Annotated in this window: 34 protein-coding genes, 3 tRNA genes and 1 pseudogene; 9 read left to right on the forward strand and 29 right to left on the reverse strand. The window is 44.1% G+C overall.

Annotated features, from left to right (window positions below):
* Window positions 1–67 precede the first annotated feature (67 nt).
* The 12 genes from JMX94_RS10980 to rimO all read right to left on the reverse strand — a co-directional run bounded on the left by JMX94_RS10980 (window position 68) and on the right by rimO (window position 15,606).
* The gene (locus tag JMX94_RS10980; RefSeq protein ID WP_201565386.1) at window positions 68–1,420 is read right to left on the reverse strand and encodes a sodium-dependent transporter; all 1,353 of its coding nucleotides are present in this window, start codon (window positions 1,418–1,420) and stop codon (window positions 68–70) included.
* Window positions 1,421–1,789: 369 nt separating this feature from the next.
* Window positions 1,790–2,569: an acyl-ACP--UDP-N-acetylglucosamine O-acyltransferase gene (gene lpxA / locus JMX94_RS10985; RefSeq protein ID WP_201565387.1), complete on the reverse strand. Its 780-nt coding sequence runs from the start codon at window positions 2,567–2,569 to the stop codon at window positions 1,790–1,792.
* A 220-nt stretch (window positions 2,570–2,789) separates the two neighbouring features.
* Window positions 2,790–3,299, reverse strand: coding sequence for a 3-hydroxyacyl-ACP dehydratase FabZ (gene fabZ, locus JMX94_RS10990; protein ID WP_227670482.1), 510 nt, complete (start codon window positions 3,297–3,299; stop codon window positions 2,790–2,792).
* Between the two features lie 154 nt (window positions 3,300–3,453).
* Complete coding sequence (gene lpxD, locus JMX94_RS10995) at window positions 3,454–4,470, reverse strand: UDP-3-O-(3-hydroxymyristoyl)glucosamine N-acyltransferase (protein ID WP_201565388.1); 1,017 nt, start codon at window positions 4,468–4,470, stop codon at window positions 3,454–3,456.
* 185 nt (window positions 4,471–4,655) lie between these two features.
* Entirely contained in the window at window positions 4,656–7,082 is a 2,427-nt protein-coding gene (gene bamA, locus JMX94_RS11000; protein WP_201565389.1) for an outer membrane protein assembly factor BamA, read from the reverse strand.
* 263 nt (window positions 7,083–7,345) lie between these two features.
* Window positions 7,346–8,722 (reverse strand): RIP metalloprotease RseP, encoded by a 1,377-nt coding sequence (gene rseP / locus JMX94_RS11005; protein WP_201565390.1) that lies wholly within the window; start codon window positions 8,720–8,722, stop codon window positions 7,346–7,348.
* Window positions 8,723–8,870: 148 nt separating this feature from the next.
* Window positions 8,871–10,079 carry a 1-deoxy-D-xylulose-5-phosphate reductoisomerase gene (gene ispC / locus JMX94_RS11010; protein ID WP_201565391.1) on the reverse strand — a complete coding sequence of 403 codons (1,209 nt, stop codon included), beginning with the start codon at window positions 10,077–10,079 and terminating at the stop codon, window positions 8,871–8,873.
* A gap of 167 nt (window positions 10,080–10,246) precedes the next feature.
* Entirely contained in the window at window positions 10,247–11,056 is an 810-nt protein-coding gene (locus tag JMX94_RS11015) for a phosphatidate cytidylyltransferase (protein ID WP_201565392.1), read from the reverse strand.
* A 197-nt stretch (window positions 11,057–11,253) separates the two neighbouring features.
* Window positions 11,254–12,012, reverse strand: a complete 759-nt coding sequence (uppS, locus tag JMX94_RS11020) for a polyprenyl diphosphate synthase (RefSeq protein ID WP_201565393.1) — start codon at window positions 12,010–12,012, stop codon at window positions 11,254–11,256.
* A 317-nt stretch (window positions 12,013–12,329) separates the two neighbouring features.
* A complete protein-coding gene (gene frr, locus JMX94_RS11025; RefSeq protein WP_201565416.1) occupies window positions 12,330–12,884 on the reverse strand; it encodes a ribosome recycling factor in 555 nt (184 codons plus the stop codon).
* A 142-nt stretch (window positions 12,885–13,026) separates the two neighbouring features.
* Window positions 13,027–13,752 (reverse strand): UMP kinase, encoded by a 726-nt coding sequence (pyrH, locus tag JMX94_RS11030; protein ID WP_149489717.1) that lies wholly within the window; start codon window positions 13,750–13,752, stop codon window positions 13,027–13,029.
* 243 nt (window positions 13,753–13,995) lie between these two features.
* Window positions 13,996–15,606, reverse strand: a complete 1,611-nt coding sequence (gene rimO / locus JMX94_RS11035) for a 30S ribosomal protein S12 methylthiotransferase RimO (protein WP_201565394.1) — start codon at window positions 15,604–15,606, stop codon at window positions 13,996–13,998.
* A 134-nt stretch (window positions 15,607–15,740) separates the two neighbouring features.
* On the opposite strand from rimO, the gene JMX94_RS11040 reads away from it, so the two are divergent.
* From JMX94_RS11040 to JMX94_RS11050, 3 genes are all read left to right on the forward strand, one after another.
* Window positions 15,741–17,108, forward strand: a complete 1,368-nt coding sequence (locus JMX94_RS11040) for a nitrogen regulation protein NR(II) (RefSeq protein WP_201565395.1) — start codon at window positions 15,741–15,743, stop codon at window positions 17,106–17,108.
* A gap of 42 nt (window positions 17,109–17,150) precedes the next feature.
* Complete coding sequence (locus JMX94_RS11045) at window positions 17,151–18,905, forward strand: sigma 54-interacting transcriptional regulator (protein WP_201565396.1); 1,755 nt, start codon at window positions 17,151–17,153, stop codon at window positions 18,903–18,905.
* Window positions 18,906–19,125: 220 nt separating this feature from the next.
* Window positions 19,126–19,210 (forward strand) — tRNA-Leu (locus tag JMX94_RS11050).
* A gap of 82 nt (window positions 19,211–19,292) precedes the next feature.
* On the opposite strand, the gene JMX94_RS11055 is transcribed toward JMX94_RS11050, so the two are convergent.
* Complete coding sequence (locus tag JMX94_RS11055) at window positions 19,293–20,324, reverse strand: serine/threonine-protein kinase (protein ID WP_201565397.1); 1,032 nt, start codon at window positions 20,322–20,324, stop codon at window positions 19,293–19,295.
* Window positions 20,325–20,393: 69 nt separating this feature from the next.
* On the opposite strand from JMX94_RS11055, the pseudogene JMX94_RS11060 reads away from it, so the two are divergent.
* Window positions 20,394–21,360 (forward strand): annotated as a pseudogene (locus JMX94_RS11060) (ATP-binding protein).
* A gap of 16 nt (window positions 21,361–21,376) precedes the next feature.
* Here the strand turns inward: JMX94_RS11060 and JMX94_RS11065 are convergent.
* The 7 genes from JMX94_RS11065 to JMX94_RS11095 all read right to left on the reverse strand — a co-directional run bounded on the left by JMX94_RS11065 (window position 21,377) and on the right by JMX94_RS11095 (window position 31,472).
* Window positions 21,377–22,492 carry a ribonuclease Z gene (locus JMX94_RS11065; protein WP_201565398.1) on the reverse strand — a complete coding sequence of 372 codons (1,116 nt, stop codon included), beginning with the start codon at window positions 22,490–22,492 and terminating at the stop codon, window positions 21,377–21,379.
* 31 nt (window positions 22,493–22,523) lie between these two features.
* Window positions 22,524–22,787: a hypothetical protein gene (locus tag JMX94_RS11070; RefSeq protein ID WP_201565399.1), complete on the reverse strand. Its 264-nt coding sequence runs from the start codon at window positions 22,785–22,787 to the stop codon at window positions 22,524–22,526.
* A gap of 93 nt (window positions 22,788–22,880) precedes the next feature.
* Window positions 22,881–23,549 carry a glutathione S-transferase gene (locus tag JMX94_RS11075; RefSeq protein ID WP_201565400.1) on the reverse strand — a complete coding sequence of 223 codons (669 nt, stop codon included), beginning with the start codon at window positions 23,547–23,549 and terminating at the stop codon, window positions 22,881–22,883.
* Between the two features lie 242 nt (window positions 23,550–23,791).
* Entirely contained in the window at window positions 23,792–24,862 is a 1,071-nt protein-coding gene (rarD, locus tag JMX94_RS11080) for an EamA family transporter RarD (RefSeq protein WP_201565401.1), read from the reverse strand.
* A gap of 292 nt (window positions 24,863–25,154) precedes the next feature.
* A complete protein-coding gene (gene rarD, locus JMX94_RS11085) occupies window positions 25,155–26,225 on the reverse strand; it encodes an EamA family transporter RarD (protein WP_201565402.1) in 1,071 nt (356 codons plus the stop codon).
* A gap of 341 nt (window positions 26,226–26,566) precedes the next feature.
* Complete coding sequence (gene gyrA, locus JMX94_RS11090) at window positions 26,567–29,410, reverse strand: DNA gyrase subunit A (RefSeq protein WP_201565403.1); 2,844 nt, start codon at window positions 29,408–29,410, stop codon at window positions 26,567–26,569.
* 424 nt (window positions 29,411–29,834) lie between these two features.
* Complete coding sequence (locus tag JMX94_RS11095; RefSeq protein ID WP_201565404.1) at window positions 29,835–31,472, reverse strand: S9 family peptidase; 1,638 nt, start codon at window positions 31,470–31,472, stop codon at window positions 29,835–29,837.
* Window positions 31,473–31,765: 293 nt separating this feature from the next.
* On the opposite strand from JMX94_RS11095, the gene JMX94_RS11100 reads away from it, so the two are divergent.
* Window positions 31,766–32,638 carry a methyltransferase domain-containing protein gene (locus JMX94_RS11100; RefSeq protein ID WP_201565405.1) on the forward strand — a complete coding sequence of 291 codons (873 nt, stop codon included), beginning with the start codon at window positions 31,766–31,768 and terminating at the stop codon, window positions 32,636–32,638.
* Between the two features lie 46 nt (window positions 32,639–32,684).
* Here the strand turns inward: JMX94_RS11100 and JMX94_RS11105 are convergent, their stop codons facing one another.
* The 7 genes from JMX94_RS11105 to JMX94_RS11135 form a co-directional block, all read right to left on the reverse strand.
* Window positions 32,685–34,154: an ABC transporter ATP-binding protein gene (locus tag JMX94_RS11105; RefSeq protein WP_265088959.1), complete on the reverse strand. Its 1,470-nt coding sequence runs from the start codon at window positions 34,152–34,154 to the stop codon at window positions 32,685–32,687.
* A 142-nt stretch (window positions 34,155–34,296) separates the two neighbouring features.
* Window positions 34,297–35,979: an iron ABC transporter permease gene (locus JMX94_RS11110; RefSeq protein ID WP_201565406.1), complete on the reverse strand. Its 1,683-nt coding sequence runs from the start codon at window positions 35,977–35,979 to the stop codon at window positions 34,297–34,299.
* A gap of 97 nt (window positions 35,980–36,076) precedes the next feature.
* Entirely contained in the window at window positions 36,077–37,210 is a 1,134-nt protein-coding gene (locus JMX94_RS11115) for an extracellular solute-binding protein (RefSeq protein ID WP_201565407.1), read from the reverse strand.
* A gap of 276 nt (window positions 37,211–37,486) precedes the next feature.
* Window positions 37,487–38,236 (reverse strand): 16S rRNA (uracil(1498)-N(3))-methyltransferase, encoded by a 750-nt coding sequence (locus tag JMX94_RS11120; RefSeq protein WP_201565408.1) that lies wholly within the window; start codon window positions 38,234–38,236, stop codon window positions 37,487–37,489.
* Window positions 38,237–38,244: 8 nt separating this feature from the next.
* Complete coding sequence (locus JMX94_RS11125) at window positions 38,245–39,834, reverse strand: 3-deoxy-D-manno-octulosonic acid transferase (protein WP_201565409.1); 1,590 nt, start codon at window positions 39,832–39,834, stop codon at window positions 38,245–38,247.
* 174 nt (window positions 39,835–40,008) lie between these two features.
* A complete protein-coding gene (locus JMX94_RS11130) occupies window positions 40,009–41,487 on the reverse strand; it encodes a tetratricopeptide repeat protein (RefSeq protein ID WP_201565410.1) in 1,479 nt (492 codons plus the stop codon).
* Window positions 41,488–41,582: 95 nt separating this feature from the next.
* Window positions 41,583–43,235: a cardiolipin synthase gene (locus tag JMX94_RS11135; RefSeq protein WP_201565411.1), complete on the reverse strand. Its 1,653-nt coding sequence runs from the start codon at window positions 43,233–43,235 to the stop codon at window positions 41,583–41,585.
* Window positions 43,236–43,684: 449 nt separating this feature from the next.
* On the opposite strand from JMX94_RS11135, the gene JMX94_RS11140 reads away from it, so the two are divergent.
* Together JMX94_RS11140 and JMX94_RS11145 are read left to right on the forward strand one after the other, a co-directional pair.
* Window positions 43,685–43,760 (forward strand) — tRNA-Val (locus tag JMX94_RS11140).
* Window positions 43,761–43,824: 64 nt separating this feature from the next.
* Window positions 43,825–43,901: transfer RNA gene (locus JMX94_RS11145), tRNA-Asp, on the forward strand.
* A gap of 134 nt (window positions 43,902–44,035) precedes the next feature.
* On the opposite strand, the gene JMX94_RS11150 is transcribed toward JMX94_RS11145, so the two are convergent.
* A complete protein-coding gene (locus tag JMX94_RS11150; protein WP_201565412.1) occupies window positions 44,036–44,473 on the reverse strand; it encodes a CopD family protein in 438 nt (145 codons plus the stop codon).
* A gap of 59 nt (window positions 44,474–44,532) precedes the next feature.
* Between JMX94_RS11150 and JMX94_RS11155 the strand changes: the two genes are divergently transcribed.
* The gene (locus JMX94_RS11155; protein ID WP_201565413.1) at window positions 44,533–45,012 is read left to right on the forward strand and encodes a hemerythrin domain-containing protein; all 480 of its coding nucleotides are present in this window, start codon (window positions 44,533–44,535) and stop codon (window positions 45,010–45,012) included.
* A gap of 185 nt (window positions 45,013–45,197) precedes the next feature.
* Here the strand turns inward: JMX94_RS11155 and orn are convergent, their stop codons facing one another.
* The gene (gene orn, locus JMX94_RS11160) at window positions 45,198–45,785 is read right to left on the reverse strand and encodes an oligoribonuclease (RefSeq protein ID WP_183620749.1); all 588 of its coding nucleotides are present in this window, start codon (window positions 45,783–45,785) and stop codon (window positions 45,198–45,200) included.
* Between the two features lie 228 nt (window positions 45,786–46,013).
* Here orn and rsgA point away from each other — a divergent pair, with 228 nt between their 5' ends.
* The gene (gene rsgA / locus JMX94_RS11165) at window positions 46,014–47,117 is read left to right on the forward strand and encodes a ribosome small subunit-dependent GTPase A (RefSeq protein ID WP_201565414.1); all 1,104 of its coding nucleotides are present in this window, start codon (window positions 46,014–46,016) and stop codon (window positions 47,115–47,117) included.
* The last annotated feature ends 105 nt before the right edge of the window (window positions 47,118–47,222 follow it).

Genomic DNA, 47,222 nt, shown 5'->3' on the forward strand with positions numbered 1-47,222 from the left:
TTTTGTTTAGCTGGAATTTTTATTACCTGAAATACTAACTATTAATAAGTAAGAGAAAGTCTATCCATTAGCTCATTAAAGTAGTCACAAAAACGATGATTACCGCGATAGGTGCAATGAATTTAGCAACGATTTGCCATAACTGCCAAGTGAAATTCGACAATCCAAGCTCTTGCTGGATGCTGCGCTGATCCATTTGCCAACCGACAAAGATAATCGCCGCAAGACCGGTCAAAGGCAACATGAATTTACTGGTCAGTTTGTCTAGCACATCAAAAATACCATTACCCATAATGGTAAAATCAGACCATAAGTTGAATGACAACAAGGCTGCGATACCTAGTAACCAAACCGCAATACTGGCCACGATGGTCGATACCGTACGGCTCATTGGCGTACGCTCTTCTAAAAGCTCAACCGTTGGCTCAAGTAACGAGATTGATGACGTCACGGCGGCAAAGGTAATTAATAAGAAGAACAATGTACCAATGACGGCACCAGCACCCATGCTACCAAACGCGATTGGCAGACTGACAAAGATAAGACCAGGGCCTGAAGCAGGATCAAGACCATTGTTAAAGATGATTGGGAAAATGGCCAAACCAGCAGCCAAGGCAATCACGGTATCTAAAATTACCACCGTACGCGCGGTGCTTAATAGATTGACATCACGACCCAGATAAGAGCCATAAGCTACCATAATACCCATACCGATAGACAGCGTAAAGAAAGCATGTCCAAGTGCCGCTAGCATGACGTCGGCATTTAACTTACTAAGGTCTGGAGCAAAAAGATAATTAACCGCTTCGCCAAAACCGCCGTTCATGACGTTATAACCGACGATAACGAATAAAATCACACCCAATAATGGCATGAGAACTTTAGCGGTGTTTTCAATACCCTTCGTCACACCCACACCAACAATCAAGGCGGTAATGACCATGAAAACCGTATGCCAAATAGTTAAGGTGCCCGCTGACGCCAACATCGCATCAAAGGTTGCAGCGACAGAGTCACTATCTTGACCCGCAAAGCTTCCTGAACCAACTTTGGTAATATAATTAAGCGCCCAACCACCGATGACACTATAAAACGATAGAATTAAAAAACCACCTAAGATACCGGTCGCACCAACAATACCCCAACTGCGTGATTTGCCTTCGCTTGCCGCGACATCAGAAAACGTATTGATAGGGTTTTTTTGCCCGCGGCGACCAATCAACCATTCTGCAACCAAAATTGGAAAACCAATAAGGGCAAGACAAAATAAATAGGCGATAACAAAAGCTGAACCACCGCTCTCCCCAACCATATAGGGAAACTTCCAGATATTTCCTAAACCAACTGCCGATCCTACTGCTGCCAGTACGAAGCCAAAACTTGAGCTCCACTGAGCATGTTCTTGTTTATTAATAGCCATTTTGCCTTCCTCATGCCTCAATTAATGCTACTTATAATCTTCCTTGATTATTATAAATCACCCACTATTTTATGCGGTAATTTAATTAACGGGTCAATGTGACACGTCTAGCAACATTATGAAAGAATTGTTTACAATATCGTAAACGCTCAGTTTCTGCTAAGCAACCAAAAAAGTCAAGTAGCGATAAATATAAAAAGCCATAACTAATAGTTATGGCTTTTTATATTTCTAAGAACAACTTACAAGAGTTTAGTGGTTTCAGGCTTATATCTAAGACGTAATTTGCAGCATTTTTTATATATGGCTGCTTGATATTGGTTTTAGCTATTGCTTCTAGCGACTGTTTATATATTTAGTTCAATGATATTAACGCACAACGCCGCGGCGACTTTTTTGCAGCGAATCGATTAGCAATGCAATTTTTGGTTCTTGTGGTAACAGCTCTTCTTTCAAAATCTCTAGCGCTTGAGCCGTCGTTAAGCCTGAACGATAGACAGTACGGTATGCTTGACGCAAGACATCAATCGTCTCTTTAGACCAGTCTTTACGGCGCATACCTTCGACATTTAGACCATGTGCTTTCGCAGGATTGCCAGATACCATAGTAAAAGCAGCCACGTCCTTTAGAATAAGACTTGCGCCACCCACCAAGCTATAATCATCAACGGTACAAAACTGATGAATACCGGAATTACCACCGATAATCGTATGATTTCCGATGGTCACATGGCCTGCAATGCCAACGTTATTGGCCAACACATTATGGTCGCCAATTAGGCAATCATGGGCAATATGGGTATTGACCATCAAAAGATTATGATTGCCAATCTTGGTCAAGCCGCCATCTTGTTCAGTACCACGGTGTAAGCTACAGGCCTCACGAATGGTATTATGATCGCCAATCTCAAGCCACGTACGCTCACCAGCGTATTTCAAATCTTGTGGGTCTTCACCGATGCTGGCAAACTGATAAAACTGATTGTACGCACCGATACGCGTCAGTCGTGCCACGACCACATGACGATGTAAAACCGTATGGGCGCCAATGGAAACTTCATCACCGACAATACAATAAGGACCAATGGTGGCAGTTTCATCAATCTTAGCGGACGGTGAGATGAGTGCTGTTGGATGGATCTGACTCATAATGAGGGCCTTTGTATCATCTGATGCGAGTAAATGGTAAAACAAATACAGACAGTTTAGCGTTAATAATCACCCTAATACCAGCTCTGTTTAAAAAACACTGTGTTTAAAACTATTATTCTGTCTAAAATATAAATATAACGCTAATCTTTACTATTCGCGGCAGCCAGCAGGTCTAAACAATCTCACCGACCCGCTGCGCAACGTCTATAGAAATACTTTATTGTTCCTGACGTGCAATCATAATCTGAGCGCTAGCAGCAAGCTCATCTTCGACGTGGACGGTACAATCAAACTTATAAATACCCTGCTTTTGCATCACGGTTTTGGCACGGATAATCAGCTGGTCACCAGGGATAACACGGCGCTTAAAACGCACTTTATCCACCCCGGCAAACAGATACAGATAACCGTCTTCTGCCGTCAAACCGGCGCTGATAAAACCAAGAACACCGGATACCTGCGCCATCGACTCAACCATCAAGACACCTGGCATAATCGGCTCATCAGGAAAATGCCCATTAAAAAACTCTTCATTAATGGTCACATTTTTGATACCGGTAATACATTCACCAGGGGTACAAGATATTACTCTATCGACCAGCATAAATGGATAACGATGCGGCAGATAATGCTTTAGGGTATGGTAGGTTAAGGGTAATGTTAAACCTTGTTCCGCTAAACTTTTGATGTCTTCATCAGTAGGTCTATCAATATCAGTTATGCTCATAATGGGGCTTCCTTGCTATATGCTAAGCTTTACTTTGTCTTTAAGCGTTGCTGTGTTTTTAAACTTTATAAATAATTGATTGTCGTGTTAATTAAGCATTCATTGTCAGGTACTAATCACGCTGTAATAGTTATGCTGTACCGGTCATGCTGGATTAGTCACGACCAAGCTGGCGAAAACGTACCGCTGCACGCCGCCAATTGGCAGTTGGCATGGCGGCTGTTCCAGAAGAGTACGAGCCCGACTTTGTAATAGATTTGGTCACCATGGTCATGCCAGACAATGTCACATCATCAGTAATATCAATGTGACCGGTAATGCCAACAGCGCCCCCTATAATGCAGCGCTTGCCAATCGTCGTACTACCTGCGATACCAGTTTGCGCCGCGATGGCGGTACCATCACCGATACGCACGTTATGGGCAACTTGTACAAGGTTGTCAATAATAACATGATTGCCAATTACCGTATCATCAATAGCGCCGCGATCGATACAGGTTTGGCTACCAATCCGCACATGATTGCCAATCACCACACGTCCTAGCTGAGCAATACGCTCCCAACCAGTAGTACTAGGGTTGCTCGTAGGGGCAAAGCCGAAACCTTCAGCCCCTACGCTAACTCCAGCGTGCAATCTTACATGATTACCAAGTACACAATCGTGTCCGATGACCACTTGCGATTTGAGCACACAATCGCTGCCAATCGTGGTATTTGCTTCGATAACCACATGTGCATCAAGCACACTACGACTACCAACTTGCACCTGTTCGCCAATGACACAAAAAGGTCCAATAGTCACCTCATTACCAATTACTGCGCTTTCGGCTATTACAGCGCTAGGATGAATACCGCTTTTCGATGGCTGATGAGCAAAAAGTTGACTGGCGCTGGCATAAGCCAAATAAGGCGCAGCAACGACTAATGCAACGGCAGTTTTAGCAACTTTATCATGATGTTCTGCCGTGGTCAGCACTGCCCCTGCCTGACTGTTTGCTAAGCTAGGAAGGTAATGCAGATTGGCTAAGAAACTTAATTGCTGCGGATTGGCGGTCGTTAAATTACCAACACCGTCTAAATTTAGACATAATTGTGCAGCGCTAAGTTCGCCCTTGTTAAGAACAGGCTGACGCTGCTCAATCCGAGTGATGAGTTGCTCAATCGTTATCATAATTATTATTAGTATAGTGGCTGTTAGTATGGGTATGAATAAGATGGTCGCCAAGGTGAGATATCATCTTGGCGACCTGCTAAAATCTAATTGTCTATTAATTTACTTATCTGCATAAACTAAAGCAATTAAACATCGTTACATGACTTATGTTACATGGATTATCGTTACATGGCTTCATGGTATTAAAAAGTATTACCAATTTGGAACTGAACTTTTTCAGTTTCATCACCTTCTTTGTCACCGATCGGCACTGCATAACTGAGAGAAATCGGACCAATTGGCGTATACCAAGTGACACCTAAACCAGCACTAAAACGCATCTTATTATCTTGGGTTAATAATGGTACACCGGTATCTTTTTCAGTAGCCGGATCGATAAAGGTACGATCTTCTTTATCTGTCGTATCAAATACCTGACCGCCTTCAGCAAACAGTACCGGACGTACCTGATCTGCCCAATCACCTTTAAATGGCATTGGTAAAATCAGTTCTGTACCAAAGCTAACCAACGCATTACCACCAATCTCTTCTGGTTTCAATGAGCCTGGTTTATCACTAACAGCATCATAGTAGCTTTGCGATTTAGGCCCAAGCGTTGACGCTTCATAGCCACGTACCGAACCATAACCACCGGCATAGAAGTTTTCATAGAATGGCAAATCATTACCATAACCAAGCTTAGTGTAACCGCGCGCCACCCAATCTTTATAGATAGGTTGATAAATATTGCCGCGATAAACCAATTTCTGATAACTGGCATCACCAAGACCAATGGTCGCATCGACCGTATGGCTCATGCCTTTATTTGGAAATACTGGACGATCTAACGTGCTGTAATCCCAGCCAAATAGTAAGTTATAGCTTTGATATTCATTTTTAAAACCGGTACGACCAGAGAATTCGTTGTCATCATTATTATATTTCTCAAACGTACCACCATCGTCAATAATTTGCTGCACGTTTGAGACGCCAAGGCGGCTACCACCACGTACGGTCGTATTATCAACGTTCAAGCCCGCACTCACGCGTTTGGTTTCATCAACAGGATAACTATAGTTCAGGGTGGCACCATAAGCATCGGTGACATAGTTACTGACATTTCTGTCATCGTACTTTGTTTCACGATAATAAGCACTGATACCTTGCGATACACCGTTTTCTGTAAAGTAAGGATCGGTATAACCCAAGCTATAAGAGTCACGCGTCTCAGAACGTGATAGCGCCGCTTTTACACGGTTACCAGTACCCATAAAGTTGTTTTGGGTCAAGTCTAACTGGAACGTGACACCACCACTTTGCGAGTAACCCGCAGCAATCGTTGAGCTACCAGAAGGCTGCTCTTCAACCGTATAATTCACATCGACTTGGTCTGGCTGATTAGGCACTGGCTTCACATCGACATTGACGCCTTTAAAGAAACCGGTACGCATCAAGCGTGTACGTGATAGTTGAATCTTATCACTAGAGGCAAGAGCACCTTCTAACTGACGCATTTCACGGCGCAGTACTTCATCTTGGGTTTTTATATTACCCGTGAAGTTGATACGGCGAACATAGATAGGACGCGCAGGATCAATATAGTAATCGACATCGACTACTTTAGTCTCATCATTGATACGCGGGACCGGTCTGATTTGGGCTAAATAATAGCCTTCATTACCATAACGACTCTTAAGTGCGGCCGTCGTAGCATCCAGCTTAGCTTGTGAGTATTTTTCATTGGGTGCAAAAGTAACCAGCTCTTTTAGCTCATTATTTTCAAAGGTTGGCTTACCTAAGAAGTTCACGTCACCAAACTGATATTGCTCGCCTTCACTTAAGCTGACTTCGATAAACACACTGCTTTTATCTTCGCTGATATTAAGGACGGCATTGTCTACTGAAAAGCGCACATAGCCATCATTTTGATAAAGCGCTTTTAGATTCTCTAAACTGGCCGCCAGTTTTTCTTTGGCATAGCGATCAGACTTAGACAACAGACGCGTCCATGACGACTCTTTTACCGCAAAAACGTCTTTTATCTGCTCATCACTAAAGTGTTTATTACCAATAATATTGATATCGACGACTTTAGCAGGCTTGCCTTCAACAAAGCGCACATCCAGTTTTACGCGATTGCCATCTAATAACGTTTGATCGACTTCGATATTGCTATTGTAATAACCTTGACTGATATATTGCTGCTGTAGCTCGTTGGCAACGCCTTGCAACGTGGCTTGTTTCAGCACATCACCGACAGACAAGCCTGCATTACCAAGCCCTTGTTCAAGCCCTTCTTTTGGGATGAGTTTATTGCCTTCAAAGTTGACTTCAGCAATGATAGGACGCTCGACGACATCAAAGCGCAGCTTGCCACCTTCGACACGGCTTTGGATATCGGCGAAGTTTTCAGTCGCATATAGCGCCTTAATACTGGCAGCCAAATTACTATCATTAACCGTATCACCCACCGTAATAGGTAAAACTGGATAGAGACTATCAGGAGTTAGGCGTTGTAGACCATTGAAACCAATGTCAGTCACTACAAATTCTGCAGCCTGAACGGGCATACTCATCATCGCTACAACTAACGGCAACCCAGCCGCGCTCATAAATAAAGGCGTACGCATAAACACTATCCGTCAATAAAAAACTTGCTTAAGTTAAGGTAAAAAGCACGTGTTGTCTAGCCCATTTCGCATAAAGTCGTAAACTTCAGCGTGGGAGACTCAGGACACTTTATATAAAACGCATCATAAAATAAACTAAAAAATAAAATTAGTACAGTGGTGGCATTATGAAATAAACACCGTATCGCATCAATCATCAGTGCTTGATAAGGGCGCAACCATTAGCCTATCGCGGCTTACTTGCCAAGCGACAGCATCCTTTGTCAAAATAGCCGACTGATATCATTACCAATTGCTAACACCATGAAACCTGCCAGCAAGAGTAAACCGATATTAAGTCCAACCATTTGCACGCCTTCAGAGAGTGGTTTACCACGTATCAGCTCAATAACGTAATAGACAATATGTCCACCATCTAATACTGGAATGGGTAAAAGATTTAATACGGCAAGGCTTAAACTGATCAAAGCTGCTGTAGATAATACCATCTGCCAGCTAATATCAAAGCTTTGTTTGGCAACTTTTGCAATGGTAATGGGACCTGATAAATTCTCTAAACCTATCATGCCAGACAGCATCTTGCCCATTGAGCTCACCGTCATAACTGCTAACTGCTCCGTCTTCTCAAATGACTTCACCAATGACTCGCCAGGACCGTAAACGACGGTGGTCTTATAGGCATCAGGAATCACAATTTCAGACTGTGCCACCATAGCACCAATTTGCCCGTAATCGTTACCTAAATTGTCTTTTTTACCTTGCGGCATAATGGATAATTGTACCGGCTTGCCATCACGCAGTACGGTGAAACTCAGCAAAGTCTCAGGGCTATCACGAATGATACGCGTGGCACTGATCCAATCACTAATCTCTTCACCGTTAATGGCCGTAATGCGGTCACCAACCTCTAAGCCTTGGCGACTGGCAGCGCCATCGGGCGTTAAATCGCCAACGATTGGTGCGATGTTTGGTTGCCACGGTATCATACCAAAGCTTGATAACGCATCTTTGCCTTGCGCATCGCCTTGCATAAACTCTTTAATCGGTGCTTGATAAGTTTTGGTCCCATTATTACCTTCTGCATCAGACTGCAAGGTGATGCTGACATTATCCGTTTCACCCATACGCCCCGCCAAACGATAGTTAATACCTTCCCACGTTTGCACCTCATGACCATCGATTGCAACGATTTTATCACCAACGGGCAACTGTGCCATCGCTGCTGGCGTGTCGGGTAATACTTGCCCTATCTTTGTCGCTAGTTGCTCTGATGGGGTCATAAACAACACCCAAAATAGCGCAATAGCGATGACAAAGTTCATGATAGGGCCAGCGGCAACAATCGCAATTTTCTTCAGCGGATGTTGACGATTAAAGGCTAGATGCTGCTCATCGGCGGCCACCTCGCCTTCACGCTCATCGAGCATTTTGACATAACCACCAAGCGGCAGTGCCGAGATGCGATAATCAATACCGCTCTTTTTACTGGTCCAACCAAAGAGTTTTGGGCCAAAGCCGATAGAATAGGTCAGCACTTTAACGCCGCAAAGACGCGCCACGATGTAATGACCCCACTCATGTAAGGCGATGAGCGGACCTAAGACAAATATTGCCGCAAGCAGCGTTAATAAAAACGTCATGATCTTTTCTCAGTATTAGCTCTTAGTATTAGCTCGTAGTATTGTCTCTTAACATCGTTTATTACTATCATTTCTTGGCGTACTTTTTAGCATCATCTGTCGATATCATTTTTTAATAGAACTTATCAAGTAGCTAATTTTTATAGGTTTAGGCCAACTTTGCGACTAGCGTATCAGTATGTTGACGCGCTATTTTATCGATAACTAAAATATCCTCAATATCGGCAGTCTCATCTAATACCGATACTTGTATCTCGTCCAGTGCCTGCGCATTAATATCCGCAATATCGGTGAGGCGAATCTGCCCGTTTAAAAATGCCGCAACCGCAATCTCATTGGCAGCGTTTAGCACAATCGTGGCCTGTGTACCCGCTTGCATCGCCTGTCTTGCCAAACGCAAACAGGCAAATTTTTGCAAGTCAGGCTCAATAAACTCTAAGCCGCTTAAGGCAAATAAATCCAATGGCTGCGAGCCGCTATCGATACGGTCAGGGTAACTTAGCGCGTGGGCGATTGGCGTCTTCATATCGGGACTGCCTAGCTGCGCTAAAAAGCTGCCATCGCTATATTCTACCATTGAGTGAATAATACTTTGTGGGTGAATGACCACATTTATCTTATTTTCTGGCAGATCAAATAAATGGCAAGCTTCAATCAGCTCAAGCCCTTTATTCATCATCGTTGCCGAGTCGACGGATATTTTTTGCCCCATCGACCAATTCGGATGTTTCACCGCTTCAGCAACACTAGCTTGCTGCATCTGCTCAAATGACTGTTGCAGAAATGGTCCGCCAGATGCCGTCAACCATAATTTACGCACCCCATGATTTGGCTGATGGACTTGGGTATTGTCTTGCTGAATTGCTAATGGCAAACATTGAAAAATGGCGTTGTGTTCTGAATCTAAAGGCAACAAGGTCGCATGATGCGTTTTAACCGCATTAATCATGACTTTCCCTGCCATGACCAAGGCTTCTTTATTGGCCAATAAAATGCGCTTACCTGCGCGTGCGGCAGCTAAGGTAGAAGGCAGACCGGCTGCGCCTACGATAGCAGCGACGACGGTATCAGTTTGCGTATCGGTTGCAATATCGACCAGCCCTATTTCACCGCCGACCACATCGATATTTAAACCTACTGCGCTAAGACGCTGAGCGAAATCATCGACCGCTGCTGTCGGCACACTGACGCGTTTGGGCAAAAACTGCTGGCAGAGTGCCAATAACTTATCTAAACGGTGGTAGCCTGATAAGGCATAAACTTCATAGTTCTGTGGTTGCGCCGCTAAAATTGCTAACGTGCTATCGCCAATCGAGCCTGTCGCGCCTAGTACGGCGATGCGTTGGGTCATAACCATCGGTGCCTATAATACGGTGAAATTAAATGAGAAATAAATATAAGTCATAAGACCTAATAATAGGCAGCTTAGTCGCTACCAAATACGTGAGCCTTACTTCTTTTTATATTTTTAGCCTGATAGCTTTTTATTTTTGGACTACTTTTTTACTTTTGGACTACTTATTGTTATACGACAATTAAACCAAGCTGCCGTATTGCCCAAAAGCCCAGTGCAAATATCGGTCTGGCAGACAATAACGAATCAATGCGGTCAAGAACCCCGCCATGCCCCGGTAAAATCGTTCCAGAGTCTTTGACATCAGCACGGCGCTTGAGCATCGACTCAAACAAATCACCCAGTACGGACGCTAAAATTGTTAACGCCGACAGTGTCACAAAAGCGATTAATGGTACGCCAGTCAATTGTAGTTTAAAGACACTAATGACGATGACCACAAGCAAGCCTGTGACTAAACCGCCTGCCAGTCCTTCCATACTTTTATTGGGGGAAACATTTGGTGCCATCTTGCGGCGACCGAGCTTACGCCCAACAAAGTAAGCGCCACTATCGGCACACCAGACCAGCAAGAACACATACAGCAGCCACCATGCTGATAGCTGCCATAAGTAGAACATAGCGGTAATGGCGGCGGTCAATATCACCGCACCCATCAATGCTAATTTCTTACCGTACCAGTTGGTATGAGTCGGAAATACCCGCACCCAAGACAATGCCATCAGCCAAATAACCAGAGACGCCACCCACCAAAATAGCCAAGTGACCTTAAACATCAGCGAGACGATGGTCAGTGCTAACACTAAGAGCACAAATAACGCAGGCTGCTGCCATTTCGGCATCAGCTTCGTCCACTCGTGGGCGGCGATAATGACGCCAATCGCTAGCAGCGGCGCAAATAAAATAGGGGTTTGGCTCGCAAACATTGCAATACCAACGATAATAACGAGAACAATTGCCGTCTTAATTCGTTGCCACATACTTATCGAGCCTTATATAACGAAGAATGTTTGGTCAAAATGCATCATAATTATGAACTATAACAGTGAACCATAATAGTCCATCAATTATGATTAACGCTCATTAAAGCAGCTTATCATTGACCAAACAAGTGTAATTCAAATTACTAGAACTTCTTAACCTATCATTTTTACAGTCGCTATTGCCCGCGCCCTTCTTAATGAATTTGTTGCTCTATCACCACTTGTTCGCTCGTTTTGCCAAAGCGGCGTTGACGTTGGGCGAATTCGGCTATCATCGCGGCCAGCTCTGCTACTTTAAAGTCCGGCCATAGTGTTTGGGTAAAGAACAATTCAGCATAGGCAGATTGCCACAACAAGAAGTTCGACAGACGGTATTCGCCGCCCGTGCGTATCAACATATCGACCGCTGGCGCATCGGCTAATTGTACATATTCACCAAGCATCTCTTTATTAACGTCTTCTGCGCGCAGCTTGCCTGCTTCTACTTGCTGTGCCAACTGTTTGGCGGCATGCGCTATATCCCACTGACCGCCATAACTAATAGCGATGACTAAAGTCATGGCTGTAAAATCAGCTGTTTTTGCTTCAGCATCTGCCATCAATACTTGCAAATCTTCACTAAGCTGACTGCGATCACCAATAAAACGCAAGCGAATGCGATATTTGAGCATACGTGGCATTTGCTCATTGATGGTTAGGCTCAACAGTTGCATCAACAATGCCACCTCACTCGGTGGACGTTGCCAATTCTCACTAGAAAAAGCAAATACAGTTAGGACTTCAATGCCAGTACTGACACAGTATTCGACAATAGGATCTAGTGCATCTTTACCAGCGATATGCCCCTGACCTTTGCCTAAATGATTGATTTTACCGTAACGATTATTGCCATCCATGATGACAGCGATATGACGCGGAAGAAGAGCGGGAGATAAAGCATCTGGAGTAGACATAGGCTAACTTGCTTGTGGTTTGGATAAAGTAATGGTAATCGAACTAAATGACAGTCTTGCAAAAAATTATTGCCTATTTGCCTTATATCTACTAAAAAACCTAAGTGTATTAAAAAACGACGAAAAGGCTTGGATATAGAACTTATAGCAAAATAAAAGCTTAATTTCTTATACGACAATCATTCTGATACGGCAATAAACAGCCAATCATTATTCAATATTGGCTGTTTTTTTAGAGAAAGAATATGGACAACGAATTATCTTTGACGAAAGTGCATTGTCTTTAACTAACTAAATAAAAAGACAACGCTTCTTTCCTACACTTCCATCAAGTCGCTTTCTTTTTTGCTTAAGCGGCTATCAATCGTTTCAATATACTTGTCAGTGATTTTTTGAATATCATCACTGGCGCGGCGCTCATCATCTTCTGAGATTTCTTTCTCTTTTGCCAACTCTTTAATATCATTCATCATATCACGGCGGATATTACGGATAGAAACGCGGCTGTTTTCAGCTTCGCTACGAGCAAGCTTTTGCATATCGCGGCGCGTGTCTTCGGTCAACGCTGGCATCGGCACACGAATCACGTCAGCTGTCATCGGGTTTAAGCCCAAGTCTGCTTCGCGAATGGCTTTATCAATCGCTTGTACCATAGTACGCTCAAATGGCTGCACCAATAGCGTGCGCGAATCTTCGACGTTGACGCTTGCCACTTGATTCAATGGCGTATCTGCGCCGTAGTAGCTAACCATCACACCAGATAGCATACCTGGATGGGCTCGACCAGTACGTACTTTACTAAAGGTGCTTTCAAGCGCCTCTAGCGTCTTTGCCATACGTGCTTCGCCGTCTTTCTTAATCTCATTAATCATCATGTATCCTTATTTATCGCTATCGATAAAGCAGTCATTATTGTTAGGTATAAAGCTGTTAGGTATAAATCTTATTCAAAGATTGCTGCTCACCACATCAGTGATTTCATGCTCATATCAATGATAAAGCCTACGCTTAAGCTTAATGATAAACGCGCGTGCCTTCATTTTCGCCCATAATAACGTTTAATAATGCGTTAGGCTTGGTCATATCAAACACTTGCAGCGGTACATTGTGCTCACGGCATAAGGCGATTGCTGTTAAATCCATTACACCAAGTTTTTGCTCGAGCACTTCATCAAAGGTTAAGCCATCATATTTTTTGGCATCAGCATGTAAGCTTGGGTCTTTATCGTAAACGCCATCAACCTTGGTCGCTTTTAGAATTAAGCCCGCCTCGATTTCAATACCACGTAAGCAAGCGGCAGTATCGGTGGTAAAGAAAGGGTTACCAGTACCAGCGACAAAAATACAAACTTCGCCGTTTTTGAGATAACGAATGGCATTACGACTACTATAGCTTTCAGTGACTTCGCCGATTGGCAATGCTGACATCAAACGCGTTTTAATATTACGACGCTCAAGCGCATCACGCATCGCCAAACCATTCATGACAGTGGCAAGCATGCCCATTTGGTCACCAGTGACGCGGCCGACCAAGCCTTCTTTTTGTAGCTGGGCGCCGCGGTATAAGTTACCACCGCCAACGACGATACCGACTTGTACCCCAAGTCCGCGCAAGTGGGCGATAGACAAGCTCATCTTATCGAGCACTTCGGTATCAATCCCCATCTCTTTACCACCGGCTAAGGCTTCACCAGAGAGTTTCAGCAAGATACGAGAGTAACGCGGGTTTTTGTCAGACATGAGGTCACCTTGTTAGCATTAAATTATAATTAAAATGAGCGGTAAAACACCAATAGAGTTTGCCGTTAGATTTACCCGACCTGCCATAACCCGAAGCACTATAAAAAGCACCATGATTGATGACAAACGGGTAAAAAGGCTAAATTGCGCTAATTGTAGCAAAAACTGCCCGCTATTGGGCAATTTTCACTCGTATATTGTAGTGACTAATCAGCTATTATCACTAATCAGCCTTATAGCTAACTAGCCTTTGTAACTGGCAAACAAATCATACTCGCTCGCGTCATCGATCGTGACGGTTAGGAACTGTCCGACTTTGACTTGCGCCGTGATATCATCAACGTAGACGTGACCATCAATCTCTGGTGCATCAGCGTAGCTACGGCAAATCGCAATGCCCTCTTCACTATCAATCTCATCGACCAATACCATTAAAGTTTTACCGACTTTTTCTTGTAGTTTTTGTGCTGAGATATCCTGTTGTAGCGTCATTAAACGCTCATAGCGCTCTTGCTTAACGTCTGCAGGCACATGATTTGGCAAGTCATTGGCGACCGCACCTTCGACTTCTGAATAAGTAAAAGCGCCAACGCGATCAAGGCGCGCCTCGACCAACCAATCAAGCAGGCATTGAAAGTCTTCTTCCGTCTCACCAGGAAAACCAACCACAAAGGTTGAGCGAATAACGATATCAGGGCAAATCTCACGCCATGCTTTAATGCGCGCCAAGGTGTTTTCACTATGTGCCGGACGCTTCATCGCTTTTAGGATGCGATGGCTGGCATGCTGGAATGGAATATCAAGATAAGGCAGCAGCTTCTTCTCGCCCATTAGCTCAACGACTTTATCCACATGCGGATATGGATAAACATAATGCAGGCGCACCCAAATACCCAAGTCATTTAATGCTTGGCATAAGTCATAAAATTTTGACTTAAGCGGCATACCATTCCAAAAACTGGTTCTATATTTTAAGTCCAGTCCATAAGCGGAAGTATCTTGCGAGATAATAAGCAACTCTTTCACGCCAGCGTTTTTTAGCGCCAAAGCTTCATTCATCACGCTATCAATTGGACGCGAGACCAAATCGCCACGTAAGCTTGGAATAATGCAAAAGGTACACCGATGGTTACAGCCTTCCGATATTTTTAGATACGCATAATGGCTTGGGGTTAATTTGATGCCCGCCTCATTAATCAAATCTATTTTTGGATCGTAGTTTGCATCCTGACTGCGATTTGGCTTGGGCACATGCTGCGATACCGCCGTAATCACTTCATCATAAGCATGCGCACCGGTCACGGCTAGCACAGCTGGATGCATTTCACGGATTTTTTCCGCTTCTTTACCTAAGCAACCTGTCACGATAACTTTACCGTTTTTGCTAATCGCTTCACCGATGGCGTCAAGTGACTCTTGCACTGCCGACTCAATAAAGCCGCAAGTATTGACCACGACCAAGTCTGCGCCTTCATAATCACTGGCAACTTGATAACCATCACGGCTGAGCTCTGTGATAATGCGCTCACTATCGACCAAGGCTTTTGGGCAACCTAATGACACAAAGCCAATCTTTGGCGCGGCGTTCACTGGCGCATTGATAGTCGCTGCTGTCGCTTTAGCTGATGCCGCTGCAACCACATCGCTACTTTGCTCAATGCTACGGTTTTGATTGTGATTGGCTTTATGGTGATAAGGTTGAACACTGTCCGTCGAGCTTTGCGCGGGCGTTGCCGTCGGCTTAGCAGGATTAAAAATAGTGGCAGTGTCTTTTGGCATAGAAGCTGAAGATGTAGAAGCTGGCTGTGAAGGGGCTATAGTCGTATTAACGGACTCGGTAGAAATATTGGGCATGGCTGACCTTGCTAGAGAAAAATGGCTGTGCGCATTGTACGTTTTTTTTGCAAAAACCGCCAGTTTTGCCGCTCTATAGTGTTGATTTATGGTTAAATATTATATCGAGCATCTCTTTACTCTAGGCAGCACTCATGACAGCTGATTTGATCTCCGCAAAACCAACGCCAGATTTGGCATTTATATCGCAGCATTTATTTACGGCTATCTTATGGATCAACGATGAATTGTCTATCACTTGGCTAAATGCCCAAGCTGAACAGTTACTGGCCATCAGTAGTGGACGCCTGCTTAATCAATCAATACTGACGCTGCTTGCACCCGATGAGTTAACGTTAAAAGACCGTCTTATTAATAACAATCGAGAAGACAAAACTTACTCTTTGACGGAGCGCTTTTTTCAAGCGCAGCACTATCAACAACCCTTTATCGATCATGACCACCTCATCCACACCCAGCCCAATGGCGGACTCATGCTCTCCGTAGATTATAGCGTGACGCCCGTCATTTATAAGCAGCAGCCTTATTTTATTATTGAGATGTGGGGCAAAGACAGGCAAAGTCGTATCTCAGAAGAGCAGCGTCAACAGCAGCAATATAGTGTGGCTCGTCATATGCTGCGTTCGGTCGCCCATGAAATCAAAAATCCATTGGCGGGTATTCGCGGTGCCGCGCAATTATTGCAGCGGCAATTCATCAAATTTAGCGATATGTCTTCTTTTGAAAGGGAGGCTACCGCTGTTATCAGCAATGAAAACTCCGATTTAAATCATGATAATAACCTGCAAAAAAATACGGCAAAACTGCGCAATTATACCGATATCATTATCTCAGAGACCGACCGTTTGACCCAGTTGATTGGACAGCTCCTTGGCTCTAATCAGCTACCAAGCTGGCAAATGCTAAATATCCATGAGCCGCTAGAGCATGTTTTGGCCTTAATAGTTAACCAATGTCCAGAAATAACGCTACAGCGTGATTATGATTTGTCGTTGCCTGAGTTATGCGCCGATAAAGATCAATTAATCCAAGTGTTTTTAAACCTTATTAACAATGCTTGCGAATCGATGACTGAGTTTAAGCAAACGCTACAACAAAACGTGCCAGCCGCATCCAATAACTTGGCGTCAGATATTGCGCAGAGTCATCTTGACGGTGCTAGCAGCTATCAACCAAAACTGCATATTCAAACGCGGGTTGCGTTTCAACACACCATCGGTAGCCAACAGCATAAACAAGTCTTACAAATTACCATTACCGATAACGGCTCAGGGATAGATGATGCGCTGATTGGTCAGATATTTTTCCCGATGGTGACCAGTCGCGCCGCCGGTACTGGGCTAGGCTTATCCATCGTACAAGATATCATCAGCCGCCATCATGGTATGATCGATGTCAGCTCAAATGCATCACAAAGCGATAATTCCAGTTATAATTACAACAACAGTCAGACCCGCTTTACCCTTTACCTACCTTTTCAGCAGCCCTTCGCTGCAAGTTAATGCTGCCACCTCTCTCCTCTCACTGCTTATTAGGCGAAACACATGACTCAGCATAATGATACTCAACACCTTACGAGCAATGAGCAAATCCCAATGGTCACCGTCAATAACGCGCCTGATGCCACTCCAGCGACATTATGGCTTATCGATGATGATGCAGCGCTGCGTTTGGTATTGGCAGATACTTTTGAGGATGCCGGTCTCAGCGTTATCAGCTTTACCCAAGCGCAAGCTGCATGGACCCGCCTTAATGATGTCTTGCAACAGCACGAAGCAGCCGACCAACTACCAGATGTGATATTGACCGATATTCGTATGCCTATGATGGATGGTCTATCGTTTAGTGATTGGGTGCATCAACACTTTCCTAAGCTACCGATTGTCATTATGACAGCGCATTCCGACCTTACATCTGCGATCAGTAGCTATCAAACTGGCGCATTTGAATATCTGCCCAAGCCCTTTGATTTAGATGATGCAGTCGCCACGATTTATAAAGCCATTAATTACCAACCGAATCTAGTCGTATCAAGTCATTCAATCGAGTCTAATACGAATGTAAGTACCGATACCAAAGAACAGCCTGCGAGCAAACCAAATGTAGCCAAATCAGCTAGAAAATCCCCTAAAGCTGCTGAAAATAAAGCTCAGGAAAAACCCAAACCTCAAACTAATAACAACCCAAGCGGCATTATTGGTCAATCACAAGCCATGCAAACGGTATTTCGCGCTATTGGGCGCTTAGCGCACTCACCTATTACCGTCTTGATTACAGGAGAATCAGGTACGGGTAAAGAGTTGGTTGCTAGCGCTCTACATGAGCACTCTCCGCGAGCGCAGCAACCCTTTATTGCCCTTAATATGGCTGCTATCCCTCATGATTTGATTGAGTCTGAATTATTCGGTCACGAAAAAGGCGCGTTTACTGGCGCAACAACGACGCGCCAAGGTCGTTTTGAGCAAGCTGATGGCGGAACGCTATTCTTAGATGAAATTGGTGACATGCCGTATAGCACCCAGACGCGCCTGCTACGCGTATTGGCCAATGGTGAGTTTTTTCGCGTGGGCGGACAGCAACCAGTCAAAGTAGACGTACGTATCATTGCCGCCACCCATCAAAACTTAGAAGCGCTCGTCAAGCAAGGCAAATTTCGTGAAGATTTATTTTACCGCCTAAATGTCATTCGCCTGCCATTACCGCCATTACGGACGCGACCTGAAGACATTCCAGCATTAGCCACCTATTTTATGCAGCGCGCCGCTAAACAGATGAATAGCGCGGAGAAACAACTCCACCCCACGGCGCTACAGGTGATGCAATCTTTTGAGTGGCGTGGCAATGTCCGCCAACTTGAGAATGTCTGCTTATGGTTGACGGTGATGGCAACGGGCGATACGGTCATGGTCGAGGATTTACCACCAGAGTTACTTGAAAATACGCTCTCGCCTCCACATCACAACCAGTCCTCAATAGAAGCAACTCAAAATCAGCAGCACAATGATGGCGCGTATAGTCCCAAGCAAAACAATCAAAACAATCAAGTCAGCCAGACTAATGAAAACCAGAGTTGGCAGCAGGCACTTGCCATATGGGCTGAGCAGTCTTTGCAAACTGGTGAAACTGATATCTTGCAAACCGCAACGCCAGAGTTTGAACGTGTATTGCTTAAAGCTGCTCTAAACCATAGCGGTGGTAAAAAGATAGCAGCCGCTAACTTACTCGGTTGGGGACGCAATACTTTGACGCGCAAATTACAGCAATTAGAGATTACAGCATCAGATAGGCAAGATAATTGAAATTAAAGTCAGAAATTATTATAAAAAATTCCTATAAATATCAATATTTTATAAAATCCATCGAAAATAATTGCTAAATAATTAAAAATAATCGCAAATAGGGGTTGCCAAACCATTCAAACTCTATATAATAGCCAACCACTGAGACGCACTACCGAATCAGTTAACTATCTTGATGGCATTTGAATTTAACTGCCTTTGATGATAGAGTAACGAAAATGGGGCTGTGGCGGAATTGGTAGACGCACCAGATTTAGGTTCTGGCGCCGCAAGGTGTGAGAGTTCGAGTCTCTCCAGCCCCACCATTTTCGGATAGTACATCTTAGACCAAATACTAAAGCCTGCTTTTTAGCAGGTTTTTTTGTGTCTAGAGTTTAGCATTCATGATTATAATCTTTCCAAATCCACCACAATATCTTCCATACTTTGATACCTTCTCTCTACCCGCTTCGCCAACGCTTTATTAATGATACTTTGATAGCGACTATATTCTAACGGTAAGGTTGGAATTGGCTGTTGGCAATGTTGAAGTGCCCACTCTCTTAACGGCGCACCACTCTGATTATCAATATTAAACGGTCGCTCGCCCGTTAATATTTCATACATCATTATCCCAAACGCGTAAATATCACTTTGTAGCGTTGCGCCCTGTCCTTGCCAGCGTTCAGGGGCAAGATAGGCTGGCGTACCAGCACTATCTCCCGTATTATTTTTATCACTGTTTTGAGCAACATCGTCATTAATTGCTTCTGCCAAAGCAAAGTCAGTTAATAATAAATCAGGTGTGATACTGCTATTATCCGCATGATTTGGCATGAAACCATCTAGCAAAATATTACTAGGCTTAATATCATTATGTAGCCAGCCAGTGTTATGTAGATTAGTGACGAGATGAGCGGACTGCTTAATGAGGTGATGCTTTTGTACGTCTGTTAATTGCGAGTGATTTTGAGAATTAAGCTGAGATGCCAAGCTGCCATTTGGATAATAAGGCGTGACTAATACAATCAGCTGCGAAGACGGTTTTAGTATTTGAATCGTAACGTTATCGTAGGCTAGTATTGGTGGAGCGATAGCAGGCAGGCCGTTTTCACTGATTGATATATTTATAGATTTTAAAACCTCAGCCTCATAAACTAAATCAGCCGATTTCTTATTGCTGTCAGCACTTAGCTGCCATTTAATCATCACCTGACCAAATTGTGCATGCTGGCCGCGCGTTAACCCTTGGTAATAAACCGCACCACTATCACTTTGCTGGCTGAGTCGTTGATGCGCTATCTCGCGATAATGCAAGCTTGAGAATAAAGTCGTCAGCACTGGCAGAATTTGCTGCGCTTGCATTTTTAACGCTTGTTCTGTACTTACGTGCTTTGCACACGCTTTTTCTGTAGATGGATTACTGGCACTATTTTTCATGGTAAAGTGAAGCCTTTATACGTCTAGTATGCCAAACGACATTTTAATTTATATAAGCGACCAATTATTATGCCCCAATCCACCAAGCCCGTTGTAAATTACGCCCTTCCCGACCATTTATTGGATTTGCTTGGGCAGTACCTCCAAGAGCAGGTCACGCCAACCATCGAGATTGATCCTGAACAGCTGGCATATCGGTGGGTTGGCGGTCATCAGGGTCATCTAGAGCCGCTGGCTGTTAACTTATTTTTAAGTTTAGATGACTTGCATGGTATCGATACGCAAAAGGCAAAACTGGTACAGAATACACGGCAGTTTCTAAAGGGCTATCCTGCCAATCACGTCTTGATGACAGGCACACGCGGCGCTGGCAAGTCATCGCTGATTCGGGCATTGCTACAAGCTTATCATAGCGAAGGACTGCGTATTATTGAAATTGCCCGTGATGACCTGCGGGTGCTTGATAAGATTCGCGCCGCCATTAATGCGCTGCCAGCGGATTGTGATTGCCACTATGTGGTGTACTGTGATGATTTGGCGTTTAACGGTCAAGATGAGAGTTATCGGACGTTAAAAAGTGTGTTGGACGGCTCGCTGGATTCAGAACAAGACAAGCTATTGGTCTATGCCACCAGTAACCGCCGTCATCTTTTGCCACAACTTATGAAAGACAATGTCAATATCTATAATGGTCAAACCGATGAGGTCAATCCTTATGAAACCATTGACGAGACGGTCATCGCTCTCTGATCGATTTGGGCTTTGGTTGTCCTTTCACCCCATGGATCAAAACACTTACTTACACATCGTGCGCCATTACTTATCGCTTTCGCCAAACCGCAATCTAGATAATGCGAATGACGTTAAAGAAAGTAATCATAATGAAGAAGAAAATAAGACGCTACCTGATAATATCAGAGCAGCAGCATTACGCTGGGCATCAGAGCGCGGTGGACGTTCAGGACGTGTGGCGTACCAGTTTAGCCGCTACTGGATAGGACAGACACAATTGGCAGCTGAGGATAATCAGTCTTAAAAGTTATTTAGATTTATTATTTATAATCGCGTGCAGAGCCTAGATACTGTACGCGGCTACCCTCTTCTTCGTCTACCAGATCCGCTGTACCATTCACCATATATTGGTCGAAATCTGCTGCCAACCATAGATTGCCTGCATAAGCACTTTGGGCATCCAAACGAATATGCGCCATGTTCGGTGTACTACTCTGTGGGTTATCAAAGCTTTGATAGCGAGCGCTAAAATGGGTCAATATTAGATTCTTAATCCCATTATCTTGGGCAAATTGACCTACTAACTGCGCACTACTATGCATGGGATCAAAGTCTGGGTTTTTTACCTGAATCTTATTTAACACCTCATGGGTGTAAGTGGCTTCATGCACCAGTAAATCTGCACCAGCTACTGCCTCTCTTAAGCGCTCCGGCGTATCGTTATCTCCAGCAACTACTACCTTTGTACACTGACTCTCATTATCGACATAATCCACTGAATAAAGCTTGCGACCGTCTTTGGTCATAACATCGTTGCCCTGTTGCAGTTTGCCCCACAGTGCGCTTGCTGGGATTCCTGCCGCTGTTAATTTATCGGTATTAAGTGTACGTCGGCTGATGGTTTCAGTCATTGCAAATCCATAAGAGGCGACGCGATGTGATAAAGGATGAATATCTATAACTAGCTGATGCTGGTAGTCTAAATTGATCGTTACTTTACCTTTATGCTTATCATTTGGCTCAGACAATACATCTTCTATCGCCATAAAGTTAATAGCAAACGGAAAGTATAGCTCAGTCGTTAAAGTAATGACTTCAAGCAGCGTTGCTATCGCTTTTGGCGCAATAAGCGTTAGCGCTGCAGTACGTCCTGACATAGCCGCACTCGCCAGCAATCCTGGCAAACCATAGCAATGATCGCCATGCACATGGGTAATACAAATGGCTTCGAGCTGATGTAAAGATAGCTTGGTATGTAACAGTTGCTGCTGGGTGCCTTCACCGCAATCAATTAAAACCCAAGGGCGCGATTTTTTCTTTTGTTGTTGATTTGCCCCTGAGCTATAAGGATTGAGGCACTCAATGGCCAGCGCTGTGACGTTACGCTGCTTAGTTGGTACTCCTGCGGAAGTACCCAAAAAGGTAAGCTTTAGCATAAACGCCCTCTTTCATCTAAATCCTTACGTGCTATAACGACTGGCATAGCATGGTTCTTTGACCTTCAATCATTTGCCCGCCATTGGCCGTACATTCATTGACCATATTGGATTCATACGACTTCCAGCCACCATAAAAGCTGGCAACACATAAAATCACTACCAGCAATTTTTGTGACCATGCTTTGATAGATACTTGCTGGCTATGCACACTACCATCGGTACTATTCGGCGCTTGTTTAGCAGCAACCTCACTGTCAGTGGGTTTACTATTGGGTTTATTCAAGTCTGTCATTTTTTATCCTAAAAAAGGTTTTGTCTATAAATAAACAAAACCTTTTATTATCATATTAAATTAGTCATTGATTAACGATTAAATGCACCTCGTTTAGAACTGTAAACGACCGCCCTTTTCTTCGGCACGCTTAAAGGCATCGCGCTCTTCACAACGTTTGAGCCAGTTTAAGATATTGGCATATTTACTGCTATCTAAACCGCCACCAGCATTAGCACCGACGACTGCAAGATGCATTTGGATATCAGCGGCACTGAATTCAGCGCCTGCAAACCAATGATTGTCTTGCAGATGCTGCTCCATCATGGTCAATATAGTATCTAAGCTTTTGCTAATCATACTTTTTTCGACTTGATTGCGAATGCTTTTACTCACAGGCTTGATAAGCATCGGTGACTGTTCAACCACTTTGGTAAATACCAAACGCATGACCAGTGGCGGCATCACTGATGCTTCGGCAAAATGTAGCCAAAAGGTATACGCTTCCCACGCCGCTTCATTGTCATCCGCAGGCTTGAATTGCTTCTCAGTGTCATAATGCTTAAGCAAATACTCAATGATAAATCCTGACTCAATCAGCACACGCTCGTTTACTTCTAACATCGGCGCATGACCGAGCGGATGTATTTGTTTTAAACTGTCAGGCGCGCGGTAGGCTTTATTGCGCGCATAGCAAGTCAGTTTATAATCAACCTCAAGCTCTTCTAATAGCCAGATAATACGAAACGAGCGTGAGTTTGCTAAATGATGAAGGTGTAACATAAACCATCCTAGTTATAGTATGAATAAGCAATAATAATGATAGGTAGCGCCCGCATTCCATTGCTAACATTGCTAAGCCTTTTGAGCAGCATTAGACATGATTGATTAAGCATTGTTTTGAGCGTGGCAGCACTGCTGTCGATAATAGCGCAATTAACCAGCCTTTAACACAGAAACTGTGTAGAGCACGGCTACAAAACCATGCCTAGCAAGTCAAACTTATCGCCCTTAAGCTGTCAGTGTTATTTAGCATGTAATTCTTCAATTTTGCGCGTCATCTTGTCTATTTTTTGCTGATATTTTCTAATCTTACGGAAACGATGTGCGGTCAGTACGCCTTTAATACGGCGATTTTTTAGGCGGCGGCGCGGCGGGAAACTGCCGACCTGAGGCTCATTATACCCTTGCAAACGGTCGTCACGCTTACGAGTTACATAACCAAGCGCACTATCGGCAATCATAATCAGCAGCGCGATAAAAATCATACCGTACATAAATAACGAGCCACCCTCATCGATGCTTTGGTGCAAAATCGTGATAGAAAATATAAATAGGAATATCGGCTCAAGGTAGCATAAAGTGCCAAATAGCGAGACGGGCAGCTTTTGACTAGCGACCATGGTCAGTGCCATCGCCGCCGTACTGATGATACCCAGTAGCGGCAACAGATACCAAAATTTATCCGTCGCTATCGCAAGCTCAAAGCCACCGCTCATATACAAGGCGATGATAACCACCGGTGTTAATAAAACCAAATCCGAAATAAGCCCCGTAATCGGCGGTACAGCAAGCTTACGACGCAGGAGATAATAAGGCGGATATCCCAAACAGACAAATAGAGTTGCCCAAGAAATAGCGCCATATTGCCAGACATCATAGGCAATACCGAGCGCAGCACAGATGGTAGCCACCCACTGTAGCAGCGTCATATCTTCATTATAAAAAAAGCGCCCCACGATAATCATAATCATTGGGTATAAGAAATACCCCAATGTCACCTCTAGACCCAAATCATTGACAGGTGCCCACATAAATATCCAGATTTGCGCGCCCAAAATCGGTGTGGGTATGATAAATAAAAACCACTCTTTTGCCGTCTTTAAGGTTTTGAGGTAATCAAAAATATGCTGCCATTGCTTAAGGACACTGACCAGTAGCACCAAGCTGAGTAGCATCATCAGCACACGCCAAGAAGCAACTTGCGTCCCCGATAATGGCTGCATCAGTAGACCAAATAAAAATAGCAATGCATAGAGAAAATTTGCTGCCACTGCAACGATGGTGCCTTGCGACGTCTGATTGGTGGGGAACATAACAACAGCCTTTAGAGATAAGCGCACGTCCTTGGCAATTTTGAAAAAAAACAAAAGCCTCAGACGCGAACGTCGGAGGCCTTCTGTCTATAAGCTTTTTATCTATAGAATCTTTTGCTGATAAATCAATCGTATAATGTTGAGATAAACGCTGTAAATACTGAGTGCTTATATCAAGCTTTACATTATGTCAAAGTCAGAATAGATAAGCAATACATTGACTTAACCCGCCTATTCATTTTGATGTTTGGTTTATTTAAGCTGCACCCTTAACGCATATTCATCACCCTGCTTACTTGGCATCGAGCTGCTCGATTTTACGCTGTATTCTATCCATCTTTTTTTGATAACGACGCATCTTACGGAAACGATGGGCGGCTAACACCCCATCGATACGGCGATTTATCAAACGACGGCGCGGTGGAAAGCCGCCCACTTGTGGCTCGCGGTAGCCATGCAAATGATTATCACGGCGACGACGAAGATAACCCATCACACTATCAGCAATCATGATAAATAACGCCAAAGTAATCATGCCGTACATAAATAACGAGCCGCCTTCATCGAGGCTTTGGTTTAAAACGGTAATGGATAAAACAAACAGCAGCATCGGTTCTACATAACTTAGGGCACCAAATAATGACACTGGCAGCTTACTACTCGCAACCATGGTCAGCGACATGGCAAGTGCACTAAAAGCACCGAGCAGCGGCAATAAATACCAAAACTTTATGTTTTGTGCCGCCACGCTAAATCCGCCACTGCTATACAGCATGATGAGTACCACCGGCGTCAGCAAGGTCAAATCTGACAGTAAACCGGTAATAGGCGGTACGGCAAGCTTACGCCGCAGGAGATAATAAGGCGGATAACCCAAGCATACAAATAACGTTACCCACGATACCGTCCCATATTGAAAGATATCATAGCCAATCCCCAGTGCTGCCAGTAGTGCCGCCATCCACTGCAATGCACTCATATGCTCATGATAAAAAAAGCGCCCCAGCACTATCATCACCAGCGGCAATAAAAAATAACCCAAGGTGACATCAAGACCGAAACCATTGACCGGCCCCCACATAAACAGCCAAATCTGCCCGCCCAATATCGGCGTAGGCAATATAAATATCAGCCATTCTTTCGGGGTTTTTAAAGTTTTTAGATAATCAAAAACGTGTTGCCATTGCTTAGTAAAACTGACCAATATCAGCAAGCTCAATAGCATCATCAGCACCCGCCATGACGCTACTTGCGTACCTGTTAAGGGCAACATAAATAACCCAAACAAGAACATCAATGAAAACAAAAAACTGGATGATATTGCGGCTAATGTTCCCTGAAAAGTTTGATTGGTCGTAAGCATAACAACGGCCTTAAAATAGCGCTTAATGGGTATTATTTATAATAAGTTTATAAAGGTTAGTAATCATAATCAGTCAAATGTAATATCAATATTTCACGTATTGCTGGTATAAGTTTTTTGCAGCCTCTGCTGCGTAGGCACAGCAAGCAAGAAAAACTTATACCAGCAGTGCCGTAGCGTTTTAATGTATTTTAACTATAAAAGCTAAGATGTATAGGTTAAAAGCTTAAAACAAACTTTGAGAATAAACAGCACTCAAAAAAAAGCCCCCAACGATATCGTCAGAGGCTTTTTCTAGAGCAGCATTGCTAACTAAACTAAAAAGCTAACAACTGAGATAGTTACTCGTCATCGTCTGTGTTTTCATCTGCTGCATCATTCGATGTTTCGTTGTTTACTGAATCATCATTTGCACCATCAATAACGTCATTGATATCGGTCATCGCGCTATTGCCAGTTTCGGCATCAATATCGATTTGCTCTTGACCCTCTACTGCAAACGTTCCATCTTCTCTCATGGCATCGACTAGCTCGTCGTCGCTTTCTTCGTGCTCAACACGCGCCATAGCAACCAGCTTCTCGTCTTTTGATAGACGAATCAGCGTTACACCTTGCGTATTACGACCAGAGCTTGCTACATGCTCAACTGGGGTACGCACTAATGTGCCTTTGTCAGAGATTAAGATAATATCGTCTGTAGAATCAACCTTGGTAGCACGAACGAGTGCACCATTACGCTCACTGGTTTTGATAGCAATCACACCGCCACCACCACGATTTTGCGTATTGAACTCATCGATAAAGGTACGTTTACCAAAGCCATTTTCACAAGCAATCAGAATTTCGCGCACATCATCTTCGATAACCACCAATGATTTAATAAACTCATCAGCCGCCAGACGCATACCACGAACGCCTTTAGCCGTACGACCCATTGCACGCGCATCATTTTCATCAAAACGAATCGCTTTACCACTTGAAGCAAATAGCATCACTTCTTGGCTACCATTGGTGATACGAGCGCTGACCAATTTATCGCCTTCTTCTAAACCAACCGCAATCAAACCGTTCGAGCGAATATTGGCAAACTGTTTCAGCTCGACACGCTTCACGGTACCATTGGCAGTTGCAAAGAAGACAAAAGGTGGCTCCGCTTGCGTGCTATCGTCTAAATTATTATCTTCTGATAAGCTGTCATCGCCATCTGCTGATATCTCAGCTTTGCTAGATAACTCTTCTACTATTTTTGGAATAGGCAGTATCGTGGTGACCGTTTCATCAGGATTTAAACCAATTAAATTCACCAATGGACGACCACGCGCACCGCGACTGGCAATCGGTACTTCAAAACCACGTAGACTAAAGACACGACCACTATCCGTGAAGCATAGTACGGTGGCGTGCGTTGAGGTCACAACTAAGTGATCAATCACATCGTCTTCTTTCATCGCGGTCGCAGATTTGCCTTTACCGCCACGTTTTTGCGCCACATAATCATCAATCGGCTGCGTTTTTGCATAACCCGTACGAGAAACCGTCATGACCACAGTTTGTTCTGGGATAAGGTCTTCACGGTTAAAGTCCATACGTGAATCGATAATATCGGTACGACGCTCATCACCAAAGTTTTCACGAATCTCAATCATCTCGTTTGAGATAATGGTCATTAGCTTATCAAAATCGCCAAGGATAGACTCTAAATTTGCAATTTCACGCAGCAAATCTTGGTATTCTTCGGTCAATTTGTCTTGCTCAAGACCGGTTAGACGATGCAGCTGCATGTCTAAAATCGCATTGACCTGCTCCAGTGATAAACGATAGCGCTCTTCACCTTCAATCAGACCAAACGGCGCTTTTGGATCTTCACCTTCGATAAAGTCTGGACGTACCGACTGGCTACCTGCAGCGGTTAGCATCGCCACCACGCTACCTGAGCCCCACGTATTAGTCAGTAAATTTTCACGCGCCAAACCGCGGTTAGCCGATGCTTTAATCGTCGCAATAATCTCATCAATGTTCGCTAGGGCAACGGTTAAGCCTTCTAACAAGTGACCACGAACGCGGGCTTTATTAAGCTCATAAATGGTACGGCGCGTCACCACTTCTTGGCGATGGCGTACAAATGCTGCAATCAGCTGACGTAAGGTCAATAGCTTTGGCTGACCGTTATCAAGCGCCACCATATTGATACTAAAGCTAGATTCAAGCGGTGTCTGCAGGAACAAATTATTAACAATCACTTCCGCCGTTTCACCGCGGCGCAAATCAATGGCAATACGCATGCCGTCTTTATCAGACTCATCACGAATCTCGGTAATACCTTCGATTTTCTTATCACGTACCAATTCGGCAATACGCTCAATCAGTTTGGCTTTATTGGTTTGATAAGGTACTTCGGTGAAGACAATACGCTCACGGTCACGGTTGACACCGGTGTCGCTCATCGGTTCAATAATATAGCGGCCACGTACGTGCAGGCGACCTTTACCAGTGCGATAAGCGTCTAAGATACCCGCGCGACCATAAATAATACCGCCCGTTGGGAAGTCAGGACCTGAAATATGCGACATCAACTCTTCGGCAGATATTTGCGGATTTTCGGCATAAGCCAAACACGCATTAATCACTTCAGTTAGGTTGTGCGGCGCCATATTGGTCGCCATACCAACTGCAATACCGGTTGCACCGTTGACCAATAAGTTTGGAATACGCGCAGGCAAGACACTTGGCATACGCTCAGAGCCATCGTAGTTGTCTTCCCAGTCGACGGTGTCTTTGTCCAAGTCAGCAAGCATTTGATGGGTCAGCTTGGTCATACGGACTTCGGTATAACGCATCGCTGCCGGTGGATCATCATCAATTGAGCCAAAGTTACCTTGGCCGTCAACCATCGGGTAACGCAAGCTAAAGTCCTGCGCCATACGTACAATCGCATCATAAACAGCACTATCGCCATGCGGGTGATATTTACCGATAACGTCACCGACCACACGCGCCGACTTCTTATAAGCTTTATTATAATCGTTAGACAGCACATGCATCGCGTACATCACGCGGCGGTGTACCGGTTTGAACCCATCACGCACATCAGGCAGCGCGCGCGAGACGATCACGCTCATCGCATAATCCAAATAGGACTGCTTTAATTCATCCACGATGGCAATAGGACTGATCGAGTCGCTCATATACACTCCTTCACTCACATACTTTCTCTAAGGGTTGCGCGCCTAAAAAAGTGCTTACACTGATATAAAAATATAGCTGCACAAACGCGCAACTATGATTGCTATATCAACACGAAAAAGCACTATCAAACGGGCAAAACCATAGGAAAATGGCGATACGGTTTTTGTTAAAAGTAATGTTTAATTAAAGAAGCTATTTTAGCACATTTTTGTCTATTTAGGGGGTTCTCGATGCTATTAAAATCAAGCAAAACAGCTCATTAGCGTTGAGTTTTGCCTTTAGCAATAAGGATAAAAACGACTTTAACAATAGAGTGTTGTCTTTGCCGTTTTTAAAGGCTGTTTCATAAAAAAACTGCATCCGAGAGATACAGTTTTTCGCGAGGAAGACAAAAACTACTTATATGTTTAACTAGCAAGCATTTTAAACAGGTTTGAATTCCTGATTAAAGAATTCACGCGTAGCTTGCGTACAGGCTGGGCTGACCAAACCGCCATGATAGTTGGTATAAAATGCCAATAGCGACGCGACACCCCCTTGTGGGGCTGCATCATCCTTGATTTTCTTAACGCTATTACTAAAGTTGGTTTGCACGCTATCTTTGACAGCAACCGCATCCCATTTATTCATTGACGCCTGCCCAATCAGGGTAAAGGTTTCTTTGTCGGGACGATCTGCTTTATTATCTGCATCCACATCTAACACCGTAATATTAATTTTCTTAGCAGGATTTTTGGCCACTTCTGCTTGTAGCAGTTTTACCACCGCGCCGGTATTAGTATCAAAATATACGGTCGGATCTTGGTTGCCACCACAAATGAATGTCGGCATAGTAGGCACATAACCACGTAAGTCATTATCCTTAAGCGCCTTACGCAAATTATTTTGCGGATTAGCAGCCGGTAAATTATTACCATTAGCTAATGTTAAACCATCAGGATTTTTTTGTGCATCTGCCACATAAGCAGCGCGAAAATCCGTTTTAATCAGATAATCGGTCTCATCGTAGCCACCTAAAATAGAAAATAGCTTACCTTGCTCTAAACCTGCCAGCCTTGGGTCACTAGGATTTTTTTGGAATAAAGCATTATTTGGCAATTTACCTGCTTTGACCAACTCACCAAACGCTACGTCACTAGGCAGCTGCGCGTCGGCATACTTCTCTAAGAAAATATCTGATTTTTTATTGTAAATATTGCCGTATTTTGCCTGTAAACCAATACCAAGCAGAGGGGCAAAACGTGACGCGCCAATATTGACATTGCCCATAAAGATTTCATCGCCAAAAGCCGCCAACGCATAAGGGCCCGAAGATGGCGCAATCGCCGTCACTGGTTTCTTTTGCGCTTCTAGTAATCTCGCGGTTGCCATAGTGACATAGCCGCCTTGCGAGTAACCGGCGATAAACAGCTTACCTGAATCATCAATTTTGCTGTAATTGGCATCATTGGCGCGTTTTTTGCGTTCGATAATGCTGCGCGCGCTCTCTAGAGCGTCGACCATGTCGGTCGACTGCTGCTGGGCAACCAAATAAGGATGGTAGTCAAGTTTTGAGGTATCATAGCCCGCATAGTTGGGCGCGACAACGATATAGCCTTGGGCGGCAAAGTTTGCAGCAATTAAGTTAGCTTCCCCTACCGCAGGGTTTTTGATATTACCTACTTGGGCAAAATCATAGCCTTTATCAGTCGTCGTACCATGCGCGTATAATAATACCGGGCGATCACCTTGGCATTCAGCCGCATCGCCAGTGGGTAGCATTAAAGCGGCCGTGGCATTGGTATCTTCATCGGCGGCGCCTTTGGTATCGTAGCTGACTTTTTCTATGGTAACGCCGCATTTGGCTACAGGCGTTGCGGTACTTCCAAGCCCGAAACTACTATTTATATCGTTTGCCGTAAAGGTTTTTACAAATTTAGCGCTGGCAGAAGACGAAGGCGATTCAACGAAACGCTCATTATCATCGCCACAACCAACAAGTAATAAGCTACTGGCAATCGCTAGCGATAATAGACCGCGCGTCATGATGGGTTTGTTTATAATTGAACGGGGTAAGACCATGATTGCTATCCTTAGCAGTAGTAAAACAAAAAAATTGCCTAAAATCCTTGGCAATAGATAAATAAAACCTAGCTGATATTTTTAATAAATACTTTTTAGAACTCGCTTTTTTAAATCAAACTTCTAAGTCAGATGGCTTAGACGACTGAGTGATAATCAATGTGATAGTCAATGTAACAGGCAATGAAAGCCAATACTTAAGCCTTACTATTTATACGCTAAAACCCTATTAAAATCCAATAAAAAAGTGATGAAAGAGCATTTCAAATACTTTAGATAAAACAGAGCCCGTTATGAACCACGAAAGCAGCCAATCAACTGACCAGCCCAGCAAGCAAGCCATCACACCGTCCATTGACCAACCCGATACGCGTACGGATCGCAGCTTTGATGCGATTGCTGACCACTTTGAAAAAAAGGTTTACGGCGGCTTAAAGGGCGACATTCGTCTGGCAGTATTGCGCCGTGATATTTTTGCCTATTGCACGCAGATGAGCCAGACACTTGGGCGACCGTTACGTATTTTGGATGTGGGCGCTGGGCTGGCGCAAATTGCGATTGAGCTTGCCACTCAAGGGCATACGCTGGTTATCAATGATATCTCAGCCAATATGCTAGAGAAAGCACAAGCAAACGCTGAAATAGTTAAAAAGGATTTGGATATTAGGTGGTACGTTTGCCCGTATCAAGAATTAGAAGAAAAGCTGGCTGCAGAAAATAATGAAAAATTTGATTTGATAATGTGTCATGCGCTGCTTGAATGGTTGGCAGAACCGGCCGCTGTGATGGATTTTTTTGATAAGCACTTAACCGAAAATGGCGCGCTATCGCTGTGCTTTTATAATCCAGCGAGTTTTGATTATCGCAATCTTATTATGGGTAATTTTAACTTATTGGATAACACTGAATATAAAGCGGATAATAAAAAAAGCCTCACGCCCAATCATCCGGTTGCTAAAGAAGAAGTTGAATCTTGGTTAGAGGCTCGTCATTATCAAACGATACTTGCCAGTGGCTTGCGCGTATTTCATGATTATTCGCCGCTCAAACGTGGCGGTCATAACGACCCTGAAGCGGTCATACGCATGGAGCTGCGCTACTCACAACTCGAGCCGTATAAATGGCTGGGACGTTATTTGCATATACTGGCAACGCGCCAAGCTTAAAGTTCTTGCTAAGCTTCAAGAGCAGCGCCGAGCTTAAAATTGATAACTACCTGACGTCTTCCACGCGCTCTGACCTATCATACTCTGACCATGTGGTGGCATTGATGTCTTTTTCATCAAACACCACCACATGCTCTAGGATAGGCAAGATGCCAATTTGTGAACCAATCTCATGGTTATGATGACTGGCAACTAACGACAGTACGGTTTGACCATCGGCAAGCTGTAAGCGATAAAGATAGTTCGCTCCGCGAAATACACGTCCGACTACTAAAGCCGTTTGCGTGCTTTCATCGTCATGCACGATATCATCAGGACGTACTAACACCTTAATCGGCGTACCATTCGGATAGTCGTACTCGCAATACTGCGGCTGCCCTGTTTCATCATAAACTTCCATACGGCGATAAATATCACCAAGCGCGGTTTCAACATGACCTTCTTTGATAATACCGTCTATCATCGCGCCTTCGCCGACAAACTCAGCGACAAACGGGCTGACTGGCTCATGATATAGCTCACTTGGCGTCGCCCATTGCACCAATTTACCTTTATCCATCACCCCGACTTTATCGGCTAACGCAAAGGCTTCGTTTTGATCGTGAGTGACCAAAATAGCGGTGGTATTGGTACGTTTAAGGATATCACGGACGTTCATCGCCAGTGACTCACGCAGTACCACATCCAAGTTAGAAAACGGTTCATCAAGTAGCAAAAGCTTGGGCTTTGGTGCCAATGCGCGTGCCAATGCCACCCGCTGCTGCTGGCCACCCGATAGCTCACTAGGACGTTTATCCGCATGTTCCGACAATTCAACAAGCTCTAACATCTCTTTAACGCGGGCTTTTTTGTCAGCAGCCGACCATTTGTTTAGGCCAAAGGCGATGTTTTTTGCCACGCTTAAATGTCCAAATAACGCATAATCCTGAAACACCATGCCCATGCCGCGCTTGGCTGGCGCGACCGCAAAGGTGGTACGTACGGTTTGTTCCGTTAAACGCTGATTGCTTAAGCGAATCTTGCCGCCCCGGCTTTGCTCTAAGCCTGCAATCGCTCTTAAAGCCGTGGTTTTACCGCAGCCGCTATAACCCAAAAAGCAGCCGATTTCACCTTGCTGCAAATCTAGCGATAAGCCATTAACGATAATCGTATCGTCATAACCAACGATTAAATCTTGAACGCTAAAATAAGCATCGTCAGCGCTAGCAGTCTTTTTAGAGGAATTAAAAACATGGTTATCTTGCAAGTGAATTTGTCCTGCTGTTTCTTGATTTAAGGCAGTCTGATTTGATACGCTTTGATTTGATACGCTTTGATTCAAAGTATCTTGTGTCGATGAGCTGTGAGGCAAGCTTTTATCCGCTTGCAGCTGTGCTACCTGAGCTTTGGTTAATAGGGTGACGGGTGGTTTTTTCACATGCGCCGGTCTTGGCTTACCGCCTATCTTTAACGATTCAGGCTTTAAGGATTTAGACGCTGCTGGATTGGTTGAATCGTTCATCAAGTCAGTATACATAGACGGTACCAGTAAGCTATTAGTGAATAAAACCCATCATTGACGCGGTTTTTAGTATGGCTTTTTTTAATATAGTTATTTCTTAATGTTGTTCTTTAATTACGGCTCTTTCATTATAGCTTTTTAATAAAACGCATTTAACTTAACCTTGTTTATCACTTTGGCGCAGCAATACCCAAACAGGAATCAGACCAACCAGTACAATCAACAAACTGGGCAATGCGGCGCGTCCCCACATGCCTTCGCTGGTCATCTCAAACACCCGTACTGCCAGCGTATCCCAACCTTGTCGCCGTGTCATTAAGGTAATCGGCATCTCTTTCATGACTTCGACAAAGCCCATCAACAAACCCGTTAATACCCCCGGACTCAATACGGGTAACATCACTTGCCGCCAGCGCTGATAAGGGCTATCGCTAAGTAATTTAGCTGCCGCTTCTTGATTGACCGTCAAGCGCTGTAGCTGACGGTCTACCGGCTGAAAGCTCACCGTCATAAAGCGCGTCGATAAGGCAAGCAGCATGACGATGACACTACCAGAAAAAAACTGCGTTGAGGTAATACCAAACGCTATCAGCTGATTATCAAGCCACGCAATCGGAATAAATATCCCAACCGCCAACACCGTACCCGGCACCACATAACCCAAATTGGCTAAGGTGGTCATCAGCTTGGTGGATTTATCTGGATATTGACGCTTGACCCAAGCAATGATAATCGCCAAAAAGGCGATAAATATCGTGGTCATACTCGCAATCATAAGGCTATTGGTGACAAAATCAATATAACGCGCATCAAAATCTTGCTGAAAATTTTCTGCGGTCCAATAAAGCAGCTGTAAAAACGGAATCAAAAACGCCACTAAAAATACCAGCGTACAAAGTAGCGCCATGCCCCACTTCGCAGGTTTACTGGCTTCAAAGCGCTTACTGCTACCCTGAGTGATGGTATTGCCACGCTTTGCTTGCCAATACTGCTCAAACAAGACGACGATAAAGACCACACCGATTAATAACGCTGCCAGCTGCGCAGCAGTGGTTAAACTAAAAAAGCCAAACCATGCTTTATAAATCGCCGTCGTAAAAGTATCGACATTAAAGACTGATACTGCGCCAAAATCTGCAAGCGTCTCCATACTGGCAAGTAACAAGCCGCCAATGACCCACGGTAGCGCTTGTGGTAACGCCAGCCGAAAAAACACCTTGCTACGACTTAACCCAAGCATTTGCCCAGCTTCAATCGCTCGCCTACCTTGCGATAAAAACGCTTGGCGCGCCAGCAAATAAACATAAGGATAAAATGCCAACGACAATACTAAACCTGCACCCCAAACATTACGCACCGATGGGATAGCGGTGGTAAAGCCTGACTCTCTTAAAGCCGTTTGCAGCGGTCCGCTAAAATCAACGATACCGACGGTAACAAATGCTAAGACATAAGCGGGCATCGCTAATGGCAACATCAGCGCCCACGCAAAAAACCGCTGTCCAGGGAAGCGGTACATACTGGTCACCCACGCAAGTGCGGTCCCGATAATGCCAGAAATAAACGTCACCATCAGCAATAAAATGACGGTATTTTTTAACACTTGCGGCAGCACATATTCGCGCATATGGGTCCAAATATCAGCGACCGGCTGCGTCCACGATAATAGTACGATTAAAATCGGTACTAGCATAAACAACGAAATCAGTCCTAAGACTGATTTTGAGAGGATACGTTTGCGGACGACATGGTCGTGACTAATAGATGGGCTATTATTGTCATTACTGGCTTCATTGACAGTATTGTCTTGCTTAGCAGACGCTTCTGGCATTGTTATCATAGATTGTTACCGTGTCATACGCATAATGACGCTATTAGATGCTGAATTAATAAGCACCTAATAGCTAAAAACCAACCACTTAGCTACTGCCAGTCTATTATTTATAACCCGCTTTATCCATCATTTGAATGGCTTTGGTTTGTAGCTCACCGAATTTCTGCACGCTGATATCGTCTTGTTTGAATGGACCCCATGATTTGAGCATCTCTGACTCATCGATACCCACTTTGACTGGGAATTCTTTATCAGCGCTGGCATATAAACCTTGCGCCTCATCAGAAGACAACCATTCCATCAATTTAAGCGCGCCATCTGGATTGTCTGAACCGGTTACTACGCCAGCTCCAGAGATATTAACATGGGTACCAGTCGTACCTTGGTTCGCCCAGAATATTTTTACAGGGAAGTTTGGTTTTTCATCAAGCAGGCGACCATAGTAGTAGCTATTGGCAATACCCACTTCACACTGACCTGCGGCAATCGCCTCTAATAAGTTGGTATCATCACTGAACACGTCAGTTGCTAAATTATCTACCCAACCACGAATAACTTGTTCGGTTTTCTCTTCGCCCAAGTGCTCCATCATGCTGGCAACCAATGATTGGTTATAAACTTTCTTAGAGGTACGTAGACACAATTTGCCTTTCCATTTTGGATCGGCTAAATCGGCATAAGTAGATAATTGGTCGGCGCTGACTTTACTTGGGTCATAAAAAATCGTACGGGCGCGTAATGACAGACCCGTCCACTGACCTTTTGGATCACGATATTTAGCAGGGACGTTAGCTTCTAAGATAGTAGAAGATACAGGTTGCAATAAGCCCTGCTCCGCTGCTTGCCATAAGTTACCCGCATCGACGGTTAATAGCATATCAGCAGGAGTGTTTTTACCTTCCGCTTGCAGGCGCGCCATCAATGGCCCCGTTTTATCAGTGACCAGCTCAATTTTAACGCCTGTCTGCTCAGTATAACGGTCTAATAATGGTTTGATTAACTGCTCATTACGTGATGAGTAGATGGTGACCGTTTGCCCACCAGCTGCCGTCGCATCATCATTTGTAGCCACTTCTTGCTCAGTGCTAGATTGTTCAGTACCAGCTTCAGCATCTACGCCTTCTGCTGGCGTCGATGAATTATTACAGCCAGTAAGCCCTAACATCAGACCAAATACAGCAACGGGTAAAATAAGCTTAGTAGAAGATAGATTTGCACTGATAGCAGTTAATGACATGGCTTTCCCCATAATGGTGCTACGGATAAGTGAGATAAAAGGACATTAAAATCATTAGAAAATGATTGAATAGCGGGATTAATAAGACATTAATGTCTGAGTGACAATATACTAATCGAAATGAGATTAATTATCAATACATTTATTTCGTGCAACCATGCAGCAAAATTATCACTTAATATTTACCTTTAGATAGCGATATTTAAGCAGAGTTTTAATGGCTTTTTATGGGTTTGCTTTGATGATAGAGCAGCCCTACCCTAAAGCAGCTACCTCTTAGAGCAGCCACTGCCCTAAAATGACATTAACCGCCGCTTCGGTGCGCAATATGCGCGGGCCTATATTGACCGCCGTGCAACCTTGCTTGGCAAGTAGTTCAATCTCATAATCAATCCAGCCGCCTTCTGCACCGATAAACACCATACTTGGCAGTACTGAGTTATGAAGAGGTTCAGGATTTTTTAGTTGTTGCTGCATGTATTGCGCAAAAGACAGCGCGCTATAAGGATGAGCAACGATGGCGCGATTGGTGATTAAGCTTGCAACCTCATCTTCAACAAAAGGTTTAAAGCGTTTTTGCAGACTAATTCGCGGCGCAACCGTATCAACGCCTTGTTGCAGCCCTTCTAACACAAACTCGTCAAGGCGAGCCAACATCGGGCTTTGCCAATAGCTTTTTTGCGTACGGTAGCTGTTGATAAGGATAATATCGTTAACGCCAAGCGCGGTCATATCCATGATTAGGCGGCGTAGCACCTTTGGCCTTGGCAATGCCAACACCACTGTAAGATTGAGCTTCGGTGGCGGATTGATGGTCAGCTGTATATCACTTAGCTGAATACTATCGGGTGCGATATTCTCAATGATAGCGCTGCCAAGCTTGCCACCCAATTGGCCAATTTTTAACGTATCACCTACTTTGGCAGTTAATACTTTATTCACATGGGTAATTTGCATTAAATCATTGATATAGGCAGACGCATTATCATGTTGAAAGTTGGTTGCTGGCAATAATATACAGTTCATAGCGTCACTTATATCAGCTCTTGATTCACGTCTTGGCTCAGGTCTTGCTCAAAAGGCGGTTTTGCGTATTGCTGAATCACATCTTCAATCATCGATAACTGCCGATGCAAGACCGCTTGCTGCTGCTCAGTCATTTCTGCACCCGCTTGCCCTGCTTGTTTTGCCAATTCCAAATGACTGAGCCAAAACTGTAGCTGCTGATAAAGCAAACTGTCATCATCGCTAGATGGCTGATTGCTCGCAATTTTCTGCTGCTGAGATAGCTGCTCATCAGTACCAAGAGCGCTATAGAAAGCATTGTTTGGTTGATATAACGCCCCGACGCTAGCGAGCTTATCAACCACGCTTTGGCAAGATTGGGTATAACTGCCCATCAATACCGGCGTCGCCACACTTGCCGGCTCAACGGGATTATGCCCGCCAATATCGACCAATGAGCCACCCACCAATGCCACATCTGCAAGCGCATACCATTTCATCAACTCACCCATACTATCAGCCAAATAAACTTGGGTATTTGGATTGATTGCATCCTCATCACTACGACGCGTCATCGTTAAGCCTGACTTTTCAATCAGTTCTGCCACCTCATCGAAGCGCTCAGGATGCCTTGGAACGATAATTAACAACGTATCCGCTAATAAAGGATTAGAGATGATTTGCTGCTGCCATGATAATACTGTCTTTTCTTCACCGCTATGGGTACTTGCTGCTACCCAAATCGGGCGACCTGTGACGCCTAAATCTAAATCCAAGTCTGCGCCATCATTTGCTATTTCAGCTTCTTTGGCACCATTATCATCATTAAGCTTCGGGGTATTAATTACCCATTTCAGCGAGCCTGCCACGCGGATTTGCGCACTATGAGCGCCCAATTGCCGAAAACGTTTTGCCGATTCATTATCCTGCGCAATAATCAAACTCAGGTTTTTCATCATACTGGCACTGACCGCGCCAATTTTTTGATAACTTTTAAAAGAAGCAGCGGACAGACGACCATTGACCAAAATACTTGGGATATGATGCTCGGATAACTTGGTCAAAATATTTGCCCAAAGCTCCGTTTCTATAAACATTGCCGCAACCGGTTGTACATGCGCTAAAAACGTTTCAATCACCGCAGGACTATCAACAGGAACATAACTATGGCTTAAGCGACCTTGGGCAATATCATCGGCGAAGCGACTGGCACCGCGCGCAAACCCCGTCTGCGTGGTATTGGTCAACCATATCTGATAGCCTTTTGCTAATAGCGCATCAAGCAAGGGCGCGACGGTATTGGTCTCACCTAAAGATACTGCATGGCACCAAATGACTTTTTTGCCATTGCTATCTTTATAATTGCCATTTTCGTTGGCATTCGCATTAGATTTAATATTTGCATCAGGCGCGGGCGGCGCAGGATAGCGCTTACCAAAACGCTGCTCGACTTCTTGCTGATAATTATCACGCTTATGCGAGCGACGCCATACTTGCATACGATATAGCGGTTTTAGCAAACCAATCGTCACCTGATAATAAGCAGGTGGCTTATAAACGGCTCGGCTTGGCTGAGTCGACTTATCAAAAGAGGGTAAGGAATTATCAGAAGATGGCATGAAGAAGCCCAGATTAGTAATGGATCGGACGATAGGAGGTGACGTTATAAAATGACAATAAAAAATGCCAATAAAAAACGCGCCAATTCTACCTGAATTTAATGCTAAACAATAGTTTTAAAGCACTCGCTATTAGAAACAAAAATTTAAAAACCAGAATTTGGACATAAACGGCTAGACAATAATGAAGATTAATATAGCAATAACAATAATTACCGCAAACAATAGCTGATAACGTTTGAGGCTATGCTGCTCTTGTTTTTGTGTGCTGATTAACGTTTGCGCTTGCTGCCATTGGCTCATCAAACTGGCCGCTTCTGCATGACCATTTTTGGCCGCTTGCTCAAGCCAGTATTTCCCATTAGTCATATCTTGCGGCACGCCAAATCCTTGATAATACATCTTACTTAATAAACGCTGGGCACGGCTGTCATCTTTGCTCGCCGCTTGCTTCACCCATTCAACCCCTGCTTCCATACCAGCTACTTTATCCGTATTTACCCCTTCACCAAGTAGCTCATACATGGCTAAACGTAGCATCGCAGCGCTATTACCCGCATGAGCAGCATCTTGCAATTTTAACAGAGCTTGCTGCTTTGCTGCCAAATGCTGCTGTGAAAAGGCAACTTGCGCGCGCGGTTTATCTTGCTTAGCAATATGCTGCTCAAATTGATCTAAGACTTTACAGGCTTGCTCGTATTCTGTCTTGCCAGCGGTTTGTGGTACTTCTATTTCATCAAGCTCTGTGAGCAATTGGCTAAAAAGCTCTGGGGTTGGCGCTTCTTTTATGATTGGTTTGATTGCTGGCTTTAGCTCTGTCTGTTTTAAATTCACTTGTACAGATTCTGCTGCTGTAGTTTGTGCAGTAGAGCTTTCTAATGAAGCGGTCGATAAATTAGGCTTTGCTGATACCGCCTCTGTTTGGACAACTTCAGGTGTTTTTTGAAGCTCATTATAAGAAGTATGGTTAACAGCATCAGTATTTGTCTGAATACTTTGGCGGCTATGTCGAGGTACTATTGTTTCAGTTACTTCTTTAGTAGCATGCTCGGTAGCTATAGGTAATTCATGATGGCTATCAATGGCGTTTGGCAGTCTTGCACTCAATGCTTGGTACAGGCCGCTTGCCACTTGACTACCTTGCACCGATTGAAACGGCCGATCAATATGACCAGACAGCCGCACCCCTATCGGCTCTAAGGCAAAAAATAGCGAGGCATTCACGTTAGACTGATTATTAACCTCAATATCATCGCGATAGACCACGGCCATATGCTGATAAAAATCATCGGTCAGTAGTGGCAAGGCAGGATAACGCTTACGTAGCTCAAACTCACCGAACCAATGCGGCGTATACTGCCATTGCTGTGCCAATACGCGCCCTGCATAAAATGCTAAAAACACCATAAAATTACGATAGCGCTCATCTGCCAACAGCGCCGCCTCATCCCACGTGCCAGACTTTATCATGTCGCGGCGTATCTGCGACAGCAAGATATCTATACGCTGTAAACTTGCCAGCGATTCATCGAGTGTGCAGTGATGCAATTCAGCTTCATAAGCCATGCCGCCAGCGACGGGACGGCCAGCTAAGAAATCTTGCCAATAGCCTGCTGCAATATAATCAATGGGCGTTAAGGGCGATGCAGACATAAGGCAAGCCTATCCTTTAAAAATTAAGCGTTTAAAAAAAACAAATAAGATGACAATAAAAATAAGTAGTTTACCTTAACTTAAAAGCGAAAGCGCTACAATAAAGGACTAAATAAGCGCACCACATTATCAAATAAGCGCTCTGCCCCGTGGCGCTCTTGCCACTCTTCTAAGCCTAAAAAATGACAGCTTTGTAAGTAGACTTCTTGACAGTCAGCAACCTGCGCGACCATTTCTGGGGTATAAATCGCTAAGCTAACTTCCATATTTAAATAAAAACTGCGCATATCGATATTTACCGTGCCAAACAGACAATAATCATCGTCAATAACCACAGTCTTAGCATGCAGCAGCCCGCCTTTAAATAAAGCAATGGTCACCCCTGCTTCGAGCAGTTCTTGATAATACGCTTGGGAAGCGTGCTGCACCAAAAATGAATCCACTTTTTCTGGCACAATAATCGTCACCTCGACCCCGCGTTTGGCGGCAGTAGTCAGCGCCCCTGATAAGGCTTCATCGGGGACAAAGTACGGCGTGGTAATACGAATACGTTTATTGGCGCGATGGATGACCGTGACCAACGTATTATAAATCACATGTGCCGTTACTTGCGGCGCCGAAGGTATCAGCTGCGCTAGCACATCCTCGACTGCGGGCATGCGCGGTATCGAAATCGATGCCGAGCCAATCTCTGGCGGCTCATCAGAATCTACAAGCTCGTCTAAAACTTTGACGCGGCTGTTGATATCATTAATTGTCGGGTGCATGACATAAAGCTTACGGGTATAGGTATTCACGCGGTGATTGAGTGCGTCTAGGTTGTCTTTATTTTCCGCCCCGATATCGGTGACCACTACTTTGGCCATCGCTGTGGCAATATTCATCGGCTCTTGACTGAAACTACGTATCGCTACATCAATCCATTGTCCAACATTTTTATTTTGTTTAAAAAACTTCGGATCAACCAAGTTAAAGCTACCGATATAGCCTATATGTTCGTCAATAACGATAATCTTGCGATGATTACGCAAATCTGAGCGCTTAAACAAAGTTTTAAATAATCCCACCGGTAGCGACTGGTGTACAAAAACCCCAGCCTCTTCTAACATCCGATGCTGTTTGCTATTAAAAAAGCTAAAACTCCCTACACTGTCTGCCAAAATATGACACTCTACACCGCGCTGCGCCGCTGCCATTAGCGCATCCATGACCTCGAGTATCTGACCTTTTGGATAAATAATATAAAACTCCATCAGGATAATGCGCTGGGCGGCATGAATGTCTTCAATCAAGCGCCCAAAGATAGCACTCGGCGTGGTCAATAATTGCATTTGATGGTCGGGAAATACCCCAAACCCTGTCCAACGCGTGCCTATTTTACTGACACCGCGGTAATTATCAGGCAGCAGCTCTTGTCCTTCATCAAATACCAGCTGCTCACGCTTAGCCATATCATTCATCAGTAGCCGCGCCTGATTCATACGCTCACGATAACGCCGCCCAATCATTGGCTCACCTAGGAGTATATAAGCGATAAAGCCAACCAAAGGCAAAGTATAAAGCACGGCAACCCAAGCAATCGACACCCCGATATTGCGCTGCACCGAGACAATACGCAGCGTCATGACTATCATGAGAATCACGTGCAATATCAGACCCAATCCAGCAAAGTCGCCTACCGACCATGTGGTAAAGTAGTCTTCAATAGAAAGCACTTCTATATTAAAATTATCTATGCTTGCCTCCATGACCCTATATCACTCAAACTATTTACCTATTTATTAACCAGCTGGCTTATTAAGTAGACGCTTTGTTAGCTAGATGCCAAAAGCATTATCAGTATAGTAGCTTTTAGCTAGCGCGCAATAGCTAACTGTATCGTCTGACACTCACTTTATTTATGCCTTAATTTGACCGTTAATAAAGGTTAACAACCACAATTTTAAAAATACTTGAAATAATATTTGACAGCCATGTGTAAATGTATATAATACACACCCACAGAGCGAGGCTTTAGTTAGTTCTCTTCTGTTGAAAGTTATTCAAAGGGTGACAACTTTGAATGTTAAAACTTTCAGGAAATCCTCTTTAAAGGATTTCCGTAATACCTAGTTTGGATGCGTAGTTTCCTAGAATTTACGACAATGTAAATTCTCTTACGCTCGGACGAAGCAGTGCTTCGTTTCATCCTCGCTCAGGGTGATTAGCTCAGTTGGTAGAGCGTCTGCCTTACACGCAGAATGTCGGCGGTTCGAATCCGTCATCACCCACCACTATTTAGTATAGTGTTACTCTTAAGTAGTAAGCTAAGTGGCTAAATAAACTAAAACGACCTCAGCAGCGGTAGTTCAGTTGGTTAGAATACCGGCCTGTCACGCCGGGGGTCGCGGGTTCGAGTCCCGTCCGCTGCGCCATATTTAAAACTTAGTTTTAATACAAAAGTTTCAACCTCAAGTATTCGTTTACTTGAGGTTTTTTTGTGCTTGTTGATTGTTATCAGCTATTAACTACTACTTAGAACTTATCATTTTATCTAGAAAAACTTTCACTAAAACCCCGTACGGAACAGCGTACCGATCACAACGAATGCCACTGAAAGTAGCGTCACCAAAATAATATTAACGGCAAATCCATTCAAATTTTTGGCTGATAACCTTGGTATTACCCTAAAACGTGCGTGCATAGCGACGACAGCCGTCAGCAATAATAATATCAGCTTGATACCAATCAATACGCTAATGTCATTATCAAAAGCAAACCATGCACTCACATCGGGTAGCATTCTATATGCCATCCACAATCCAGTGATAATTTGAATAGCCAAAGCTGGCATACCAATTTTTTCAAACTGCTCCTCAAATTGTAACAACGCCTCTAAATTACGTGAAGTTAGTACTTTAGGCAGCACCACTAATGCTAGTATTAAATGACCACCTGTCCATATTGCTGCGCCAAGTAGGTGCAGAATTAATAGATAGTTGAACATACCATATCACTCCAAATAATTAACCAATCATGATTTCTTGAAACATTAAGGTTTTAATTATGAAACGCGCCAATCAATTACAGCCATTATCGCGCCAACATCATCTTGGACTTAACCTGTCGCGCCATGCGAAAGAATGCTTGGATAAACCCGAAGAGATTGCCAAACACTGGCACAATCTCACTTCCTATATTAACGATATGCAATATCATTTCCAAATTGAAGATAACTTAATTGCTCATGCCTTAGAACCCTATCGTACCACTCATCCTGATGTTGCCTCGGTACTCGACACCCTTGACAGACAACATAAGCAATTACATCAACTGATGGATGAAGTTGAAGCCTCACAAAAATCTGGGAATAAAGACATCACAGTCGCGCAGGTTAAAGCGCTTGGCACTTTATTATACGACCATATCCGATTTGAAGAGCGAGCGTTATATCCTGCGGTAGAAGAATATCTGACAGAAGCAGAGTTAAATGCTGTATATAAAGCCAGTCCAGATAGCATTAAGCGCCCTGATGAGGATCGCTAATCCATTTTCATGAGAGTTAATCCAAGACCAGTTAAATAAAATATTGATTAAACAAAAAGCCCGCAAAGAAACGAGCCATATTTTGGCATTCGTTTCATTTGCAGGCTTTTTTAGCGGCTTGATAGGTTGTACGGACTTATGGTTAAAGCAGTGTTTTTAAGGCATCAACCTTTAAGCACTAGACTCTAAGGCATCAATTTAAAGAAATGCTGACGATAGTGTTTTAGCTCACGAATAGAGTCGCGAATATCGTCTAACGCTAAATGACTACCGCCTTTTTCAAAGTTTCTGAGAATATCAGGACGCCAGCGGAAGCAAAGCTCTTTAATTGATGACACATCAAGGTTGCGATAATGGAAAAAACGCTCAAGCTCAGGCATTTGGCGCGCCATAAAGCGACGATCTTGGCAGATTGAGTTGCCGCACATCGGCGATTTACCACTATCAACCCATTTGTTTAAAAACTTAATGGTTTCCGCTTCGGCCTCTGCCAATGTCACCGTACTACGGCGCACACGGTCGACCAAGCCTGACTGACCATGTTGCTTAGTATTCCAGTCATCCATTTTATTTAATACTTGATCTGATACCTTGATGGCAAACACCGGTCCTTCAGCAAGGACGTTTAAATCCTCATCAGTCACCACGGTCGCAATCTCGATAATCTCATCGTTTACGGTATCAAGCCCGGTCATTTCTAGGTCAATCCATACCAGCCCTTTTTTACCTTGGTTTTTGATTTTAATTTTATTGGGATGGTCGTCGGTACTCATAAAATATCCTATGGTCAATAAATTTTGGAACAACTTGCGAGCAATGTTAACCAAATAAAACATCTATAAATGGTCATGCTCAAATAATATATGTTTGCGCTTTCTCAATGATAATGTCTAAAAAAACTAAAACATTACAAAACCACCATCGGCTAGCGGCGCTTTAGGCTGTATGTTAGCAAATTTTCACGCTACACTTAGCAATATTTTTTAATAGGTTCAAAACCCATGGCATTAATTCGGCAACGCAAACTGACTAAACAGCAGATTCGTCGCATCGACAAACAGCAGCTTGACAGTCAAGATAGCATCGATGACAGTTTGATGGATGGCGTGGTCATGGCGCATTATGGTAAGCAGTTAGAAGTACAGGTGATCAGCTTGCCGGCAGTAATTCCCGTGCAGCCGGAGATTGCGCCCGATGATCCTGAGCCGTTTTGGCAAGAGCTGGCGTTAGGCGATATCTGGCGTTGTCATGTACGTACTAACTTACCGATGCTAGCCGCTGGCGACCAAGTGCGCTGGAGTGCTGATCCTAATACTGGCTTTGGACGTATCGAGTCGGTCAAACCACGTACTTCTCTGGTCTCGCGTCCTGATCGCTACCATAAGCTCAAGCCAGTCGCCGCCAATGTCGATATTTTGGCGATTGTTTTTGCACCGTTGCCTGCTGCTGCGCCGACTCTCATTGACCGCTATTTGGTCGTTTGTCATCATGCTGGTGTCAAGCCGCTCTTGGTGCTCAATAAAGCCGACTTGCTAGCGCAAGAAAACGGCGTCGATACCAATGAGCTACTCGCACAGTACGCAGCGCTTGGTTATGAAAGCGTCCTCACCTCGGTCGCTTGTCCTGAAAATATTGCTGATAGCGATGAACAAGAAGGGCTAGATGAATTAAAGCGCTATATCGATAAAAAGCTGGTTATTTTTGCCGGTCAGTCTGGTGTCGGTAAAAGCAGTTTAATCAATGCTCTGCTACCTGAATCGGCACAGAGCGTAAATATTATCTCTGAAAACTCAAAACTTGGTCAGCATACCACCACGACCAGCCGCTTATTGCCATTTAACCCAGACGACTTAAGCCAAGGTGGCATCGTCGATACCCCCGGTATTCGCGAGTACGGCATTTGGCATTTAACCCCTGATGACATCATCTCAGGTTTCGTTGAGCTTGCACCGCTAGCAGGTGATTGCCAATTCCGCGACTGTCGCCACACTCACAACAGCAAAGGCTGCGCCTTATGGCAAGCGGTTGCTGATGGCGTGGTATTGCAGCGCCGTGTTGAAAACCTTGTTACCTTAAGAGAAGAGGCAGATACTAAACCTTATTAATCAGAGCCTTATTAACGCATGCTTTATTAACCAGTGCTTTATTAGCCCTTATCTTATTAATCACTGCCATAGTAAACGTTGCTCATCACACGTTTACTATGGCTA

The organism is Psychrobacter sp. CMS30 (assembly GCF_904846565.1).
Classification (GTDB): Bacteria; Pseudomonadota; Gammaproteobacteria; order Pseudomonadales; family Moraxellaceae; genus Psychrobacter; species Psychrobacter maritimus.

Coding starts and splice junctions, on each gene's coding strand:
- JMX94_RS10980 (WP_201565386.1), bottom strand. CDS start 1,420: ATGGCTATTAATAAACAAGAACATGCTCAGTGGAGCTCAAGTTTTGGC.
- lpxA (WP_201565387.1), bottom strand. CDS start 2,569: ATGAGTCAGATCCATCCAACAGCACTCATCTCACCGTCCGCTAAGATT.
- fabZ (WP_227670482.1), bottom strand. CDS start 3,299: ATGAGCATAACTGATATTGATAGACCTACTGATGAAGACATCAAAAGT.
- lpxD (WP_201565388.1), bottom strand. CDS start 4,470: ATGATAACGATTGAGCAACTCATCACTCGGATTGAGCAGCGTCAGCCT.
- bamA (WP_201565389.1), bottom strand. CDS start 7,082: ATGCGTACGCCTTTATTTATGAGCGCGGCTGGGTTGCCGTTAGTTGTA.
- rseP (WP_201565390.1), bottom strand. CDS start 8,722: ATGACGTTTTTATTAACGCTGCTTGCGGCAATATTTGTCTTAGGTCCG.
- ispC (WP_201565391.1), bottom strand. CDS start 10,079: ATGGTTATGACCCAACGCATCGCCGTACTAGGCGCGACAGGCTCGATT.
- JMX94_RS11015 (WP_201565392.1), bottom strand. CDS start 11,056: ATGTGGCAACGAATTAAGACGGCAATTGTTCTCGTTATTATCGTTGGT.
- uppS (WP_201565393.1), bottom strand. CDS start 12,012: ATGTCTACTCCAGATGCTTTATCTCCCGCTCTTCTTCCGCGTCATATC.
- frr (WP_201565416.1), bottom strand. CDS start 12,884: ATGATTAATGAGATTAAGAAAGACGGCGAAGCACGTATGGCAAAGACG.
- pyrH (WP_149489717.1), bottom strand. CDS start 13,752: ATGTCTGACAAAAACCCGCGTTACTCTCGTATCTTGCTGAAACTCTCT.
- rimO (WP_201565394.1), bottom strand. CDS start 15,606: ATGCCCAATATTTCTACCGAGTCCGTTAATACGACTATAGCCCCTTCA.
- JMX94_RS11040 (WP_201565395.1), top strand. CDS start 15,741: ATGACAGCTGATTTGATCTCCGCAAAACCAACGCCAGATTTGGCATTT.
- JMX94_RS11045 (WP_201565396.1), top strand. CDS start 17,151: ATGACTCAGCATAATGATACTCAACACCTTACGAGCAATGAGCAAATC.
- JMX94_RS11055 (WP_201565397.1), bottom strand. CDS start 20,324: ATGAAAAATAGTGCCAGTAATCCATCTACAGAAAAAGCGTGTGCAAAG.
- JMX94_RS11065 (WP_201565398.1), bottom strand. CDS start 22,492: ATGCTAAAGCTTACCTTTTTGGGTACTTCCGCAGGAGTACCAACTAAG.
- JMX94_RS11070 (WP_201565399.1), bottom strand. CDS start 22,787: ATGACAGACTTGAATAAACCCAATAGTAAACCCACTGACAGTGAGGTT.
- JMX94_RS11075 (WP_201565400.1), bottom strand. CDS start 23,549: ATGTTACACCTTCATCATTTAGCAAACTCACGCTCGTTTCGTATTATC.
- rarD (WP_201565401.1), bottom strand. CDS start 24,862: ATGTTCCCCACCAATCAGACGTCGCAAGGCACCATCGTTGCAGTGGCA.
- rarD (WP_201565402.1), bottom strand. CDS start 26,225: ATGCTTACGACCAATCAAACTTTTCAGGGAACATTAGCCGCAATATCA.
- gyrA (WP_201565403.1), bottom strand. CDS start 29,410: ATGAGCGACTCGATCAGTCCTATTGCCATCGTGGATGAATTAAAGCAG.
- JMX94_RS11095 (WP_201565404.1), bottom strand. CDS start 31,472: ATGGTCTTACCCCGTTCAATTATAAACAAACCCATCATGACGCGCGGT.
- JMX94_RS11100 (WP_201565405.1), top strand. CDS start 31,766: ATGAACCACGAAAGCAGCCAATCAACTGACCAGCCCAGCAAGCAAGCC.
- JMX94_RS11105 (WP_265088959.1), bottom strand. CDS start 34,154: ATGTATACTGACTTGATGAACGATTCAACCAATCCAGCAGCGTCTAAA.
- JMX94_RS11110 (WP_201565406.1), bottom strand. CDS start 35,979: ATGATAACAATGCCAGAAGCGTCTGCTAAGCAAGACAATACTGTCAAT.
- JMX94_RS11115 (WP_201565407.1), bottom strand. CDS start 37,210: ATGTCATTAACTGCTATCAGTGCAAATCTATCTTCTACTAAGCTTATT.
- JMX94_RS11120 (WP_201565408.1), bottom strand. CDS start 38,236: ATGAACTGTATATTATTGCCAGCAACCAACTTTCAACATGATAATGCG.
- JMX94_RS11125 (WP_201565409.1), bottom strand. CDS start 39,834: ATGCCATCTTCTGATAATTCCTTACCCTCTTTTGATAAGTCGACTCAG.
- JMX94_RS11130 (WP_201565410.1), bottom strand. CDS start 41,487: ATGTCTGCATCGCCCTTAACGCCCATTGATTATATTGCAGCAGGCTAT.
- JMX94_RS11135 (WP_201565411.1), bottom strand. CDS start 43,235: ATGGAGGCAAGCATAGATAATTTTAATATAGAAGTGCTTTCTATTGAA.
- JMX94_RS11150 (WP_201565412.1), bottom strand. CDS start 44,473: ATGTTCAACTATCTATTAATTCTGCACCTACTTGGCGCAGCAATATGG.
- JMX94_RS11155 (WP_201565413.1), top strand. CDS start 44,533: ATGAAACGCGCCAATCAATTACAGCCATTATCGCGCCAACATCATCTT.
- orn (WP_183620749.1), bottom strand. CDS start 45,785: ATGAGTACCGACGACCATCCCAATAAAATTAAAATCAAAAACCAAGGT.
- rsgA (WP_201565414.1), top strand. CDS start 46,014: ATGGCATTAATTCGGCAACGCAAACTGACTAAACAGCAGATTCGTCGC.